This window comes from Propioniferax innocua, assembly GCF_006716235.1.
Taxonomy (GTDB): domain Bacteria; phylum Actinomycetota; class Actinomycetes; order Propionibacteriales; family Propionibacteriaceae; genus Propioniferax; species Propioniferax innocua.
In genome coordinates, this window is the sequence record NZ_VFOR01000001.1 from 1 (window position 1) to 56,951 (window position 56,951).

A 56,951-nucleotide genomic window follows, 5' to 3' on the forward strand; every position below is an offset into this window, starting at 1 on the left:
CCATCTGGGCGGGGACGTCAGCGAATTTGTTCCGCAGGTGGTCGTCGATCGGCTCCGAGGGCGTCAGAAGCGCTGAGCGGGCGTCATTTCAGTCGATACCCGACGCCGCGCACGGTCACGAAGCGATCGGATCCGAGCTTCCGCCGCAGGTAGCGCATGTAGACCTCGACCACGTTGGATCCGGCGTCGACATTGTGACCCCACACCGCTTCCAGCAGCTCGTCGCGGGACAGCACTCGGCCAGGATTCAGCAGGAACACCTCCACCAAGGAGTACTCACGGGCTGTGAGTTCGACGGTGGCCCCCTCGACTGTCGCCGTGCGATTGCGAACATCCAAGCGGAGGTCGCCATGGCTGAGGTCGCTCGTTGTGGTCGTGGTGTCCTTCTTCAGGCGCAGTTGGATGCGGGCCCGGAGCTCTTCGAAGCTGAACGGTTTGCTCATGTAATCGTCGGCGCCGCTCTGCAGGCCGCTGACGGTGTCATTCACCGAACTGCGCGCGGTGAGGATGATCACCGGGGTCTCCAAGCCTGCGCTCCTCATGTGCTGCAGCACCGTGAAGCCGTCGGTGTCGGGCAGGCCGATGTCCAAGATCACCAGATCTGGGTGTACCTGTTGCATGATCGCGAGCGCGGACGTGCCGGAATTCACCGCTGTGGTGGTGTATCCGTCGGCTGTCAGGCCCTTCGCGAGGAATGAGGCGATCTCCGCCTCATCCTCCACGATCAGGATATGACTCATGTGTGTCCTCCCGGGGGTATGGGAACCTCATCGTAACTGTGGTCCCGGCTCCCAAACGTGACGTCAGATGGAGTGTCCCGCTGTGGGCCTGTGTGATGGAATCCACGATGGCCAGGCCCAACCCCTGTCCTTCCGTGCGTGATGACTGGGCGCCGCGGACATGTCGCTTGGTCACATGAGGCAGGCGCTCCGGAGGGATGCCGATGCCTTCGTCGCGCACCCACAGCCGAACCTCGTCGGCGGTGACGTCTGATCCGAGCGCGATGACCTGACCGGGTTCGGTGAATTTGACCGCATTGCGGGACAGTTCCAGCAACGCCTGCTCGATGCGTCGGGGATCGAGCAGGATCTCGGCGTCGGCGATGTCGTCGAGCACCCAACGACGATCACCGAGGCTCTGTGCCTTCTCGAACGTCGTATCGGTGAGCTCGGCGACATCGGTGGGACGGCGGCGTGCGAAATCGGGCCGACGAGCCTTGGCCAGGGTCATCATGTCATCGACCAGCAGGTTCATGCGGTCAAGTTCGGAGATGGTTCGCTTTTTGGTTGCGGACGCATCTTCAGGGTCATCGGGGTCGAGGATCTCCAAGTGCCCCCGCACGATGGTCAGCGGAGTCCGGAGCTCATGGCTCACATCGTCATAAAATGCCTGCTGATCTTCGAAGGTCTTGGCGAGTCGGTCGAGCATCGCATTGATGTTCCGACCCAGATCGCTGAGGTCGTCGTCACCGCGCACGGGGATTCTGTGGGTCGGTTCGGTGTCGTTGACCCGTTGGACGACGCGCTGCATGACCTGGATGGGGGCGAGAAGGCGTCCGATGGCGAGCCATGCGATGAAGCCGAAAAGGATGATGGAGCCGATCGCGACCCCCACATACGTCCGGTACGAGTCATTGAGCCCCTTGTAGAGCGCTTGTCGATCCTGCGCGAACACCAGCCGTCCGCGTTCATGGCCGACCACCATGTCGGCGGTGACGACGTAGTAGGTGGTCACTTCGGTGGTGATGGTGTGGATGCGCGGGGAACGATCCGGAGCAAGTTCTGAGACCTGTTCGATGAGCGCGGTGTCGCGGCCCAGGTGAAAGCCGGGGGCATTGGTCGATTGGGCGACCACCTGCCCGTCATGCAGGGCCAGAGTTCCCTGGGACGCTGTGGAGATGGTTCCGGCGACGACCCCGTCGAGTGTTGCGTCGAGACTGTGGAACGGTGCCCCGGTGAGGGGATCCCTTCCACGATTGTTGAGCATCTGGGCTGTTTCGTACTGCGTGAACAGGTCCGCATGGGCGGTCTGCTCCAGCCGCTGATGTTCCAAGGAGTAGGCGATGACTCCGGCGAAAGTGACCGCCAGGGTGGCGATGATGATCGTGGTGGCCACGACGCGGGCACGTATCGACCGCCATGCGGCGTTGTGCCGCTTGGGCATGAGACGCCTCCTTGGATTTGGAACACATGCTCTGGTGTGATGGGCGATGCGCTCGCTTCAAGCTGGAGGAACGCTGGCATCTGAGCGGGGGAATTGCTTCCGGGTGTGCAGCGCGCCTATGATAGCGGGTCGGTTGTGGCGCACCCGGCCACTGTGGTGAAGGGACCGTGATGACAACCTCCGATCGTACGGATGCTACCTCCGAGCTCGTTGTGGACACACGCGATCTCGGGCGTCGCCCCGGGGCGATGCGTGAGGTCGTCGAGACCGTCTCGGCACCGGAGGGCTTGGGGAGCTCCATGATCGCAGTGGCACCCACGTCACCGATCCGGCTCGATCTTCGGATCGAGGCGGTGACCGAGGGCGTGCTGGTGTCCGGAGTCGTCCGAGCGACGCTGACCGGGGAGTGTTCCCGCTGCCTCACAGAAGTCTCCGAAGGCGTGGAGATCGATGTGCAGGAGCTGTACATGTACCCGGAGAAGGCCGATCCGGACGATGAGGACGCCAGTGTGATGGAGGGCGAGTGCATCGACCTCGAGCCCCTCGTGCGCGACGAGGTGCTGCTGGACCTGCCGTTCATGCCGTTGTGCCGGGCGGACTGTCTCGGGTTGTGCGCCGAATGCGGTGTCGATCTGAACGATGATCCGGAGCACGAGCATGCCGACCGCACCGACCCCCGGTGGGCCGCCCTGGCCGGGTGGCGTTCCGACGCCGCCGGTGAGGAAGGTCAACCACACGGCTGACAACAGCCGCACCAGGACTCCGGATCACCGATCCGGGCAACGAAGGAGAGAATCGTGGCCGTTCCCAAGCGGAAGATGTCGCGCAGCAACACCCGTCATCGTCGTAGCCAGTACAAGACGCAGGCGCCGACGCTCGTCGTGTGCAGCAACCCGACCTGCCGGGCGAAGATCCTGCCGCACACCGCCTGCACCGAGTGTGGGCAGTACAAGAAGCGCCCCGTCGCCTGATCCCACCTCACGGATCACCGGTGCCGGGATCGGAGCTGACCCACATCTGCAGTGACCTCGGGGTCGAGATCGCCCCCGAGCTCTTGGAGCTTGCCCTGACGCACCGATCGTGGGCCTACGAGAACGGTGGCGTCCCCACCAACGAACGTCTCGAGTTCTTGGGCGACGCGGTCCTGGGCGTGGTGATGACCGATCATCTGTATCGCTCCCACCCGGATGTGGACGAGGGGCATCTGGCCAAACTTCGTGCTGCTGTGGTGAATGCGCGGGCCCTGGCGGATGTGGCCAGAGGGCTCGGGGTCGGCCCCATGATCAAACTGGGGCGTGGTGAGAAATCCACCGGTGGTCATGACAAGGACTCCATCCTTGCAGACACGATGGAGGCCATCATCGGTGCTGTCTATCTTTCGCACGGGATCGAGGGCGCCGGGCTTTTCGTGCATCGTCTTTTCGATCCGGTGGCCGAGCGCGCCGCTGCGCTCGGTGCCGGACTCGATTGGAAGACGTCCCTGCAGGAGATCACGGCTGCTGCTGGACTCGGCGTCCCGCATTATTCGGTGACCGAATCCGGTCCGGACCACGACAAGCGCTTCGAGGCCTGGGCCGTGGTGGCCGATCATCGATGGGGGCCGGGCAAGGGACGTTCGAAGAAACAGGCCGAACAGGAGGCCGCGAGCAAGGGCTTCGAGGCCGTTCAGAAGATCGTGGCCGAACGGGGGCGGTCCGCCGCCGACGAGGCGTGACGTGCCCGAGCTGCCCGAGGTCGAGGTCGTACGTCGCGGCCTGGCGGCCCATCTCCGTGGTCGGTATCTGACCGGTGTCGAGGTTCTCCACCCGCGTGCGGTGCGGCGTCACTCGGCGGGTATCGACGATTTTCAGGCGACGCTCGAAGGGCGCACCTTCGCCGAACCGCGTCGTCGTGGCAAGTATCTGTGGTTGCCGTTCACCGATGGGGACGCCCTTGTCGTCCATCTCGGCATGAGTGGGCAGTTCCGCGTCGACGATGAACCCGCCGATGATCGTCACACGCGCGTGCGTTTCCACCTGGATGACGGGCGACAGGTGCGTTTCGTCGACCAACGAACCTTCGGTGGTGTCCATCTCAGCGTCGAGGGTGCCGAGCTGCCGACCGAGATCGCACACATCGGACGCGACCCCTTCGACCCGGAGTTCGACATCGAGGACGCCATCTCGCGATTCAGGCGGCGACGCAGCGGGGTCAAGCGGGCCCTGTTGGACCAGGCCATCGTGTCGGGCATCGGGAACATCTATGCCGACGAGACACTGTGGCGCTGCCGGATTCACCCCGAGCGAGCTTGTGAACGGCTTTCGCGGCACGCATGGCGGGAGATCATCGACGCCGCCACCGCCGTGATGAAAGAGGCCCTGGCCCAGGGCGGCACCTCGTTCGATGCGTTGTACGTGAACGTGAACGGGGAGTCGGGGTACTTCGAGCGTGGGCTTGCTGCCTATGGGCGCGAGGGTTCGCCATGCCAGCGCTGTGGTGCACTCATCGTCCGGGAGGCGTTCATGAACCGCAGCTCGTTTCGGTGTCCGAGGTGTCAGCGGACGCCACCGGGAACCGGCGCGTTGATTCGCCGACCCCACCAGACGGGGCCTAGGGTGGTGAAATCGTGAAACGCGTCGCTCACTATGTCTTCGTGCGCCAACGGCACAACTGGCTCCAGTTCCTGAAGTTCGGGATCGTGGGCGGCTCTGGCGTCCTTGTGAACCTGTTCGTCATCTTCCTGTGCAACAAGCTTGGGCCGGCCTACCACGGGCCGGCGATTCCCATTCCTGGCACCGATTTCAGTGTTCGCTGGTATCACATCTTCCAGATGCTGGCGTTTCTCGTGGCGAACACATGGAACTATCAGGTGAACCGATCCTGGACGTTTCGGTCGGCCCACCATCGCAGTTGGCTCCGCGAGTTCTTCCCCTTCCTCGCCACCGGGCTGGTGGCGCTGGTGGTGGGTCTCGGCGTGACCACGGCGCTGCTGTGGCACGGGTCCCCGATCTACCTGCGTCAGATCGAGTGGTTGGATGAGAGCACCGGCCTGCGGAACCCCTTGTATTGGGCGAACCTGATCCAGATCGTGGTCACGATGCCGATCAACTACGTGGTGAACAAGCTCTGGACCTTCCGGGCGGTGCGTGGGCTCAAACAGGACCCCGATCATGAGCTTCCGATGGTCGCCTCGGTCGTCGCTCCGGAGGCCGTGGACGAGAGCGGCGAGTTGATGACCACCCAGGAACTCGAGCGCTACATGGCCGAACGCGATGCCGAGGACGCCGAGCATCCCGATGGGCCTGAGCCGGCGGGTGGGGAGCACGAACCGGCCCGAGGGGGCTGAGCTCGATGTACCTCAAGTCGATGACCCTGCGCGGATTCAAGTCCTTTGCCTCGGCCACGACCCTCGAGTTCGAGCCGGGGATCACCTGTGTGGTGGGTCCCAACGGGTCGGGCAAGTCGAATGTGGTGGATGCCCTGGCCTGGGTGATGGGGCAGCAGGCGGCGAAGTCACTGCGTGGCGGCAAGATGGAGGATGTCATCTTCGCCGGAACCTCCGGGCGGGCTGCGTTGGGACGTGCCGAGGTCAGCCTCACGATCGACAACTCCGATGGGGCGCTCCCGATCGAGTACACCGAGGTGACGATCACCCGCACGATGTTCCGCGGTGGTGGTTCGGAGTACCGCATCAATGGCGACAGCGCCCGTCTGCTCGATGTGCAGGAACTGCTCTCGGATTCGGGTATCGGCCGCGAGATGCACGTCATCGTGCAGCAGGGACAGCTCGACGCCATCCTGCAGGCGACCCCCGAGGAGCGGCGGGGTTTCATCGAGGAAGCCGCTGGTGTGCTGAAGCACCGCAAGCGCAAGGAGCGCGCGCTCCGCAAACTCGAATCCACCGAGGGGAACCTCAACCGACTCACCGACCTCGTCGCCGAGATCCGCCGCCAGCTCAAGCCGCTGGGGCGTCAGGCCGAGGTGGCCCGCAAGGCGACGGTCATCCAGGCCGAGGTGCGTGACGCCAGTGCCCGCCTCCTCGCCGATGATCTGGTGCAGGCAAGGCTGGCGTTGGCGTCGGACACCGCCGATGAGGAATCGCTGCAGCAGCGCCGGGCCCAGGTCGAGAGCGATGTGGAGCATGCCCGGAGACTCGAGGCCGAGACCGAGCGGGAGCTCGAGGAAATCCGTCCGGGTCTGGATGCCGCCCATGAGCGTTGGTATGGGCTCCAGGCGCTGGGCGAACGGGTGCGGTCGACCGCTTCGATCGCGCAGGAGCGCGCCCGGACCGCCACCGAACGGAGCCAGGCCAAGCGCACCGGGCGTGACCCCAGACATCTGCGTGCCGAGGCCGATCAGGTGGCCGAGACCGAGGCGACGCTGCGTCAGCAGGTGGAGGCCAGGCAGGCGGAGTTGGATGCGGCGACCGAGCGTCGTGAATCGGCAGAAGAACTGCATCGGGTGGAGGAGCACCGCCTGGCGTCGGTACGCCAGGCGATCGCGGACCGGCGCGAAGGCCTGGCGCGACTGACCGGGCAGGTCAACGCTTTGAAGAGCCGCATCGAGGCCGTGGCGTCCGAGACCGAACGTCTCGAGGCAGCCCGGGACGCCGCACGCGACCGGGCCGAGCAGGCCAACAAGGAGTTCGCTGCGCTGGAGAGTCGCGTCGCCGGTATGGACGCCGGTGAGGTGGATCTGGACGCCGAGTATGAGCAGGCGGCAGCCGAGGCCGAGGCGCTGGAGGAGCGGCTGGCCGGGCTGCGTCGGGAGGATCAGCAGGCGCAGCAGAAGCGTGCGGCAGCGGCTGCGCGCGTCGAGGCTTTGAAACTCGGATTGGAACGCAAGGATGCCGCCGGTGAGCTACTGGCCGCGTCGGACCGGGTGGGCGGCCTGCTGGGGTCGGTGGCCGCGCTCGTGCAGGTGGAGGCGGGCTATGAGGCGGCAGTGGCCGCTGCATTCGGCACTGCGGCCGACGCGGTGGCGGCCGCAGATCTCGATGCGGCGATGGCCGCGGTGCAGATGGCCCGTGATGAGGACTGGGGCCGAGCCGGTTTGTTGCTCGGTGGCGGACCCGATGAGGATGTGGCCGAGTGGCCGAGGCTTCCCGAGCATGCCCGGTATCTGGCGGATGTGGTCTCGTGTGATGACCGGTTGCGTCCGGCGGTGACGCGGGTGCTGCGTCACGTGGTCGTGGTCGATGATCTCACCGATGCCCGTGGGCTGGTGCGGGATCTGCCCGAGGTGACCGCGGTGACCCGGGACGGTGACGTACTCACCACGTGGCTCATGATGGGTGGCTCCGGAGGTGGGCAGTCGCTGATCGAGGCCCAGGCCGCGCTGGAGAAGGCCGAGGGTGAGTTGGTGAACGCCGACCACGCGGTCGAGCGTGTGCGTTTCGCCATGGAGGAGGCCCGGCGGGAGCACGCCGCCGCCGAGGAGCGGGTCGAGGCGGCCGTGGCCCGGCTGCACGAGTCGGATGCACAGATGGCTGCTGTCGCCGAGGAACTCGGCAACCTGAACACGACGGCGCGACAGGCGTCGGCGGAGGCGGCGAAGGCTGAGCAGGACCTCGCAGCGGGTGCCGAGCGTCGTGAGCAGGACGCCCGACGTCTGGAGGAGCTCGAGGAGCGTCTGGCCCGTGCGGGTGAGGACGAGGTCGACGAGGACGACGACCCCGCCGAGCGCGACCGACTCTCCGACGTGGCGCGGCAGGCACGCAGCGAGGAGATGGACATCAGGCTGTCCCTGCGCACGACCGAGGAGCGTTTGCGGGCCGTCGAGGGGCGGGCGGAGTCGCTGCGTCGAGCCGCTGTGGCGGAGGAACAGGCACGAGAGCGTGCCGAGGAGGCCCGCAAGGCGGCGGCTCGGGAGGCGGAACGGGCCCGTGCGGTGGCCAAGGGTGCGGAGTGGTTGTCCACGGCTGTCGCGGCTGCGGCGGCCGACGCCGACGCCGAGCGCGCCGAACTCGAACAGTCGCGCAAGCAGGCCCAGGAGACGGTGAGTGAGGCACGTCGTCGGAGCCGTACCCTGGCCGAGGAACTCCAGCAGCTGGTGGATGCCGCCCATCGTGAGGAGATGGCTCGGGCCCAGCAACGGATGCGCGTGGAAGCGTTGAGCGAGAAGGCGATGGAGGAACTCGGCCTCGAGGCCGATGTGCTCTGTGATGAGTTCGGCCCCGAGGTGCCCGTTCCGGTGTTGACCCGACCTGATGGTTCGGCGTTGACCGAGGACGATGAACAGCCCGACCCGGTGCCGTACGTGCGGGCCGAGCAGGAGAAGCGTCTGCGGAAGGCGCGGAAGAATCTGCAGGTGCTCGGCAAGGTGAACCCGTTGGCGTTGGAGGAGTTCGACGCCATGACCGAGCGGCACGCGTTCCTGGCCGAGCAGCTCGACGATCTGCACCGCACCAGGGCCGATCTCGCCGAGATCATCAAGGAGGTCGACAAGCGGGTCGAGGAGGTCTTCGCCGAGGCCTACCGGGATGTGGAGACCGCGTTCGAGCAGGTGTTCGCGACGTTGTTCCCCGGCGGCGATGGGCGTCTGGTGCTCACCGAACCGGGGGAGTGGCTCACGACCGGCGTGGAGGTCGAGGCCCGCCCGGCGAGCAAGAAGGTCAAGCGGCTGTCGTTGCTGTCCGGCGGTGAACGGTCCCTGGTCGCGGTGGCGTTCCTGGTCTCGTTGTTCATCGCCAGGCCGAGCCCGTTCTACATCCTCGATGAGGTGGAGGCGGCGCTCGATGACACGAACCTGGGGCGTCTGCTGGACATCTACCAGCAGCTCCGTGCCAACTCGCAGTTGCTGGTGATCACGCATCAGAAGCGCACGATGGAGATCGCCGACGCGCTGTATGGCGTCACCATGCGCGGTGACGGGGTGTCGAAGGTGATCTCCCAGCGGCTGGACGGCGACCGCTGAATTTCTCCGAGTCGGCCCGAAATGTCGGTGCCGGACGCTAGCGTGCTTTCCGACGTACGAATCGGGGAAGGCAGGCACATGGTCATGGTCGGAAAACGCTTGACAGGTCTGGGCTCTGGCGCGGTTCGGAAGGCCGCGGTCGCGGGGGTGGTCGCCGCGTCGCTGGCGTTCACCGGGTGCAACCCGCTCGGCGGGGATGAGAAGCCCACCGAGCCTGTACCGCAGGAGTCATCGACGCCAGAACCCACGGTGGAGCCGACACGCGAGGAAGCGGTGGCCCTGGCCGAAGAATCCGGTATGGAATGCGAGGAGGTCGGAGACCCCGACTCGCTGTTGGACATGTGCACCGGCGAGAGTCTGGATTCCATGGGCGGGCCGGCGACATGGGCGGTGATCCATTCGGTCGATGAGGACGTTGATGCCTTCCATGTCCGGATGATCAACGCATTGGATCTTGCCGACCCGCGGGGAGCCGAGAAACTCGAGGCCACACATCAGGGGGCTCAGGATCTGGCGGAATCGCTGGGTGACCTCATCATCGATGCCGAAGCGGGGCCGGCGATGGGAGATCTCGAAGGGTGGGTCGACACCGAGTGGGGCCAATACGGCAACGATCTGGCGGACCCGTCGCATCTGACCGGGGCCGACATCGAAGGCGCCGGATGGACGCCCGACAGCCCGGGCGCCGATGATGCCTGGTTCGCGCGCCGCGCCGATCACACACCCACCACCACCGGTTCATTCGGTCGGTTGACCGAGGACGATCTCCAAACGGTGGCCGAAGCCATGGGCGGCAACACCAAGACGTGTGCCGAGGGAAGCGAATGCACGGTCTCGGAGGGGGAGCAGGCGCTCGCCCATCGCCCCCGGCGCAGTGATTACGACATGGGCGATGACGATCAGGAGTGGAGTGCCGCGCTCGACATGCGCTACTTCGGTGGAGCCTCGCAGGGCGCGGAATCCGGGCACAAGGAGGAGATGGACACCTTCGCGAAGGGCCTCTCGTCGTTGCTGCAGGACCCCGAGCAGAAAGAGCGAGTGGTCCAGGTCGCAGCGGAATTGCATGCGTCACGATTCAGCGATGACATGCGACCGGCGGCCGGCATGGTGCTGCAGGCCAGCCTCGGTGGCGTCACGGCCGTTCCTGCGGAGGCACTGTTCCATCCGCTGGCACGCCCGAGCGCCGAGACCTCCGAGGTGATGACGCCGCTGGCCGACGCCGCAGGGGACGATGAGGCATGGGCCGAAGCCTTGGCGGAACTGGACGCTCAGCCCAGCGGGGAGACGCCCGAGGAGTTCATCTTCCTGGGGTGGACGGATGTGAGTCCGCAGGTTCCCGATGACTTCGGATTTGCATGGTCGGACGGATCGACCCCTCACACCGGTCGATACAGCGGTGGGACGCTGCAGCTCGATCAGTGAAGGGGTCGTTCTGCCGGCCGGGGTGAGATGCCCCGGCCGGTGAGAGTGGTGATGTCGGTCAGTTGAACAGCTTGGCGATGCGAGCCGGCGGCTCGCCCTCGCCGTTGAGCACCTGGGCTGCGTCGGTGAACCAAGCGGCAGCACGGGGATGTTCCTCGTGGCCCATGCCGACCATGCCCATGATGACCACACCTGCGACGAGCGCGGATGCGGCGAGAGCGAGAAGAAGAACGAGAATTCCGATTCCGATACCCATGGGGAACCTCCGGTCGTGGGGAAGAAGGGGAAGGGCGCCGATGACCGGTCGACGCTGATTCCCATGTTAACCACATCGATGTGCTTAACCAACCATCGCATCGTGCAGATCGTGGCACGGGCATCTAGGATGCGGGCGTGGATCCCATCTGGTACATCGTCATCGCAGTCATCGTCGTCGCACTGGTGGGTGTGGGCGTTGGTGTCGGGCTGCGGCAGCGTGCCCTGGAGCAGAAGCGCCGCGCCGAGATCGAGGAACCGACCCCGGAACCGGGTGCGGAAGTCGAACCGGAACCGGGCGAAGAGCCGGCCGAGCCCGCCGAGCCGGTCGAACCGGGTCTCGATGAGCCCGAACCGCCGAAATCGCGTCTGCAACGCCTCCGCGCCCGACTCGCCGGGCAGAACAACGCGCTGTCCCGCGGACTCCTCTCGTTGCTCTCGGCCGACAAGCTCGATGAGGACACCTGGGATGACTTCGAGGCGACGCTCATCAGCTCCGACCTGGGCGTCGGGCCCACCACCGAACTTGTGGACACGCTGCGGACCCGCTTCAAGGTCGAGGGCGTCGATTCGCCGGAGAAGGCACGCGAGATCCTCCGAGAAGAGCTCCTGAAGCTCGTCGACCCGACGTTGGACCGTTCGCTGAACATCCGCTCCGAGGGCGATGACCCCGCCGTCTGCTTGGTGGTCGGCGTCAACGGCACCGGCAAGACCACCACGGTGGGCAAGTTGGCCCGTGTCCTCGTGGCCGAGGACGCCAAGGTCCTGTTGGGTGCGGCCGACACCTTCCGCGCCGCCGCCGCCGAACAGCTCCAGACCTGGGGCGAACGCGTCGGGGTCGACACGGTGCGCGGCGCCGAAGGGTCCGATCCGGCGTCGGTCGCATTCAACGCGGTGGATGCGGGCGTCGAACAGGGCGTCGATTGCGTCATCGTCGACACTGCAGGACGCCTCCACACCAAGACCGGTCTCATGGATGAACTCGGCAAGGTCAAGCGGGTCATCGAGAAGAAGGCCCCGGTCACCGAGGTGTTGCTCGTCATCGATGCCACCACCGGGCAGAACGGTCTGATCCAGGCGCGCATCTTCCGCGAGGTCGTCGATGTGACCGGCATCGTGCTCACCAAGCTCGACGGGTCGGCCAAGGGCGGCATCATCGTGCAGGTGCAGCGTGAACTCGGCGTCCCGGTGAAACTGGTGGGTCTGGGCGAGGGGGCCGATGACCTGGCACCCTTCGATGTCGAAGGATTCGTGGACGCTCTTCTGGAGGAGTGACGGCGTTTACGACCCGCTGTGGTGGGCCACCCGGTAGTATGGCCCGCCGACCGTCTACGTCCGGAGGACCGCTTTGTTCGACACACTGCAGGACCGGCTGGCCGCCACGTTCAAGAACCTGCGTGGCAAGGGCAAGCTGACCGAGGCCGATATCGACGCGACCGCGCGTGAGATCCGCATCGCACTGCTCGAGGCCGACGTCAACCTCGGCGTGGTCAAGGAGTTCATCAAGAACATCAAGGAGCGCTGCCTCGGTGCTGAGGTCTCCGAAGCGCTCAATCCGAGCCAGCAGATCATCAAGATCGTCAACGAGGAACTCGTCGACATCCTCGGTGGTGACACCCGGACGATCCGTTTCGCCAAGAAACCGCCGACGGTCATCATGCTCGCCGGTCTGCAGGGTGCGGGTAAGACGACGCTCGCAGGCAAGCTCGCCCACTGGCTGAAGTCGGAGGGCCACTCGCCGCTGTTGGTCGCGGCTGACCTCCAGCGCCCCAACGCTGTCAACCAGCTCCAGGTGGTCGCTGGGCGCGCCGGCGTCCACTGCTTCGCCCCCGAGCCCGGCAATGGCGTCGGCGATCCGGTGCAGGTGGCGCGTGCATCCATCGACGAGGCCGACCGACGCCTCTACGACGTGGTGATCGTCGACACCGCGGGACGCTTGGGCGTCGATGAAGTGCTGATGCAGCAGGCCGCCGACATCAAGGCCGCGGTCACGCCCGATGAGGTGCTGTTCGTCGTCGACGCCATGATCGGTCAGGACGCGGTCAACACCGCACAGGCCTTCGCCGACGGCGTCGGGTACGACGGTGTGGTCCTCACCAAGCTCGATGGTGACGCCCGCGGTGGTGCGGCGTTGTCGATCGCGCGGGTCATCGGCAAGCCGATCATGTTCGCCTCTTCCGGCGAGGGGATGAAGGACTTCGACGTCTTCCACCCCGAGCGCATGGCCAGCCGCATCCTCGGCATGGGCGACATGCTGACGCTCATCGAGCAGGCCGAGAAGACCTTCGACGAGGAGAAGTCCCGCAAGGCTCACGAGAAGATCGTCACCAAGGGTGGTTCGGGCTTCGGGCTGGGCGACTTCCTCGAGCAGATGAAGATGATCCGCAAGATGGGCCCGCTGTCCAAGCTCTTCGGCATGCTGCCGGGGATGGACGGGGCGATGAAGGATCAGCTCAACAACATCGACGAGAAGGAAGTCGACCGCATCGAGGCGATCATCCTGTCGATGACTCCCGCTGAGCGTGACGATCCGAAGATCCTCAACGGCTCACGGCGCGCACGTATCGCCAAGGGCTCGGGAACCGAGGTGTCGGAGGTCAACAACCTCGTCAACCGTTTCTTCGAGGCGCGCAAGGTCATGTCGTCGTTCGCGAATGGACAGATGCCCGCCGGTATGCCGGGGATGCCCGGTATGCCGCAGGGTGCGTTGCCCGGTGGCGGCGGTGGCGGCTCGAAGAAGCAGCAGCAGAAGAAGCGGAAGAAGAACGCCAAGGGAGTCTCCGGTAACCCGGCCAAGCGCAGGGCTCAGGAGGCCCGCAAGAACCAGCCTGCGGCGAAGGAGCCTGCTTCTGATCCCGCAGCGGCGTTCGGCCACGGTTTCGACCCCAAGCAGTTCGGTGGTGGTTTCGGCGGCCAGAAGCCCGGCGACTTCGACATCCCGCCCGAGCTGGAGAAGATGTTCAAACAGGGCAAGTGACCCCTGGCTCTTGTCGCCGGCGAGGTGACGCAGTGACATCGAGGGTGAGCCGGGGCAGACTGGCACCATGACAGTTGCAACGGAGCCCCTGCACGTGTCCGGCGTCCTGCTTCCCGAGGAGGAATCCCGGGACCTGTGGATCGTCGATGGTCGACTTTCGTTCACCCCGGTGCCGGACGCCCGGACGGTGGCCGAGAACGTGTGGATCATGCCGGGGCTGGCCGATGCCCACTGCCACATCGGGCTGGATATGAACGGTGCCACGCCGATCGACGTCGCCGAGCAGCAGGCGATCGACGAACGCGAGGTCGGCATACTGTTGATCCGCGACGCCGGGTCGCCCAGTGACACGCGATGGGTCGACGACCGGGCCGATCTTCCCCGTATCATCCGCGCCGGACGCCACATCGCCAGGCCCAAGCGGTACATCCGCAATTTCGCGTCCGAGATCGAACCGGAAGACCTCGTCGCGGAGATCGAGACGCAGATCGCTGCGGGTGATGGCTGGATCAAGCTCGTCGGCGACTGGATCGACCGTGAGGTCGGCGACCTCAAGCCCCTGTGGCCCGCCGACGTGCTCAAGGCCGCCGTGGCGCGGACCCACGAGCTCGGGGGCCGCATCACGGTGCACCACTTCGGTGAGGAGGGCGTCGACGAACTCCTCGATGCCGGCGTGGACGGGATCGAACATGGCACGGGGCTGACACCGGACACCATCGCCAGGGCTGTGGAACAACAGGTCGCACTCGTTCCCACGATGATCAACATCGACAACTTCCCGAGCATCGCGGCGAGCGGCGAGGAGAAATATCCCACGTGGGGCAAGCATCTGCGGGCACTGTATGCCAAGAGCGCCGACACGTTCCGGGCCTGTGCCGAGGCGGGAATGACGATGTACGCAGGTACCGATGCCGGTGGCATGGTCCCGCACGGGCTCATCAGCGATGAGATCGCCAAGATGGCCGAGATCGGGGGAGCGGAGTTCGCACTCGGTGCCGCGTCATGGCGTTCCCGTGAATGGTTGGGCGTCGACGGGCTCACCGAGGGGGCCTCTGCCGATCTGGTCTGTTACGACTCCGACCCACGTGAGGACGCGCGCATCATCAAATCCCCGGCCCGCGTGGTGCTGCGGGGTGCTGTGATTCGTTGACGAGGGACTGCTGGGAATTGCTGCGGGTGATGGTTTGATGCTCGTGGGAGATCGCATCGGCGATCACAACCGGTTCGTGGTGTTCCCAGAAACGAAGAACGCCCCACCCCTCCTGCCGAAGGTGGTGCGAGACTTCCAGATCCCTGCGGATGTTCGAGGCGTTCTTCTCTGACCAGAACCCTGCGTTGGCTTTGGGCTTTGCGTAGTGATCCGGACACCCGTGCCAGAAGCATCCATCTATGAAAACTGCCAACCTCTGACGTGGAAATGCGATGTCGATGGTCCGTCGTGGCATTCCGGGGACTTTGAAATGCACACGGTAGCGAAAGCCACGTGCATGGAGAATCCTGCGCACTGCAAGTTCCGGGCGGGTGTCCTTGCCCCGATTGGCCCGCATCGTCTTTCGACTGTTGTCCGAGCTGGCCCATGACATTGCCATGCATGGCAGCATACGGACATGGGAAACCTCGGATCGCAGGAGACGTTGACGGACGTCTACTCGGCGGCAGCAGTGAAGATTGCTCGGAAGGTGGATGTCGTCAGCCCCGCATCGAATCAGCATGAGCTCAATGGCGTCTCGCGGTTCTCGCCGGTCCTGGGTGAGCCGGACATGGGAAGACAGCCCGCGCGATTTGTCTGGCTCGATGATGACGAAGACGAAACGATCGAAGAGGGGACGGTGAACTTCTACGACGCACGTCGTGGCACGAGTCGGACCGAGTACCGCCTCTACTACCCGTCGAGTGTTCGCTTGGTCCGAAAGATGGTGGAGGGGGACGTCATTGTCCTGCTGAAACCTGTCGAGGGTCCGGTCACGTTTGCCGTGGCGCCTCAGGGGTCGTCCACTTTGCTCCAGCTTCTACGGTTGCTCGGTCTGACGACGGAGGATGTGAACCGACTTGACACCGGTCGTGGTTCCTTGGTCTTGGAGAACCTCGATACCGCTCCACCACTCGACCAGGCTTCACGCTCACTGCTGGAACGCTTGGGGCAGCGGGTGGCTGATGAAGAAGACGGGCTGGCCAGCCAACTGTGTGAGCAATTTGGCTTGCGTTTTCCGCCCATGGCCGAATTCAGCGCATATGCGCGAAAGTTCTGCGAGATCGACCCGCGTGATGACTGTGACACCGCGCTCGTGGAGTGGGTGGAGACCGAGGAGCATCTGTTCAAAACACATGAACGATCGATAGTCGAGCTACAGCTGATGCGCCTGTACGAAGGTGAGGTGGACGTCGACGCATTCGTGTCGCTGTCGCTGTCGGTCCAGAACCGGCGCAAGGCCCGAGCAGGAGCCAGTCTGGAGAACCACATGGAGGCGATTCTTGAAGCGCACGACGTGTCGGCGGTCAACAACGGGGTCACGGAGAATCGGTCCCGCCCTGATTTTCTGTTCCCCGATGTGGCCTGCTACGCCGATACTGGTTACCCGAGCGAACTGCTGACAATTCTTGGCGCCAAAACCACATGCAAGGACCGGTGGCGTCAGGTGCTGTCGGAGGCTGCACGCGTCCCGGAGAAACACCTGCTCACCTTGGAAAGCCCCATCTCCGTGCACCAAACAGACGAGATGAAGGCCCACGGGCTGCAGCTTGTCGTCCCTCAGCCTCTCCAACGTTCCTACACGCCCACGCAGCAGACTTGGCTGTGGACGTTGAACGACTTCGTCGCCGAAGTCAAGAAGCGTCAGGAAGCCGCGGTTGCGCGGGGCCTGCTGAACCGGCTGCTCTGATGTGCGGTGCCATGGCCAACGCCACGGCCTCCATGACAGGAACCACCACAGAGTTACCGAACTGCTTGTACGCCTGGGTGTCAGAGACGGGGATGACGAAATTGTCCTTGAACCCCATGAGACGTGCGCACTCACGTGGCGTGAGGCGGCGAGGCGTGCCTGTTCCCTGAGGGATGAGGATTTCGGATCCGTCCTTGTAGTAGCGCGCTGACAAGGTCCTTGTGACAGAACCGTTGTGGGCCAAGCCGAAGCCGAAGCCATTGCCTGCTGCTCGATGCTTTGCGGCGTAGGCCTGCAGGTACTCCCACAGGCGTGGTGTGAGTGTGTACTTCTCGTGGACCCGGTTGGATTCATGGTTGAAGAACCGGCCCTGATCGTGTTCGAGAACCGGTTCCGTGCCGTCTGTGCGATGCAGGATCGATTCGATCGTGGGCCCTTTGGCGGGAAGGTGCACGTCGTTCCACGTGAAGTCACTCCCGTCGCGGAATCCGACGATGAGGATGCGCTCCCGGTGTTGGGGGACGAAGTGCGCTCCATCGATGACCTTGGTGTGCACCTCGTAGCCCAGTTCTTCGCGAAGGGTGTGCTCGATAACGGCGAAGGTCCGGCCACCGTCATGAGATTTCAGATTCTTGACATTCTCCAACAAGAACGCCTTGGGGCGCTTGGCGTCGATGATTCTTGCCACATCGAAGAACAGTGTGCCTTGGGTCGCGTCCTCGAAGCCATGGGCCCGCCCCAAGGACCTCTTCTTGCTCACGCCAGCGATGGAGAACGGCTGGCATGGAAAGCCTGCGAGCAGGACATCATGGTCGGGGACGTCGTCGGCATTCACGGCGGTGATGTCCCCTCGAAACTCGTGACCTTCAAGCAGATCATCGGGGTAGTTGGTGAGGTATGTTTTCTTGGCGAAGTCGTTCCACTCCGAGGAGAAGATGCACTCGCCACCAGCATCCATGAAGCCTTGGCGAATGCCGCCGATCCCGGCGAAGAGGTCGATGAAAGTGAAGTGTGCACCGGGGCGTCCGTTGTCGATGGCGGGGTCGGTCAGGAGATCCCGCAGAGCGGAAGACGCCAGAGCCGGGATCGACAACGGGTCAGCCTTCCAGCGCTTCACCGTTCTGGGACTGCGGCCAAGGGCCTGCGCCACCTCGGGGACTGAGTAACGCGAGAGTGCGGCCTCGAGGTAGAGGGCAGCTGAGCCATCGTCTTTTGCGGGAACCATGGTGGACATTGTGGCACCTTTCTGTCCCCTTCTCGGTGGGGAGCGCCGTTATGCTTCCATGTGGGTCCGACAGATTTCTCGGGGCAGTGGAGTGTTGCGTGTGGAGACCTCGCGTGCTGTGTGACTTGGTCCGGAAAGCCGCCATGTGGCACACTGATCGCTGCGCGTCTGCGTCCCGTGGTGCCCTCTCATCGCCGCGAGGGGCGGACCTCACCGAGCCCCGATGCGGTACCCCACACCGGTTCGCGGTTCACCCAATACTTTCCAACAGGAGAACTCCTCAGTGGCAGTCAAGATTCGTCTGAAGCGTCTCGGTTCCATCCGTAACCCGCACTACCGCATCGTCGTCATGGACTCGCGTCAGAAGCGCGATGGCAAGGCGATCGAAGAGGTCGGCAAGTACCACCCCAAGAACGATCCGTCGTTCATCGAGGTCCAGTCCGAGCGGGTGCAGCACTGGCTGAAGGTCGGCGCGCAGCCGACCGAGGCCGTGGTCGCGATCCTGAAGCGCTCCGGTGACTGGCAGAAGTTCACCGGCGACAAGACGCCCTCGGGTATCGACGAGCAGCCCAGCAAGGCCGATAAGACCGAGCTGTTCAACAAGGCTCTCGCCGACACCGCTGGCGCTCCCACCGTCGAAGCCTTCACCAAGAAGAAGGCCGCTGACGCCGAGAAGGCGGAGAAGGCCGAGGAGGCACCGGCTGAGGACGCTGCGGCCGAGAACGCCGAAGAGTCCGCCGACGCCGAGAACACCGAGGCCTGAGCATGCTGGCCGATGCACTCGAACACCTCGTCCGCGGCATCGTCACCAATCCTGACGATGTGCGGGTGAAGGACAAGGACCTGCGCCGTGGCCGGATGCTCGAGGTGCGTGTGCACCCGTCGGATGTCGGCAAGGTCATCGGCCGTCAGGGACGCACGGCTGCCTCGCTGCGCACCGTTGTGGGCGCTTTGGCCGGCAATGAGCAGGTGCGCGTCGACTTCGTTGATGTGGACCGCCGCCGTCCGCGTGGGCGTCGCTGACGCCTCCTGGCTGACAGAGATCCTGGCCGACAGAGCACGACAACCTGGACGCCCCGGGCCCCTCACGGGCTCGGGGCGTTCGTCCGTGGAGGAGTATGTGATGGGGTCCATTCGAATCGTCGTCGGACGGATCGGGCGTCCGCATGGGGTCCGTGGCGAACTGACCGTGGAACCACGAACCGACGAACCCGAAGTGCGGTTCGCGCAGGGCGCCGAGCTCCACGCAGACCGTCCCGATGGGGACGGCGGTGAGGAACGTGCATGGCGTGTGGCCGGTTCCCGGTGGCACTCCGGTCGGCTGCTCATCCGGTTGGAGGGCGTCGATGATCGCAATGCTGCCGAGGCACTGCGCGGCACGGTGGTCGCCGCAGAGGTGGATGCCGACGCCGAACCCGCCGCGGAGGACGAGTTCTATGACCGGCACCTGATCGGGCTGGAAGTCCGCGTCGATGGGAAAGTGCTCGGCAAAGTCGTCAGCGTCGTGCACGGAGCGCAGGACCTGTTGGAGGTGCGCACCGAATCCGGCCGTCGCCTGGTGCCCTTCGTGGAGGCGCTGGTCCCGGTCGTCGATGTGGCTGCGGGCTACTGCGAGGTCGTGGATCTTCCCGGGCTGCTGCGAGGTGAGCCCGATGAGTGATGCGCAGAAGCGGGAACTGAACATCGACGTGGTGTCGATCTTCCCCGACTACATGGCGCCACTGACGTTGTCGCTCGTGGGCAAGGCCATCGAGTCGGGCATCATCGGCGTCGGGGTGCACGATCTGCGTGACTGGACCCATGACCGGCACCGCACCGTGGACGACACCCCGTACGGCGGTGGTGCAGGCATGGTGATGAAGCCCGAGCCCTGGGGTGAGGCGCTCGATGAGATCGCGTCCGCCCGGACGACGCTGGTGATCCCCACACCGTCCGGGATTCCCTTCACCCAGTCCATCGCACACGAACTCGGGTCGGCAGAACATCTGGTGTTCGCCTGCGGACGCTACGAAGGCATCGACGCCCGTGTTGCAGCCGAAGCGTCGACACGCATGACGGTGCGTGAACTGAGCATCGGCGATTTCGTCCTCAACGGTGGCGAGGTGGCGGCCCTGGTGATGATCGAAGCGATCGTGCGACTGCTCCCGGGCGTCATCGGCAATCCGGAGTCACTCGAGGAGGAGTCCTACGCGGCCGGTACCGATGGACTCCTGGAGTATCCCGTGTACACCAAGCCGCCGAGCTGGCGTGGGCACGAGGTGCCCGAGGTCCTGTTCTCCGGACACCACGCGAAGATCGCGCAGTGGCGTCGCGAACGGTCCCTCGAGGTGACGCGCGAAAGGCGTCCCGACCTGCTGAAGTGACGCCTCATCCGGCTGACTGGACCAGGCGCCGGAACGAGCGATCAGGCCGAAAAGGCATGAAAGTCGACTTCCGCCGGAAGAACTCGAGCAAGACTTGGGAATGACTCGTGGGCCACCTAGTGTGGCCCCCGTGATTCGGAATGACGGGGGAAACGTGGGGGTCAAGTACGTCAAACGATTCATGGCTGCTGCAGCGGCTGTTGCCATGGTGGGGGTGTCGGCGTGTGGCGCGCCACCGACGAGCCAGTCCGACGAGCAGAAGAACACCGCCCCCAGCTCCCCGCCGCCCCCGCCGCCGGTGGAGATCGCGTCCGTGGACCACGGCAATGTGGAGGGGCTGACCGAGGCCAGTTTCGATGCTCACGGTGTCACCACCACCATTCCCGTGACCGCTTCGTCTCGGCTTCTCACCGCCGCCACGATGGTGGTCAAGGACAAGATGCTGCGAAACGCCGCTCATGTGGGCGCCGAATCAGATGATGTGAGCTGGCAGCTCGTCGCATCCTCTCCCGAGGTGGTCGGCGTGATGCTGACGCAGGAGCAGCAGGGCGGCGAGGCGGCCGGAACCTCCGCCGGTGCGGTGTGGCTCGATGCCGTGAACAACGAAGTGGTCGGTTCGGCCGCCTTGATCGACGAGACCCAGTGGAGTGCCTTCCTCGATCTTGTGCGGGAGGTTGCCGTGACCGAACAGGCCGACGCCGAGGCCATCATCCAGGCTCTTTCCACGCCTGCAGCGCCCTATGGGGACGGCCCTGCGATGGCGTTCGAATCCAGCGGCAACCTGGTGCTGCGGGTGGCCGGTGAGGAATTGGTCGATCTGCGTATCGAGGCCGAATCGGTCGATCCGATGCTCTCCGAGTTCGGACGCCGTGCTCAGCAGGCCGCCACTTCCCCCCAGGCTTTCACCGGTGCGCCCCCCGCGGCAGCAGGTGATGGTGCCGAGACGCCCACGCCGGCTCCCGATGAGACTCCCGAGGAGACCCCCGATGAGACTCCCGTGGCTCAGCGTCCATCGGTGCGGATCGGGCCCGACTGTGAGAACAAGTCATGTGTCGCGTTGACCTATGACGATGGACCCGGTCCACGGACGCCCGAGATCCTCGAGCAGATCGCACAGCATGGGGGAGCGGCCACGTTCTTCCAGCTCGGGCAGGTGCTCGAACAGAACACCGACGTCGGGCAGCAGATCGTGGCCCAGGGGCAGGAGGTCGGTGGGCACTCGTGGTCGCACCCCGACCTCAGGGGACTGTCAGCCGAGGGAGTCACCGAGGAGATTCGGCGCACCAACGACCTGATGACCCAGACCTATGGGCAGGAACCACTGATCATGCGTCCTCCCTATGGGGCCCACAATCAATCGGTTGACGAGATTGCGAACCAGCATGGGCTCGCCCTGATCCAGTGGAATGTCGACAGTCAGGATTGGCAGACCCACAGTGCTGCTTCCACCACGGCTGCGGCGGTGGGGGCTGCGGAGAAGACCAGCGCCATCGTGCTGATGCACGACATCCACGATGCGACCATCGAGGCGTCGGCCGAGATCTACCGGCAGCTCGCGGAGAATCCTGAAGTCGAGATGGTGACGGTCTCGGAGTTGGGGTTGGGGGCAGCCCCCATCCAGCAGGGTCACGCCTATTGCAGCTCTCCGGCCGAGCCCCAAGAAGGATTCGACTGCGCCGGGTGACGGGTTCGGGGCGGCAACTTCTCGAACCAGTGTCGAGCTGGTCTGTGAGATCGGTCACGTATGGCGTGGCTAAGGAGAGGCTGTGCTGCAGGCGACGGAGGCTGGTCGTAGAATCCCCCTTGTGGCTACGACTACTCAACCTTCAACGCTGACAGCGCGGCAGAAGGCCCTGAAATCCACGGTGATCGCGAAGTTCGTGATGGCCGGTTCCGGGATTCTCATGGCGCTCTTCCTGCTCGTGCACATGTACGGAAACCTCAAGGTGTTCGCCGGGAAGACTGCTGATGGCCAGTGGGCCTTCGACGTCTACGCGCACCATCTGCGTGTCATGGGCGAACCGATCCTCCCGCCGGAGGGCTTGCTGTGGATCACTCGTGTGGTGCTGCTGGTCGCTGTGATCGCGCACTTCGCCTCCGCCTTCAAGCTCTGGGCCCGCGCCAAGAAGGCCGTGGGCGGTAAGCGATACGCCTCCGGTGGTCGCGTCCAGCGCTCCTATGCCTCTTACACGATGCGTTGGGGCGGTGTGGTGATCCTGCTGTTCATCATCGCGCACATCCTGCAGTTCACCACCCACACCATCGACACGTGGGGCGGAGACGCCGCGGCATCGACGCCGTTCGAGCGCTTGGTCCTCAGCTTCCAGAACCCGCTGGTGCTCATCGCCTACGTGATCGCGATCATCGCGGTGGGACTCCATCTCACGCACGGCCTGTGGAGCGCGTTCGCCACGCTCGGTGCCAACACCGGGGCCAAGGCCCGCGCGAACCTCAACAAGCTGGCTGTCCTCATCGCCCTCGTCATCGTCGTCGGCTTCCTCGCCGGCCCGTTCGCCATCTTCTTCGGAGGGATCACGCTGTGAGCCAGACCTTCTCGCTCGACGCCGACTCGCTGTACACCGAGGGTGAGCCCATCAAGGACACCAAGGCTCCTGAGGGCCCCATCGCTGACCGCTGGGACAAGCGTCGCTTCAACGCCAAGCTCGTCAACCCCGCCAATCGCCGCAAGATCTCGGTGATCGTCGTCGGCACCGGCCTGGCCGGTGGTGCGGCCGCTGCGACTCTCGGCGAAGCCGGTTACCAGGTCTCGGCGTTCTGCTACCAGGACAGCCCGCGTCGTGCCCACTCGATCGCTGCGCAGGGTGGCATCAACGCTGCCAAGAACTACCGCAACGACGGCGACTCGATCTATCGCCTTTTCTACGACACCGTGAAGGGCGGCGACTACCGTTCGCGCGAATCGAACGTGTACCGCCTCGCGCAGGTGTCGGCGAACATCATCGACCAGTGCGTCGCGCAGGGCGTCCCCTTCGCCCGTGAGTACGGCGGTCTGCTCGACAACCGTTCGTTCGGTGGCGTGCAGGTGTCGCGTACGTTCTACGCCCGCGGCCAGACCGGGCAGCAGCTGCTGATCGGTGCCTACCAGGCACTCGAGCGTCAGATCGCGGCCAAGACGGTCACCATGCACACGCGTCACGAGATGCTCGAACTGATCGTCGAGGGTGGCCGCGCTCGCGGCATCGTCACCCGTGACATGGTCTCCGGCAAGATCGAAGCGCACACCGCCGATGCCGTGGTGCTCGCCACCGGTGGTTACGGCAACGTGTTCTTCCTCTCGACCAACGCCATGGGATGCAACGTGACCGCGGCGTGGCGTGCTCACCGCAAGGGTGCGCTGTTCGCGAACCCCTGCTACACGCAGATCCACCCCACGTGCATTCCGCAGTCGGGCGATACGCAGTCGAAGCTGACCCTCATGTCGGAGTCGCTGCGTAACGATGGCCGCATCTGGGTGCCCAAGAAGGGCGAGGACTGTGAAAAGGACCCTCGTGACATTCCTGAGGAGGAGCGCGACTACTACCTGGAGCGCATCTACCCGGCGTTCGGCAACCTCGTGCCGCGTGACATCGCCTCGCGTCAGGCGAAGAACATGTGTGACGAGGGCCGCGGCGTCGGCCCGGAGGTTCCGGGGCAGGGGCGCCGAGGCGTCTACCTCGACTTCGCCGACGCCATCAAGCGCCTCGGACGCGATGCTGTCGAGGCCAAGTACGGCAACCTGTTCGACATGTACCAGCAGATCACCGGTGACAACCCGTACGAGGTGCCGATGCGCATCTACCCGGCGGTGCACTACACCATGGGTGGTCTGTGGGTGGATTACGACCTGCAGTCGACCATCCCCGGGCTGTTCGTGACCGGCGAGGCGAACTTCTCCGATCACGGCGCGAACCGGCTGGGCGCTTCGGCGCTCATGCAGGGCCTGGCCGATGGCTACTTCGTGCTGCCGAACACGATCAATGACTACCTGGCCGACGCCACCGCGCATGGCCGGATCGATCTGGATCACCCGGCGGTCACCGAGGCGGTCGACGCGGTGCGTACCCGCACAGAGAAGCTCCTGTCCGTCCAGGGCGACCGCAGTGTCGACAGCTACCACAAGGAGCTCGGCGGCATCATGTGGGAGTACTGCGGCATGGAGCGCACCGAGGAGGGCCTGCGCAAGGCCATCGGTATGATCCGTGAACTGCGTGAGGAGTTCTGGAAGAACGTTCGCGTCACCGGTGAGGCCGAGGAGCTCAACCAGGAGCTCGAGAAGGCCGGTCGTGTGGCCGACTTCTTCGAGCTCGGTGAGCTCATGTGCATCGACGCCCTGGTGCGTCGCGAATCCTGTGGCGGTCACTTCCGCGCGGAATCCCAGACCGAGGAGGGCGAGGCGCTGCGTCACGACGACGAATTCGCCTTCGTCTCGGCATGGGAGTTCACCGGCGTCGGTGAGGCCCCGGTTCTGCACAAGGAACCCTTGGAGTACGAATTCGTCGAGATGAAGCAGAGGTCCTACAAGTGAAGCTCAAGCTCAGGGTTTGGCGTCAGAAGAACAGCGACGCCACAGGCCGTTTCGAGGAGTACCCTCTCTCGGACGTCGACGAGCACATGTCGTTCCTCGAAATGCTCGACATGCTCAACGAACAGCTCATCAACGAGGGCAAGGAGCCGGTGGCGTTCGACTCCGACTGCCGCGAGGGCATCTGCGGTATGTGTGGGTTGGTCATCAACAGCGTCCCCCATGGGCGTGGCGAGACCACGTACCAGACCACCACATGCCAGCTGCACATGCGTGAGTTCCACGATGGCGACACCATCACCATCGAACCGTGGAAGGCCGAGCCCTTCCCGGTGCTGAAGGACCTCGTGGTGGACCGCACCGCGTTCGACCGGATCATCCAGGCCGGTGGCTTCATCTCGGCCCCGACCGGTACGGCCCCGGACGCCCACGCGGCCCCGATCGACAAGAACAACGCCGACCACGCGTTCGACAACGCCACCTGCATCGGCTGCGGTGCCTGTGTGGCCGCCTGCCCGAACGGCTCGGCGATGTTGTTCACCGCGGCCAAGGTGTCTCACTTGGGCATGCTGCCGCAGGGTCAGCCCGAGCGCTGGACCCGCGTGATCGGCATGGTCGGGCAGCATGATGAAGAGGGCTTCGGCAACTGCACGAACCTCGGTGAGTGCACCGCCGTGTGCCCCAAGGGCATCCCGCTGGAGAGCATCAGCCGTTTGAACCGCGACCTGTTCAGCGCGCTGGGCAAGGTCAAGTGATCGACGCCGTTCGGCGCTGAACGAATCACGTACCGAGCGAGGCCACGGGGATCTTCCCCGTGGCCTCGTTCGTTTCTGCGCACCCGTACATGGACGGGGCAGTGGTGGTTTCAGGAGGTCAACGCTTCGGTCACCTGGGGGATCAGAGCCAGCGCGGGGTGTGCATCCTCGGCGCCGGGCTCTGTCGACCATGTCTCCGGGGCGCTGTCGATCATGACCAGAGCCATACGGTCTTCTTGGAGGACGATGAGCTGGGATTCCGCATGAGGCCCGGCCTCGGCGGTCCAGTTCCACTGATCGAGGGTGTTCTGCCCGTTCTCGCCCGGGATCTCGTGGTCGGTGACGGCATGCTCCACTGGCGGTTGGGCGCCATTGTTGGTGAGGATCTCCTCGCAGGTGTCCAGCCAGCGTCGGACTTCGGTGCGCGCACCCTCGGCGGTCTTGGCATCGGGGAAGCTCATCACCACGACGTGGGCACTGGGATCGCCCTCGGGGTCGCCATAGGCCTTCGCGTGGGTCGCATCGGGTCCGAGCGACGCGAGTGTGAACTGTTGGCAGTCGGAGAACTGCTCATCTGTGGGGAGGGTCTCGGCGGCCGGTTCCAGAGGGGTTCCCGCCCAGTCGAGTGCCTCGTTCGGGAGATTGGCTTCGGTGACCGAACCCTGTGGGGCCGGCGTGGAGGGATCTGGTTCCGGACGTCCGGACTGTGGCGTCAGATCTTCGGGTGCGGCTGGGGACTGCGCCGGATCGGAATCTTCTGGCGCAGGTGTTGACGAACAACCCGATGCGAAGGTCAGCACCGCGCAGACCGCAGCGGCCCAGGCCAAGGGGCGTCGGGACATCGATGGCATCAGCTCTCCTTGATTCGCTGTGGCGGGGATTTCCATCCCGCGGTGTTGTTATGGCATGATAGTGCGCTGTTGTGAACGCCGGCTCCTGCCATGGGGGGATCGTCCGGTGAGCAACTCATCCAGACCTGACGAGCGGGTGACCTGTGGCACCGGCAAGGAAACACCATGAGCATCATCGATAGCATCGACAAGGCCTCCCTGCGAGACGACATCCCCGATTTCCGCCCCGGAGACACGGTGAAGGTTCACGTCCGCGTGGTCGAGGGCAGCCGTTCTCGTGTCCAGGTGTTCTCCGGCGTGGTTCTGGCCCGCAGCGGCGAGGGCATCCGTGAAAGCTTCCTCGTGCGCAAGGTCAGCTTCGGCGTCGGCGTCGAGCGTACCTTCCCCGTGCACAGCCCGATCATCGACAAGATCGAGGTCGATCGTCGTGGCGACGTGCGTCGCGCGAAGCTCTACTACCTCCGTGGCCTGCACGGCAAGGCGGCCAAGATCAAGGAGAAGCGCGAGAACTGATCGCGTCTTCTGATGCAGCGCCCCGGAGCACCCATTACGGTGGTCCGGGGCGTTTGTGCTGTCAGGAGATGATGGCCGTTGTGAGACATGATCGGCAGGGGAGGAGACGCACATGCGGCGTGCGCGTTTCAGGTCTCCCGACGTGACTCAACCTCGGCAGGCGGAGAAGCCTGCTCGTCAGATGGAATGGCCGGTGGAGTCGGGACCGGATGACACCCAGCCACGCCGTTCGCCGGTACAGCAGCGTGACGACGACAGGGATCTGACGGCTGTTCGCGCTGACATCGGCGTCTATGATCCGACGATCCCGCGGGCCATGGCGAACCCCGACAGCACCGATGACACCGTGGCTGCCCCGCTGCCCGGGGCGATGCAGGAGCCGGGCATCACCGAGGAGAAGCCGGTTCAGCAACATGTGTCGGAGCTTCCGGACTCCATGGAAGCCGCATCGAGTGCTCCCACTTGGTTCGTTCCCGAAGACGATGCGTTACGCGGCGAGTCACGCCCGGTGGTCTCTCGACACCCGGCCTCCCGACCCCCGGTTGCGGCCCCGGTCGAGGAGGAACCTCTTCCGGAGCCCAGACGACGTTCGCGTCGACGCCGTGGCCCTTCGCGGAAACGTCGCTCCGCGAGATCCCCTGCCGCGAGATCCCTGACCGATCTGACCACCGGGCGTCACGATCTCACCGCTTCTCTGGATGCAACGACGACGCGGAACCGCTCCACGTGGTTGCGTGACATCGCCGTCGTGGTGGTCGGGGCGATGTTCCTGACCACCCTTGTGCGGAGTTTCCTGCTGCAACCCTTCGCGGTGCCGTCCCCGTCGATGCAGGACACCTTGCAGATCTCGGACAAGATCGTGGTCTCCAAGGCGATGGGATACACACGTGGAGACGTCGTCGTGTTCCGCGACGAGCTGGGATGGCTCCCCGGTGAGGGTGAGAAACCCGGCCCGGTGATGGCGGTGCTGGAAGGAATCGGGGTCGTGCCGAACTCGGGTGAGCAACATCTGGTGAAACGGGTGATCGGTCTGCCCGGCGATGTCGTCTCGTGCTGTGCACCAGGTGGGCATCTCTCGATCAACGGGGCTCCGGTTGACGAGCGGGGGATCATCCATGACCCGGCCCCCGGGCGTCCTCCACGCGCCGCCTATGTGCCGTTCCGGGTGACCGTGCCCGAAGGGAAGGTCTTCGTCCTCGGCGACAACCGGGACGATTCGGCCGATTCCCGGTGCCACCTGTCGCCCAACCCCGATGCGGGATTCATCGACGAGGACGCCGTCCTCGGTCCGGTGAACATGATCGTCGCGCCGGTGAACCGCTGGGAGTATCTCAGCGCTCCCGACGTCTATGGCGCCGTGCCTGATGCGCCCGGCCCGGCACCGGCTCAGCCTCGCGTCGAGACCGAGGGCGGCTGTTGACCATCCGGGTGCGACGGGATTCGGGGCTCTACGGCTGGGAACGGGCGTTGGGGCGTGCCGGACTGGCTCCGGTGGCGGGAGCGGATGAGGCCGGGCGGGGAGCCTGTGCCGGGCCCTTGGTGGCAGCGGCATGCATCCTCGGTGAGGGCCGCACGATCGAGGGCCTGCGGGATTCCAAACTGATGACGGCCAGAGCCAGGGACGCGTGTTATGACGCGATCATCGCATCGGCCAAGGCATATGCGGTCGTGGTGGTTCCCGCCGATGAGGTGGATGCCCAGGGCGTCCACCGCGCAAATCTGGCGGCTCTGCGACGTGCGGTGCTGCGTCTGGCGGTCACGCCACGCTACGTGCTGACCGATGGCTTCCAGGTCGATGGAATGGGCGCCCCTTCGCTGGCGATCTGGAAGGGAGACCGTGTTGCTGGCTGTGTCGCCGCGGCTTCGGTGCTGGCGAAAGTGACCAGGGACCGAATGATGATCGAGGCGGACGCACATTTTCCCGGGTACGGTTTCGCCGTGCACAAGGGTTACACGACGCGCGTCCATCAGGAGGCGCTGGAGCGGCTGGGACCGAGCCCGATCCACCGGATGAGCTACCGCAACGTCCGTGAGGCGGCCGATCTGGCACATGGAGCGGAGCGAAGGGCTAGAGTGATCGACGATGAGTGAAGAGGACCTGGAGCAGTTCGAGTCCGAGCTCGAGCTCGCGCTGTACAAGGAGTACCGAGCGGTCGTCGGCATCTTCAACTACGCGGTCGAGACCGAACGACGCTTCTACCTGTGCAATGCGGTCGACCTCAAGGTGCGCACCGAGGGCGGTGACGTGTACTACGAGGTCTCGATGGGTGACGCCTGGGTGTGGGACATGTACCGGGCCGAGCGCTTCATCAAGAGCGCCAAGGTGCTCACGTTCCGGGACGTGTCGATCGAGGAGATCGAGCAGAAGGATCTGAAGGTTCCCACCGCGGAGTGAGGCGTGGTGGCTCCATGAGGGAGTTGTCCACAGCTTTTGGCGTCTGAAGCTTCATCCACAGGCGCCCGTCCGAGCGGTTCGATTCGCTCGTGCCCCTTCCATGATGCGGGGCATGAGCAGCAACCGCATGAAGTTGGGCGCCGTCGGTGAGGACATCGCGGCGGCGGAACTCGAAGCCGCCGGGATGGAGATCCTCGACCGGAACTGGCGCTGTTGTGAGGGTGAGATCGACATCGTGGCGCGCGATGGCGATGTCGTCGTCATCTGTGAGGTCAAGACCCGGCGTGGACTCGGATTCGGAGCACCTCTGGAGTCGATCACTCACGAGAAGCTTGCGCGACTGCGACGGCTTGCGGTCATGTGGGCGCAGGAGCACCACTGCCGGTTGCCCCTGCGGATCGATGCGATCGGGATCCTCCTGCCCGGCCCGGTCATCACGCACGAGCGCGGAGTGGAACTGTGAGCACGGCTCGGACGCGGTGTGTGGCGCTCATGGGATTGGAGGGGAGGCTCATCGAGGTGGAGGCTTCGGTGGCCGGTGGGCTCCCTCGCACGGTCCTGGTCGGACTGCCCGACGCGTCGCTGTACGAGGCCCGCGACCGGTGCAGGGCCGCGGCCTCGAGTCAGGAACTGGCGTGGCCACAGGGTCTGGTGACGATCAACCTGAGCCCTGCGTCCCTGCCCAAGGCGGGAAGCCATTACGACGCCGCCATCATGGCGGCGGTGCTCGCAGCGGCCGGGGTGGTGCCGGAACAGGCACTGGAACGCGTCGTGCTGTTGGGGGAGTTGAGCCTTGATGGGCGGCTCCGCGCCGTGCGGGGGCTGCTGCCGGCCGTGCTGGGCGCGGTGCAGGCCGGTTACCGGCGGGTGGTGGTCCCGCGCGATCAGGTGCGGGAAGCCCGTCTGGCGCCCGGCGCCGACGTGACCGGGGTGGGCTGTCTGCGGGAGATGGTGGCGTTCCTCCGAGGACAGGAGGTGCCGCAGGGCGGGCTGGAGATCGTTTCCGAAGCACCGGAGCCGATGGTCGGGGCGCCGGATCTGGCCGATGTGATCGGTCAGAGCGAGGCATGTTGGGCGGCTGAGGTGGCCGCTGCGGGAGGGCATCACCTGTTCCTCGGTGGTCCGCCAGGTGTCGGCAAATCGATGCTCGCGAGCCGGATCCCGACGATCCTGCCGGAACTGTCGGTCGATGAGGCTTTGGAGGTGGCTGCGGTGCGGTCCCTGGCCGGTGTCGGGGACGGCGAGTGGTCGGTGCGTCCTCCGTGGTCGAACCCGCATCACTCGGCGTCGATGGCGAGCCTTCTGGGCGGTGGTTCGAGAGTTCCCCGTCCCGGAGCGATCAGTCTCGCCCATCGGGGTGTCCTGTTTTTGGATGAAGCCAGTGAATTCCAGCAGAAGGTGCTCGATTCATTGCGCGAACCCCTGGAGACCGGGGAGATATTCCTGACCCGGTCGGTGCATCAGGCCACCTACCCGGCACGTTTCCAGCTTGTTCTCGCGTCGAACCCGTGCCCCTGTGGGTATCACGGGGTGGCCGGGGGCAGGTGCGCCTGTCCACCGCAGAAGGTGCGGCGGTATCAGGATCGCCTGTCGGGTCCGATCATGGACCGCATCGACATCCAGCAGCAGATGCTTCCGGTGGGCCGGGCCCTGATCAATCCGGCTCATGCCGGTGGTGGCCGGGAGCGTTCGGCCGATGTCGCGCAACGAGTGTGTGCGGCACGGGAGCGACAGCTTCGTCGGCTTGCGGGGACGGGGTGGCGCACCAATGGTGAGGTGCCCGGGGCGTTCCTGCGCACCGAGTGGCCGACCCCTGGTGGGATGGGACTGCTGGATGGCCCTCTGCGGCGGGGAACGTTGAGTGCGCGCGGTGTCGACAAGACGGTGCGGGTCGCGTGGACGGTCGCGGATCTCTCGGGGCATGACAAGCCGACCGAACAGGACATGTGGGTGGCGCTCGGGCTGCGTCAGGGCCTGCCACAACGGGAGGCGGTGTGATGGACGAGCGAAGCCTGCGCATGGCACTGATGTGCGTCAGTGAACCGGGCGATCCGGCCATGGCGCGGTTGGTGTGTGAGAACGGTGTCGAGAAGGTGTGGGAGCAGCTTCAGCGGGACGGGACGTCCATGTGGGGACGCCGCGCCAGGGATCTCGACGTCGCCGAAGTTCAGCGGAACACCCGGCGGCATGGGATGGGTTTTCTCATTCCCGGTGACCCGGAGTGGCCGATGCAGGTGGACGCCCTTGGCATGTGCGGGGAGGTCTCCGGTTTCGGCGGGCCGCCATTGGGATTGTGGGTCCGTGGCGAGCAGCGTGATCTGAGCGCGTTCGATGGTCGGGCGGTGGCGGTCGTGGGGTCGCGGGCCGCGTCGGCCTATGGGCAGCATGTGGCGGGGGAGATAGGAGCCGACGTGGCCGAGCGGGGCTGGACGGTCGTCTCCGGCGGAGCCTTCGGGATCGACGCCGCCGCCCATCGCGGTGCGTTGGCGACGGGCGGGAACACCGTGTGTGTGCTGGCGTGCGGGCTCAACCTCGACTATCCACGGGCACACCATGATCTGCTGGCCAAGATCGCGGCGCGCGGGGCACTGGTGGGAGAACTCGCCCCGGACGCCTACCCGACCCGCTCACGTTTTCTGGGGCGGAACCGTTTGATCGCCGCCCTGAGTACGGGGACGGTGATCGTGGAGGCGGCTCTGCGTTCGGGGGCGAAGAACACGGTGAACTGGGCCGAGACGATCGGGCGACCGGTGATGGCGGTGCCCGGTCCTGCGACCTCGGCAACATCGGCCACGCCGCACGAGTTGATCCGGAGCAGGTCCGCCGAGTTGGTCACATCGGGCCTGGACGTGTTGGAGCTGCTCGCGCCGGTGGGGCAGGAGTTGCTGCCGTTGCCGGAGGTGGAGGAGCGTCCGATCGATGGCCTGTCCCGGCGTCAGCGGGGGATCTTCGAGCACGTTCCCGGGGGTGGTGACGGCGCCACCACGGCGGAGATCACCGCCGCGTCGGGCTTCCCGCGTGGGTTGGTGGCCGCCACCTTGGATGAGCTCGTGCGGGCCGGTTTCGTCCTGGGTGAGGGTGGACGCTGGCGTCTGCGGCCGGGCTCGGTGGGGTGATGCGGGTCAGTCGGCGTCCGGCTCGTCCGGTGGCGTCGGGCGGGGGCGCAGGATGAGGTAGGCGATGACACCGGCCAGCAGGCCCCAGAATGCCGAGACGATGCCGAAGGGCTGGATTCCCGAGACGGTGATGGCGAGGGTGAACATCGCCGCGTGCGTGACCGAGATGTGGTGTGGGCCCTCGTCCATGGTGTCGTGCAGGGAGGCCTGGAGTGGGGCGAGGAGGGCGACGCCGGCGAGAGCGGTGATCATGCCCGGTGGAATGGCGCTGAACAGCGAGACGATGAAGGTGGCCGCGAATCCGCCGAGGATGTAGAAGAGTCCGCACGACATGCCGGCGATGTAGCGGCGGCGCGGATCGGCATGAGCGTCTTCATTGGTGGCGATGGCGGAGGTGACCGCAGCCAGATTCAGCGCGTGGCTGCCGAACGGTGCCACCACCATCGACGCGATGCCGGAGACCCCGAGGAGTACACGGTCATCGCAGTCGTAACCGGAGTTGTGCATGACGATGAGCCCGGGGGCGTTCTGTCCGACAGCGGTGATGATCATCAATGGCAGGCCGATGCCCAGGATCGCGTCCCAGGCGAACGTCGGCATCACGAACTCAGGGGTTGTAATCGCGAACTGTGCCTGGAGCGGATGGGCCGCGCCGGTGGCGAGGGCAAGAACGCCACCGACGGCCATGGCGACGAACACCGCGTACCGGGGGGTGAAGCGACGCCCCACGAGATAGCCCAGCACCAGGCCTCCGGCCACGATGGGCTGATCGACGATGGCCTGGGCCACATTGAGCGCGAAAGGGAACAGCACACCGGCCAGGACGCCCGCAGTGATCGGTTTGGGAGTGATCTTGAGCAGCCTGCCGAACAAGCCGGTGATACCGAGAACGGTGGAGAGCACCGCGCAGGCGATGTAGGCGCCGATGACATCACCAAGACGCCCCTCGGAGACATACTGCGGGAGCACGGGGATCAGCAGCGCTGCACCCGGGATGGACCACGCCACCATCACCGGTTGGCGGGTGACCCACGACAAGACCAGACACACCGTCCCCGAACCCACCGAGATGGCCCACACCCATGAGGCGGTGAGGGAGGAGGAGAGCCCGGCTGCTCGCGCGGCCTCGAGCACCACCAGCAGTGGGCCCGCGTAGGAGACCGCCACCGCGATCATGCCTGCGATCAGGGCGGAGACGCTGACATCGCGCGCCAATGATGGTCGCGGGGGTGAAATCGTCGCTGACACCGGACGGACTCTAGTCACCTCATGCCGATGACGCACCGGTCTGGGGCTGGAACTGGGACAATTGCCGGGTCACCGACCGACCCGGGAGAATTCCCCCATGGCTCTCTACGCACGCCCCTCGTGGCAACTCGGACGCCAGATCACCTTCGATGTGTTCGTGCTCGCTTGGACGATCGGGTGGGCCGTCGTGGGCCGTGCCGTCACACGCATGATCGACGCGGTGGCGGACCCCGCCCGTGGCATCGTCGACACGCTCGGCGGCCTCGAGACGAATATGGAGGACGCCGCCACCGGCGTCGAGAAGGTGCCGCTGGTGGGCGGTGGGCTGCGTTCACCCTTCGATGGTGCCGCCACCCAGCTCGGGGACCTGGGCGCGGCGACGGTCCAACAGATCGAGTTGATCGAACGGGTCGCCGCGATCAGTGGATGGTGCGTCTTCCTCATCCCGGTGCTGGGCATCATCGCGTTCTGGCTGCCATATCGGGTGTCTTTCCACCGGCGTTCCTCCTCAGCACAACGGTTCATCGATTCGGGGGCCGATCTCGATCTGTTCGCCCTCCGGGCCATGGCCAACCAGCCCATGCACGTGCTTGCACAGATCAGCCCGGACCCCGTGCGGGACTGGCGTGAGGGGGATCGGCGCGTCATCGGGGAGTTGGCGGATGTTGAGTTGCGTCGCAGTGGTCTGCGCTTGTCGGAGCGTCGCAGTGGTCTGCGCTTGTCGGAGCGTCGCAGTGGTCTGCGCTTGTCGGAAGGTCGCAGAGAGTGAGGGCACTTTCCGAGGGGATCGTCACCTAGAATTGCTCGGTGGACCTGAGGAGGAGACGTTGAGCTCAGAACGCGCGTCCGCGCCACAGCCGAGCCGGGGCGCGTTGATGCCGGTGCTGGTGGCCGGGGTGCTCGCCATCGGAGTTGTCGTGGCCGGGATGACTGCCTACGCGGGCGTTCCCAAGTTGCCGGGGCTGGAGGGTTTCCATCTCGGCACGTCCGTGGTCGCCGGTGTGATCCATGCGGTGGGGTGGCTGGCCGCCTTGACGCTTCTGGGTCTGCTGTGTGCCGTCCTGCTCCTGAAACCGCACGCACCCGAGGGGGCTCGTGAGCTCTCCTCGGCACCGCATCCGCTGGGCAGTCACGTCGAGGGCTGGCTCGGGTGGGCGCGTGTCGCGTCGTATGTGTGGCTGGGGTCCTCGATCGTCGGTATGCCACTGGTCTCCGCCGCTGCGCTTGGCGTGCCGTTCACCTACGCGGTGTTCGGTTTCGACACCTTCCTCTCCTCATCTCAGACCGCTCAGATGTGGTTGGTGCAGACGTTGGTCGCCGCCGTCGTGGCGGCTCTGGTGACGTTCGGGCGAACCATCGGCGGATTGACCGTGGCCGGTTACCTCGTCGTTCTCGGCCTGCTTCCCTCCGTGGTGGTGGGAACGGTGTCGGTGGGGCGTGACCATGACTTCGCCACCGACGCCGCCCTGGTGGCCTCGCTCGGGCTGAGCGCGTGGGCTGCGATGGCTCTTGGCGTCCTGCTCGCCGGTTCGGGCAGTGAGACCGACACAGATATGGTCACCGCGACGCAGCGCCACCAGTGGGTGAGTCTGCCTGCACTGCTCGTGGTCGTGGCCGGCGGTCTGGTGGTGTCGTGGCAGGGGCTCGCAGGGGAGTCTCCGACCGGGAACATCTTCGGCGTCCTGCACCTGACGGCCGCCGCCGCGCTGGTTCTCGCCATCGTGAACTGGTTCGTGCGGTTGGGCCTGGCCCCGACCGCACGGTTGCGTTCGATCGGCATCGACGTGGTGTTGCTGGGCATCGCCATCGGCGCCGATGTCGCCGCGAATCTGGTGGCGCCGCCGCGCTATGCGGTTCCGCAGAGTATCCAGGAGAACTACCTCGGCTACACCGTGGATCATGCTCCGACGCTGGCCACCCTGCTGGGACCGGGACGTCCCAACGTGTTCTTCGTGACCGTGACGGTGCTGGCATTGGGCCTGTACTGGTTCGGCTATCTGCGTCTGCGTCGCCGCGGCATCGACTGGCCGGTGTCGCGTCTGGCGCTGTGGACGCTTGGGTGGGCGGTCATGTTCGCGGTGAGCGCGACCGGCCTGTGGAAGTTCTCCGGCGCGATGTTCAGCGTGCACATGGGGGTGCACATGTCGGTGAACATGGTCGCGCCGGTCCTGATCGTGATGGGCGCCCCCATCACCCTGGCGCTGCGCGTCCTACCCTCCCACCGGGGCAGCGCGACGCCCGGCCCACGCGAGGTGCTCGCAGCGCTGCTGGCGTGGCGTCCACTCAACTACCTGATGCACCCGCTGGCGGTGTGGCTGTATTTCGTCACCGCGTTCTACGGGCTGTACTTCTCCTCACTGTTCGACTGGGCGATGCGTTACCACTGGGCCCACCAGTTCATGAACGTGCACTTCATGTTCACCGGCCTGCTCTTCTACGGGCTCGTGATCGGTGCCGACAAGCCCCCGCGGCCGTTGCCGTACGTCGGCAAGATCGGTTTCCTGTTCTCGGCCATGCCGTTCCATGCCTTCTTCGCCGTGGGCATCCTGTCCAGCCCGGCCCTGCTCGCTCCGACGTTCTATCCGTCACTGGATATCGCATGGATGGGAGACCTGCTCGCCGACCAGAACCTCGGCGGCCAGATCACGTGGGCCACCGGCGAGATCCCGATGCTCATGGTGATCATCGCCCTGGTCTTCCAGTGGGTGAAGGAGGACACCCGCGACGCCAAACGCAAGGACCGCGCCATGGACTCCGGGCTCGACGACTCCTTCGAGGCCTACAACGCCATGCTGCAGCAGCTCAGTGAGCAGCACGGTGGCGCCCGACGCGGACCCCAGGACGAGAGCGACCGATGAGCGAACACACACCGACGATCGAATTGGACGTGGGCGGCATGACATGTGCTGCGTGCGCGTCTCGTGTCGAGAAGAAACTGAACAAGCTCGAGGGCGTCACCGCGACGGTGAACTATGCCACCGAGCGGGCCGTCGTCAGCGGCAGCGACGACGTGGCCAGCCTCGTGGCCACCGTCGAGAAGGCCGGCTACACCGCAGCCGAGGCCACCGAGGACTCCGACTTCCATGAGACCGCCAGCGCCGACCGTGTGGCGAGCCTGCGTCGACGCCTCGCGTTGGCGGCGGTGATCACCCTGCCGTTGGGCAACCTCACCATCGTGCTGGCCCTGGTCGAGAGCCTCCGGTTCCCGATGTGGCAGTGGCTGTGTGTGGCGCTCGCGATTCCGGTCGTGTTCTGGTGCGCGCTCCCGTTCCACAAGGCCACGTGGCGGAACCTCCGGCACGGATCGTTCTCGATGGACACGCTCGTGTCGTTGGGGGTCCTCTCGGCCTTCACCTGGTCGGTGGTCACGATCATCTGGAGCGCGGAGGACACCGAGGGGTACTGGCTCGGTTATGGCATCACCCCTGGTGGTGCGGACGCGATCTATCTGGAGGTCGCCGCAGCCGTCACCACGTTCCTGCTGTCGGGGCGCTATTTCGAGGCGCGGGCACGACGCTCGGCCCGCGACGTCCTTGGTGCGTTGAATGCGTTGACGCCCGACACGGTACGGATCCTGGAGGACGGTGAGGACGGGCCGACGGAACGCATCGTGCCCATCGGACGCCTGCGCGCCGGTGATCGCTTCGTGGTGCGCCCCGGGGAACGCATCGCCACCGACGGCACGGTGGTGGAGGGCACCACGGCGATCGACACCTCGATGATGACCGGTGAGCCGGTCCCGGCGGAGATCATCGATGGTGGCACGGTCCTGGGCGGCACGATCAATCTGACCGGACGCATCGTGGTGCGGGCTGATCGCGTCGGTGCCCACACCCAGGTGGCACAGATGGCCGTGTTGGCCGAGCAGGCCCAGGCCCGCAAGGCGAAGATGCAGACGCTCGTGGACAAGGTCGTGAGCGTCTTCGTGCCCGTGGTCATCGCTTTGGCACTGTTGACATTGCTGGGTTGGTTTGCCGCCGGGGCGGGGCCGCGTCATGCGTTCTCGGCCGCCATGTCGGTGCTCATCATCGCCTGCCCGTGTGCGTTGGGGTTGGCGACGCCGACCGCGCTCATGGTCGGTGTTGGCCGTGGCGGGCAGTTGGGCATCCTCATCAAGGGGCAGGACGCACTGGAGGCCAGCGGCGCCATCGACACCGTGGTCCTCGACAAGACCGGAACCCTCACCACCGGAACCATGGCGTGCCTGGAGGTGGCGGCGACCGGTGGGTGGTCCGAGGACGATCTGCTGATGCTCGCTGCGGCCGTCGAGGAGCATTCGGAACATCCGGTGGCGCGTGCGGTGTGCCGACGGGCCGAGGAACAGGGCGTCTCCGACGCCGCCCTCACGCAGAAGGTGACCGGTTTCGAAGCACATCCGGGGCGGGGTGTCAGCGCCGGACTCCCATGGAACGGGGCCGAGGTGAATGTGCGCATCGGCAATCAGGCCTTTGCCGGCGTCGATCCCGCTCCGGTGCAGGAAACGCTCGACGCAGCCGCCGCGGCGGGCCGCACCGCGATGCTCGTGGTGGTCGATGACGCCCTGGTGGGCTGCCTCGTGGTGGCCGATGAGATCAAGCCCTCGGCTCCAGGTGCGGTGGCGGCGCTGAAGTCGATGGGGTTGCGCACGGTCCTGCTCACCGGTGACACCGAGGCGGCTGCGCGGCACGTCGCCGACCGGATCGGTATCGATGATGTGGTGGCCGGAGTGCTGCCCACCGAGAAGGCGTCGACGATCGAGCGTCTGCAGGGGGAGGGGACGGAACGTCACCGCGTGGCGATGGTCGGCGATGGCATCAACGATGCCGCAGCTCTCGCCAGCGCCGACCTCGGGCTGGCCGTGGTGTCGGGCACCGAGATCGCCATGAAGTCGGCCGACATCATCCTGGTGCGGCAGCACCTCGGCGTCGTACCCGATGCGATCGGGCTCGCGCGGCGGACCCTGCGCACCATCCGCGGCAACCTGGTGTGGGCCTTCGCCTACAACGTGGCGGCCATCCCGCTGGCTGCGGCAGGCCTGCTCAACCCGCTCATCGCCGGGCTCGCGATGAGCCTGTCGTCGGTGTTCGTGGTGAGCAACAGCCTGCGGCTGCGTGGCTTCAACTCCAGCAGTTGAGATCGGAGTCCTGAAATTTGTGGAGAACCACGAAGCCCTAGGTGTACTGACCGGGGACGTTGGTCAATCGTGAGATGGGCGGCTGGTAGTCGCAGGCCGTGTGCGGCCGGTGGTGGTTGTACTGGTGGAGCCAGTCAGTGAGTGCGTCGCGACGCTCCTGCTCACTGATGTAGCAGCGAGCGTAAGCCCATCCGTCGGCCATTGTGCGATGGAAGCGTTCGACCTTGCCGTTGGTTTGCGGCCAGTAGGGGCGGGTCCACTTCGGGGTGATGGACAGCGCCTCGCAGGTGTCGCGCCACAGGTGCGAGCGGTAGGCACCGCCATCGGCGGATGTTCCCGAACTTCTTCACGTCTACATGGACGAGGGAGCCAGGGTAGCGGTGTTCGTACCGGCGAACTAGCTCGCCAGTGGCGCGGTCGAGGTAAGCAAGTCGGTTCAATCGAGCCGAGCGCAGGATGCGGTGCACGGTCGATGGAGCGACACCGACGCGCACGGCGAGCTGAACCGGTCCTTCTCGCAGCCTCATTCGCAGGCTGATACAGCGCTTCGTGACCGCGAGCGATGTCTTGGTCGGTGAGTTCTTCGGGCGCGAGGACCTGTCCTGCATGGACTCGCCGGACACATAGCGGTCGACCCAACGCTTCACGGTGGGCCACGACACCTGGAACCGGGCTGCGATCTCGCTGATCGGCCATCCTTCGTCGACGACGAGGCGGGCGACCTTGAGTCGGTGGCGAGGTGTGAGAGCGGCGTTCGCGTGCGTCGTCATCGGACCGGATCCCACTGGAAGCGCCACCGGCCGACGAGAGCAGCGACAGCGAGTACAACGCACAGAAGAAACACCGGCATGATCATGGCGGCTAGTGGGTCGCCGTCCCACGCGTGTTGAGCGGCTTCGACGAACCAACGGACGGGTGAGTACTGAACGATCTGCTGAATCGCCGACGGCATCGCCGTCAATGGGGTAAAGGCTCCGGATGTGAGCATGAGCAGGATCATGAGCACGTTCCCTATGCCCGTAGCGGCTGTGGCGGAGGGATAGAGCGCCGCAAGCGCGCAACCCACTGCGAGGAAGGTGCTGAGCCCGATGAGGCACACGGTCAGGACACCTGGGACGTGGCTAGGCATGGGCACCCCGAAAACCCCGATCCCAATCGCCAAAGCGGTGAGCATGCCCGCAATACCTACGACGAAGTGCACGGTGAGGCTCGCTGCGATGAAGGTGGAACGACGCAGCGGCGTAAGACTCAGGCGTCGGAGTGCGCCCGTGTCACGAAGGGTCAGCATCGCCACGGGCACTTGGAGGACCCCGGTCATGGCGAGAACAAGAGAGGCGAAGGCGGGCAGGGTCGCATCGAGGAAGCCCTGTCCACCGAACTCCGGTCGCGGATCGTTGCCGAAGATCGCACCCAAGGCCAGCACCAAAACCGGCGCGAAGGCGAAAGAGAAGAACAGACCTACAGGGTCGCGGCGCTGGGAGCGCCATAGGGCTTTGAGAAGGGCTCGATATGCGTTCATGCCGCCTGCTCCTCGGTGGTGATGGTTCGACCGGTGAGGGCCAGAAAGACGTCTTCAAGGCCGGGAGTCGTCGTGCTCATGCTCGTTACGGTGATGCGGTGTGCCGCCAGTGCAGCAAGGACGTCCTGCAGCCCGTCCGCAGCGCCGCGGATGGTCAGTTCCCGTCCCTCTGTTCGAGCGCTGGTCACGCCAGGAACTCCGGTGAGGTCGAACTCTGCGCTAGGCGACGCCGACAGGATGAGCTTCGCCGTGGTGTCACCGGCATGTTGCTGGATGAGGGAAGTCACTGTGTCCAAAGCAATCAACCGGCCGTGGTCGATGATTGCTACGCGGTCGCATAGCCGTTCGGCCTCCTCCATGTAGTGGGTTGTGAGAACGACCGTTGCACCGCCATCGCGGACGTGCTCGACGGTGTCCCACATGTTTCGACGTGACTGAGGGTCGAGAGCGGTGGTGAGCTCGTCCAAGAAAGCGAGCCGGGGGCGGTTGATCAACGCGAGGGCGACGAACACTCGTTGGCGCTCCCCACCCGAGAGCCTGTCAACGCGGGTGTTGGCCTTGTCCTTGATCCCCAGATCCGTCAACAGTTCGCGCCAAGGCCGCGGGCGCTCGTAGAAGGCGGAATAGAGCTCGAGGGCGTCCTGCACAGTGAGGCGAGGTGGCAGGGCCGCGCTTTGCAGCTGGACCCCAATTTGCTGAGCCAACGAGTGCTGGTCCCGCACGGGGTCGAAGCCGAGCACCTCGACGCGCCCAGACGAAGGGCGGTCCAGTCCTTCCATGCAGTTCAACAGGGTCGTCTTACCAGCACCATTCGGGCCCACCACCCCGAAGACCTCTCCTTCACGGACCTCGAAGGAGACGTCTTCGAGGGCAGTGAAGCTGCCGAAGTTGCGGCTGACAGCCGCACAGCTCACGACGTTCTTCATCCCTCATCACCCTCTGAGTCCACGGGGGTCTGATGGCCAGGCATCGCCTGCATGACGATCTGATCGAGCGTCTCCTGGCGCATCAAAGCGATCCCTTGGTTCGCGTCAGCGAGGAGGAGCAGGGTGTCGCCCGGGTGGATGTCGAAGAGCTCCCGCGCGCCCTTGGGGATGACGATCTGTCCCTTGGGGCCGACCTTGACTGTCGCGGCGTACTTGCCCGGTGGGGGCGTTTGATCCATGTCCATGCTGACCTCCTAGTCGGTGCCACAAGTATAACAAGTGGCACTAACCAGGAGGTGACCTCACGGCATGTAGTCAATCAACGTGTCCGGTCAGTACACCTAGGTGGACACTGGGCATCTTGCTGGGGCTGCGGTGCTGGTTGAGCGTTTAAGTTCGTCGCTCGACCGACGAGGCCAATGGGGACCTCGCCCGACGAAAGTGATCAACGATGACCACCTCCGCATCAGCCCGTTCAGGGGCCGTGGCTGCACCACCTGGATCCAGCGCAGCACGCACACCACAGCAGCTGCGTGCCGTGTACGCCATCCTTGCCATCGCCTGCGCCGCCCTCATCTTCGACGGCTACGACATCGTCGTGTACGGAACGATCGTCTCAGGGTGGCTCGAGAACCCTTCCCTGATCGGTGAGACCACCATCACCGCCGCCCAGGCCGGCACCGTCGGTTCCTATGCACTCATCGGCGTCATGATCGGTGCGCTCGCTGCCGGCGCCATCGGGGATCACATCGGACGCCGCCGCATGGTGTTGGCCAGCATCGCTTGGTTCTCCATCGGCATGGCCCTGACCGCGACCTCTCCCAACCTTGCCTTCTTCTCGGTGATGCGACTGCTCACCGGTCTTGGGCTGGGCTCGCTCCTGGCCGTGCTCGGTGCTCTGGTCGCCGAGTTCGCTCCCACAGACCGGAAGAACCAGTTCAATGCCATCGTCTATTCCGGCATCCCCGCCGGTGGCGTCGTGGCGTCGCTGGTCGCCCTGGTGGTGCTGGCGCCGTTCGGTTGGCGCACGCTGTTCATGATCGGTGCCCTTCCCCTGGTGACGCTGCTGCCGCTGGCGTTCTACTTCATCCCCGAATCGCCCAAATGGCTCGAGACGCGTGGACGTCGGGACGAGGCCGAGAAGATCGCCGCGCTCACCGGTGTGGCACTAGAGCCCATGGGCACACCCGCGCCGGAGGTCGGAGCCGTTCCCGAGAAAGTGGGGTTCGCCGGTCTGTTCGGCTCACGCCTGGCGATTCCGACGCTGCTGCTCGGCATGATGTCGTTCTCCGGCCTGCTGTTGACCTATGGGCTGAACACGTGGCTGCCGAAGATCATGCAGGGCTATGACAAGGGTGAGCAATACTCGCTGTTCTTCCTGCTGCTGCTCAACGCCGGTGCCGTGATCGGCGGGCTGGCGGCGGCCTGGGCTGCCGACCGTTTCTTCGGCCCGCAGAAGACGATCGTGTTCACGTTCTTCCTCGCCGCGCTCACGCTGTTCGGCATGACCTTCCGGTTCCCGGATCTGATCCTGTTCGCGTTCATCTTCATCGCCGGTACCGGAACATTGGGAACGCAGGTTCTGATCTACGGCAAAGTCTCCAACTTCTACGCCACGAAGGTCCGTGCCGCAGGCGTCGCATGGTGTGCCGGCTTCGGACGTCTCGGCGGCATCTTCGGCCCCGTGATCGGTGGGGCAATCGTCGGCGCCTTCGTCTCCCAGGCCGATCCCACCGCTGCCGGCCGGATCGCCTTCTGGGTGTTCGCCGGTGTGGCCATGTTGGGCGCGGTGCTCTGCGCGTTGGTCCCGCAGAAGCACTCCGAGGCCGAGCGTGAGGTCGCCGTGGCCCGGCAGGCACTCGCCGCCGATCAGCCTGTCGGCAGCGAGGCTTGAGACGTCAGTGGTCCGCAGCGGCCCGTGTGTTCGAGGTCGCAACGGGTTCGGCCGTGGCCGTGGACTCCAGATCGATCGGTTCTGGATGATCCGCGGCCATGGCCGTCGTCATGTCGGCGGGGTGGTCGGCGGGGTGGGTTGCGGACCAGCGCGGCGGCACGTAGGCGCAGGTGGGATCGGACGCGAGCAGGTCCCCGGTCACGGCGTAGGCGTGTGAACGTGAGCCGCCGCAGATCTGATTGAAATCACAGACGCCACACTTGCCGTGGAACTCGTCGGGACGCCGCAGCGAGAGCATCACCGGTGAGGTGCGGTAGATGCTCCGGAACGATTGTTCCTTGACGTTTCCGCAGTGGTGCGGGAGGAACCCCGAGGGATACACATCGCCCACATGGTCGACGAACACGAAGCCGCGGCCCGAGTTTGTGGCCAGTGGTGGGCGGGGACGCCGGTTCTCGAGCTCATCGGCGGAGACCAGCTCGAGGGTCCGGGCCATGAGCTGGTCGTAGAGCGGCCCGTGGGCCGGCTCCTGACCCGTGGCACGCTGCATCGCCACGCGTCGGAACGCCTGGGCCTCGGTGGTCTTGATGGCGATGTAACCCGAGACATCGTGGGCCCACTGCAGGACGTCCTCGTTCTCCTCCGGGCCGAGAGCTTGGAGGGCCTGTCCGCGTCCGGTCGGAACGAGGAAGAACAGGGACCACAGATGTGCGCCCATGTCTTTGACGCGCACCATGAGTTCGGGCAGTTCGGTGACGGTGCGACGGGTGACCGTGGAGTTGATCTGCAGCCGGAATCCTGCGTCGGTGGCGATACGTGCCGCGTCGAGGGTGGCGTCGAACGTGCCGGAGAAACCACGGAAGGCATCGTGGATCTCGGCGTGGGCGGCGTCCAGTGACAGGGAGAGGGCCTTGCCACCGGCGGCGCGCAGCGACGCGATGCGTTCGGGGGTGAAGTTGGCCGTCACCGAGGGGGAGAGCGCCATCGCCAGCCCGAGTTCGCTGCCATGGGTGACGAGGCGTTCGAGGTCGGCGCGTTCGAAGGGGTCGCCGCCGGTCAGGATGACGATCGGGGTCGGCCTGCCGAACTCGGCGATGTCCTCCAGCAACGCGGCTCCCTGTTCGAAGGTGAGCTGATCGGGGTGGAACCGCTTCTGCGCATCGGCACGGCAGTGTTTGCACGCGAGCTGGCAGGCGCGTGTCACCTCCCAGATGACGATGAAGGGACGATCGTCGGGATCGTGCCGGAGCTCACGGACGGCGCGGGACGCCTCCGGTCCGGGAGCCGACGGGTTCGAAGCGATGCGTGGTGGATGGCTCATCGGTGCTCCAGATCAATGGTGTGTGACCGGTCTCAGGCGTTGCGCTGTGCTTCCAGCTCGAGCACACGCGGGAACAGGATGTTGTTCTCCTTGTGGATGTGGACGTGGAGGTCGTTCTCCATCTCCTGCAGTCCATTCAGCATGGCCCGGTAGGAGCCGCAGGTGCCTTCGGGCGGTGTGTAGTCGTCGGTGAGGGTCCGGATCTCCTTGAACAGATCACCGACCAGATCGTGCTCGGCGAGCATGGCCTTGATGGGGTTTGCGAGCCTGCCGAAGGAGAAGGTGACCGGTCCGTCGGTCTTCTCCAGCTTGCTGATGGCCGGGAACAGCACACGTTCCTCCTTGGTGAGGTGGGGCTCCAGGTCGGCCACGGCCTCATGGAAGGCCTCGCGGACGCGCGTCAGCTCGGCGTGCTTGTCACCGTGGACGCGATGGACCTTGTCCACCAGCTCCCCGAGACGGGGCATCTCCTCCCACAGGTAGGCGTGGTGGGTGTCGACGATGTCGTGGGCCAGTGCGGAGTTCTCGCGGGGGTGGGTGGGTGTTGCTGCCGGGGCGTCGGGCAGGTCCAGCTCGGCTGCGATCTGTTCGGCGTCGAGACCGGCGTCGGCCGCCGCGCTGGCGAGACTGCGCTGACCGTTGCAGCAGTAATCCAGTGCGTGACGTTCGAGGATGCGTGCGCGACGGGCGTCCTGGGTGACCAGATCGGCGAGAGTGGCGGAGGTGCTGACGGTCATGGGGTCTCCTGATCGGTTCGGGGTTCTGTGTTCGGCGGGGGCACCGCGGGGGTCGCGGCGAGGGAGGTGACGAGTGCATCGCGCGCCTGGGCCCAGGCGTCATGGAGGGCGCAGGTCGTTCCCGCACCACACGGGCGGTCGTGCGCGACGCAGCGACCGTCGGCGGTGGGGCCGTCGATGGTCTCGATGATGTCGAGGACGCTGGCGGAATGAGCGGCGGGAGTGAGGCCGTAACCGCCGGTGGGGCCGGGGATCGACTGCACCCAGCCGGCCTTGACCAGTGGTCCCAGCACTTGCGGAGCGAAACCCTTGGTCGTGCCGAGCTCCTCCGCCAACGCGCTCGTCTTCAGCAGGGCTTCCTGAGCACCGAGCAGCGTCATGGCCTGGACTGCCAGTTCTGCCCGACGCGTGACTTCAAGTCTCATAGTGGATGACTATACAACCTGGGTGTGATGGTGTCTGGGTGAGGGGTTCATGGCCACGCTCTGAGCGTCGGACCTGAGGGTTTGTGGCCGACAACGGGCACAAACCCTCAGGTCTATTCGCCGGAGCTCTGTTTTTTGGGGCAGCTTCGACGGCAGATGGTGAAACGACGAAGGCCCGGGACATCGTTCGAACGATGTCCCGGGCCTTCACAAAGTGTCCGAGAGAGGACTTGAACCTCCATGCCCCTAACGGGGCACTAGCACCTCAAGCTAGCGCGTCTACCAATTCCGCCACCCGGACGTGTGCTGCCTTTGACAACCACGGAATCATAGCAGCACTGATGCGGAATGATGCAAATCGTGCGTCCCGGCTGTGTAGACGGGCGTTGATGAGGCGCTGGGTCGCTGGGGTGGCGGTGGTCAGCTGGACGGGGTCCAGGGGCGGACGTACTTGTTGCCGGGGCGTCCTTCGATGGCGAAGCGCAGCGACATTGCGTCGGCGCCGTCGATCTGTTCGCGGATGATGTCGGCGTGGCCGGCATGACGCGCGAACTCGTCGATGTGGTGGGCGAGCAGCATCCGGGTCGTGGCCTGTTCGGGCTCGAGTTGGTCCTCCCACGGCTTGGGGTCGACGGTCATCTCGGCTCCGGGGTCCAGCTCGCTGATCGCCTGCAGATACCGGTGGCGCGTCGCGTCGAAGGATTCCAGAAGATCGGTCAGTGACTCGGAATCCTGTGGGATGAAACTGCCCATGAACGCGGCGGCGCCATCGGCGCTTCCGGGTTCGGTGGTGCGGGGGACGATCTGGGCGTGCATCACCCACGTGCAGTGCTTGAGGATGCCGGCCAGGCTCAGGGCCGATCGGCATGGGCGTGATCGAGCCTGTTCATCGGTGAGGCCGTGGACGCTCGCGCGGATGGCGTCCAGCATCTCGGCGATGTAGCCGGTGAGGGTCGCCGATTCGGTGAGAAGCGCGGGATACATGGTGTCTCCTGGGTGAGTCGATCAACAACGGGTGTGGGCGTCCCGGTCGGGACGAGATCAGCATGACCTCGAAATAGGACTGATCCTGTCCGCTGGGGATGGGAGAGTGTGACCATGACCGATACGACGGGACGGGTGCTCGCTCTGCTGAGCCTTCTGGAATCCCGCCCCACCTGGAGCGGGACCGAGCTCGCCGAGCAGTTGGGCGTCACGACGCGGACCATCCGTCGTGATGTCGAACGGCTGCGCGACCTCGGTTATCCGGTTCGGGGAGAGCAGGGCGTCGATGGTGGGTATCGCCTGGGCCGCGGCATGCGTCTGCCGCCGCTCGTGCTGGGTGACGACGAGGCGGTCGCGGTGGCCCTGTGTCTGCGTATCGCGGCGACGAACGCACCCGGGCTCATGGCGGAACAGGCCCTGCGTGCACTCGCCAAACTGGATCAGGTGTTGCCGGCCAGACTCAGCGCTCGCGTCCACGCGATCGCAGAGGAGACCGAGAATCTGCCGGGGCTGCACACGCCCGTGGTCGAGGTCGAAGTGCTCACGAGTCTGGTGGCGGCCGCCCATGAACGCGTGCGCGTGCGTTTCGACTACACCGCCCGGGACGGCGCGACGACCCAACGGCACGTGCACCCGTACCGCCTAGTGACGACCGGACGGATCTGGTACCTGTTCTGCTTCGACGTCGACCGCGACGACTGGCGCACCTTCCGACTGGATCGCATGCGGTCCCTGCACGTCACGACCTTCCGGTTCGAGCCCCGTGACGGCCCCGATCCCCGCGAATACGTGCAGCAGGCGTGGGCGCGGACGCCATGGCGTCACACCGCAACGGTGACCTTCAACGCTCCCGTGACAGTGGTGCGGGGCCGCATCCCCGAACAGTACGGACGCTGTGAGGAGCTGGACTCCGGAAGGACCCAGGTGGTGGCCGGGGCGGACGACCTCGCCGATCTCGCCCACCATCTCGCGTGGGCCGCCTTGGATCTCAGAACCTCGCTCGAGGTGGTGGAACCCGCAGAACTGAATGAGGAACTGCGCCAGCTGGGGGAGCAGATCGCGTCTTTCGCCCGATGAGCCGAAGACGCACCGAGATGGCCTCCGGTCGGAGACGATGGGGAGAACCGGGCCGAATGGACATGCGACGAGAGGACCCATCATGACCAACCCCGACCTCACCCACATCGAATTCCTGCTCGGTCGCTCCGGGTCGATGCGGTCCATCGCCGACGATGTCCGCGGTGGTTTCGACACCTTCATGGAGAAGCAGCGTGCCGAGGCGGGACCACGCCTCGTTCAGCGAGGAAGAACGGGAAGCCGCCGGCGGTGACAGCGCCGACTCCTGATCTGAGGCTTCAGACGGATGATCGTCCCGCCACGTGTGGTCAGTCCGCCCCGTGCCGTGCCGGCATCGGTCCACCCGAGATGTCGTCGAGGGCCTCGGCGATCTGGTGGGGAAGCGTCAGCTCCTCCACAGTGAGGCATTCGGCGAGCTGACGCGTCGTGCGTGCCCCGAGCAGGGGAGCGGTGACGCCAGGGACGTCCCGCACCCACGCGAGCGCCACCTGCAGCGGCGTCCACCCCAGACCGTCGGCGGCCTTCGCGACGGCGTCCACCACGGTGCGGGAACGGGCCTCGAGGTACTCCTCGACGAACCAGGAAAACCGCCCGGCGCCACGGGAATCCCGAGGCACCCCGCCGCGGTACTTGCCGGTGAGCACGCCGCGTCCGAGCGGAGACCACGGGAAGAACCCGAGCTCATTGGCGCGCACGGCGGGGAGGATCTCCACCTCGGCACGTCGGGCGAGCAGGGAATACTCCACCTGGGCCGAGGAGAGCGGGACGCGCGTCTGATCGGCCCGCTGCCAGGTCGCGGCCTGGGCGGTCTGCCAGCCCACGAAGTTCGACACACCGACGTAGCGGGCCTTGCCCGATTCCACCGCGTGATCGAGCGTCGCGAGCGTCTCCTCGAGCGGCGTCTCACCCCACGCATGGATCTGCCACAGATCCACGTGATCGGTCCTGAGTCGGCGCAGCGATGCCTCCAGGTCGCTCATGAGGGTGCGGCGGGAGTTGTCGATGACACGCTCGCCGTTGCGCTGCACGAACCCGGCCTTGGTGGCGATGACCAGGTCGTCACGCACGAAGTCACGGGCGATGAGTTCTCCGATGGTCGCCTCGGCGGCACCGTTGCCATAGGCGGCGGCGGTGTCGATCAGATTTCCACCGGCCTCGACGTAGGTGTGCATGAGATCGCGCACCTCCGCAGGTGAGGTGTCACCGCCCCATGTCATCGTGCCCAACCCCAACCGGGAGACCTCAAGGCCCGATCGGCCCACTCGTCGCGTCTTCATCACCGGTGACCATACTTCACTCGTGCGCGGCCTTCAGCGTCGCGAGAGAATGTGCTTGTCGAGCGCGGCCTGCACAGCTGCGGTGCGGTTCTCGACCCCGAGTTTGTCGAAGATGTGCACCAGATGGGTCTTCACCGTCGCCTGGGAGATGAACAGTTCCTTGGCGATCTGGGCATTCGACGCCCCCGTTGCGATGTGTTCGAGTATCTCGATCTCACGTGTGGTCAGGGCGAAGGAAGGAGAGGTGGCACGGGCGTCGAGTCGACGTTGGACCGCAGGGGCGAAGGCCTGCTTGCCGCGTGAAGCTGCAAGGGCGGCCTGCAGGATGTCGGCGGCCGGTGCGTCCTTCAGCACATAGCCTGAAGCTCCTGCCTCCACTGCCGCCAGGATGTCGGCATCGGAGTCATAGGTGGTGACCACCAGGACCGCAGGGGCGTCGGCACGTGAGGTGATGTGCGAGGTGGCGGTGACGCCATCCATCCCGGCCATCTGCAGATCCATCAGTACGACATCGACCTCGTGACGCCCGACCTGCTCCACAGCACTCGCACCATCGGAGGCTTCGGCCACCACCTGCACGGCCTCGACACCCTCACTACGCAGGCTCGCCACCGCATCGGGTTCGGTGCAGGCGACGCGCAGGCCGGAGCGCACCACCGGATGATCATCCACCAGCAGCAGACGCAGGGTACTCATGGGGTCTCCTCGACAACGTGTGCGACAGGGATATCCGCGACAGGGACGGGGCAACGCAGGCCGATGACGGTGCCATCGCCCGGCGACGACTCCACGACGCAGACGCCGCCGACAGCCTCGGCGCGTTCGGTGATCCCGCGGATTCCGAAGCTGTCCGGGCCAGGGGCATCATCCGGGTCGAATCCGACACCGTCGTCGGCGATGTCGAGGGTGACCTCGGCGTCGGAGAACGCCACCGAGACCACCACACGGGAGGCATCGGCGTGCTGGAGCACATTCTCGGTACTCGCCTGTGCGGCGCGCAGCAGCGTCACCTCCACCTCGGTGGGAAGGGCGCGCGGAGTCCCGTCGATCCGCAGCTCCCAGCGAATCTGGGGAGTGCGCTCGCGACGCTCGATGATGAGCCGCTCCAGGGCGTCCACCAGCGATGCCGACGCCAATGCCCGGGGCGTCAGACCGCGGACGAAACGGCGCGCTTCGGCGAGATTCTCCGACGCGGTGTGCTCGGCCTGGAGCAGAAGTGCACAAGCGGTCTCCACATCGTCGGTGGGGGAGACCCGGTCCAGACAGGCACGGGCGTTCCGGGTGGTGAGCACCAGTGAGGACAGGCCCTGGGCGAGGGTGTCGTGGATCTCTCGGGCGAGCCGGGAGCGTTCGGCCAACTGCCCGGCCTCACGGTGGCTCGCGGCGAGTTCATCGCGGGTCTCCCGCAGGGCGTCCAGGGCGCGTTGTCTGCTTTCGGATTCGTCCACCAGCGCCCGATGTCCCCACGACACGAGCACGGCGACCACCGCGCCCAGCGTCGGGCCGAGGGCCACCCCGGCCGAAAGTCCACGGTCATGGCCCAATACCGCGATGGACACCAGCAGCATGCACATGATCGCCACCAGCGCGTGACGGATCCGCAGCAGCGACATGTGGCTGAAGAACAACGGAAACGACACCCACGTGAACTCCGGATTCAGCAGGAGCAACAGCGTCCACAGTGAGGTGAGAGTGGCAAGCCACCAACGGTTCGCGCGCGACTCGGGACGTTCCTCGCTGCGACGTACGCCACTGAGATAGATGAGGACGAACGCCAAGGACAGCGCCAGGCCCGTCGAGAACCGCCAACTCACCTGGTCGGGCACCAGCACCAGCCGCACGATCCCGACACCGAGCAGGCCGAGCATCGCGACCCGCATGCTCCACCGCATGACAAGGAGCACATCGGAACCCGAGACGGGGTCGGATCGCGTCACCGATGCTCCTGCAGGAACCGGGTCAACACCGCCTGGAACACCTCCGGCTGTTCGGAATGCACCCAGTGGCCGGCGTTCTTGATCGTGACGCTGCGCGTCGAAGGGAAGAGTTGCTCCATCGGAGCACGGTAGGCGTCGGTGATGTAGTCGGAATCCTGACCGCCCACCCACAGGACCGGTCCTTCATAGCGGCCCTGCTGGCCGGGCCAGGCGCCCAACCGCTCGAGTTGTTCATCCAGCAGATCCAGGTTCATCTGCCAGCGCCACGGCCGATCACCATTGCCGGTGCGGCGGAGGTTCTGGAGCAGGAAGGAACGGATCACTTCGCCGGGCACCGCCACCTGGAGGTTTGCATCGGCTTCTGAGCGCCCCGACAGTTCGTCGAGATCGATGGAAGCCATGGCTTTGACGTAGGTGCGGAAATGACGCGCCAGCTCGTAGTTCACCGGAGACATGTCGACCACGACCAGTGACTTCACGAGCTCGGGGTGTCGCAGTGCGATGAGCATGGCGATCTTGCCGCCCAGGGAGTGCCCCACCAGATGCGTTGCCTCGGCCGTATCCAAGTGCAGACGCAGAGTCTTCGCCACTTCATCGGCCCAGTCGAGCAGATCGACGCTGCTCGACCAGTCCGAGCGTCCATGGTTGGGCATGTCGATCAACAGTGACCGGAACGGCGGGTCGGTTTGTTCCAACCCGCGGGCCGAGGTGGTCCAGTTCTTGCCCTGACCGAACAGCCCGTGGCAGAACGCCACCAAGGGTGCGGGCTTCTCGCCGTGCGAGATCGTGTGCAAGAACATGGGGCTCCCTCTCCTTTGAATCCTCTCCACCCAGACGTGCTGAACAGGCAGGTCAGCGTCCCCAACAGTGGGTGTGCCAGTGGCGACGTTCATCGATCGCAGCGGCCGACCCGAGGGACGCCTCCTGTGGCCACACCACGACGTGCGCGATGCCTGGGGAGATGTCGTGATCGCACCCCGGGCACACGTACCTCTTCTCCGACCGCCCCGCAGGAATCGCGCGCACGAACCACTCACCGGACGCCCGGGTCACCGCCTGGGGGTGGTGGCTCCCGAGCGGCCGGTGAGGGCGTGCGTGCTTGCTGCGGCGACGGCGGTTGGGCATGTCAGCGTGCGCGGAGCTCCGTCAGGGCCGCCTGTGGGTCATCGGCCTGGGCAAGCTGCTCAAGGAGCAACACCGGACGGTGAGCCGGCTGCGCGGTCTCGGCGTACAGCTTCTCCTGCCGTCGCAGCACCTCGACCGGACCGATCTCGGCCAGCAGGTCGAACGGTTTGGGCATGCGGCAGCCGAGCGACATGCCGGTGTCGATGTCATCCGGGCGTGCGTAATTGGTTTGCACCATGCGCAGTACCTCGTTGAGGTACTCGGCAGTCAGCCGACCAGCCAGTTCATCGTGTCGGGTGACCGGGGGCTCGGCGATGAGTGGCCCGTGATCGGCGCCCTCGACGTAGTCGTAGAAACCACGCCCGGACTTGCGTCCCATCAAGCCAGCGGCACACATCTGACGCAGTAGCGGCGCTGGGGCGTGCAGCGGGTTCTTGGTCTCGTCGTACATGTATTCGCACACCGCGAGGATGACGTCATTACCGATGAGGTCCGAGAGGGTCAACGGACCCATGGGATTACCGACTTCGACCATGGCCTCATCGAGCTGTTCGCGGGTGGCGAACCCCTCGTCGTAGTGGCGGATGGCTGACGCGAGATATGGGATCAGCAACGCGTTCACCACGAAACCGGCACGGTCACCGCAGACGATCGGCGTCTTGCCGCATGAGGCCAGCAGATGTGCCACCGCCTCGGTCCTGCTGGCGTCGGTGTGCACGGTCCGGATAATCTCCACGAGTTTCTGCACCGGCGCGGGGTTGAAGAAATGGAGACCGATGACGCGCTCGGGGTTCTGCGTCGCCGCGGCGATCTGCGTGACCGAGAGCGATGATGTGTTGGTCGCGAGAATGGCGTGCTCGGACGTCATGGCGTCGATATCGCGGAAGATCTCGCGTTTGAGATCCAGATTCTCGTTCACGGCCTCGACCACGAGATCGGCCCCCGAGACGTCGGAGCGGTCGGTGGACCAAGTGATGTGACCAAGCAGTGCGTCACGCTCGGCTTCGGTGATCTTGTTCTTGGCGAGTGCCCGGTCGGTGGACTTGGTGATGATGCCGCGGCCACGCTCCAGCGCCTGGTCGTTGTATTCGATGCCGATCACGTCGAGTCCTGCGCGGGCGAAGACCTCGACGATGCCTGCGCCCATGGTGCCCAGTCCGATCACGGCGACATTGCTGATGTTCTGGTGGGTTTTCTGTGTAGCTGTCACGGCGCCGAGTGTACGGGGGAGCAGCACGTCGTGCAGAGTGCCCACGATGAGGCTTGGTGGTGGTGCGGATGCGTGCCTAAACTCGCGGGGTGCGCCTAGTGATTGCCCGCTGTCAGGTCGACTACGCCGGACGTCTGACCGCTCATCTGCCCCCGGCCCGCCGTCTCATCCTGGTCAAGGCCGACGGCTCGGTCTCGGTCCATGCCGATGACCGAGCGTACAAGCCGCTGAACTGGATGAGCCCACCATGCAGCCTCACCGAACGTGAGCCCGTTGCCGAGGACGCGCTGGATCAGGATTGGGAAAGCGTGTGGGAGGTCACCGGCAAGGACGGCGACAGCCTGCGGATCTGCCTGTCGGATGTGGAGCTGGATTCCGAACACGAACTGGGCGTCGATCCCGGCCTGGTCAAGGACGGCGTTGAGGCACACCTACAGGAGTTGCTCGCCGAACACCCCGAGACGTTCGGTGAGGGGTGGACGCTCGTTCGTCGCGAGTACCCGACGGCGATTGGTCCGGTTGATCTGATGTGCCGCACCCCCGACGGAGCCCATGTGGCGATCGAGGTGAAACGCCGTGGTGAGATCGACGGCGTCGAACAGTTGACGCGTTATCTCGAGCTGCTGAACCGTGACCCTCTGCTGGGTGAGGTACGTGGCATCTTCGCCGCACAGTTGATAAAACCGCAGGCGCGGGTGCTCGCCGGCGACCGCGGCATCGACTGCCGACTCGTCGATTACGACGAGTTGCGCGGCATGGATGATTCCGAGGATCGGCTGTTCTGATCAGCGGCCGCGGGGTCAGCGGCGGCCTCGGGATCATCGTGCTCGAGTGCGTCGAGATCGATATCGGGGAAATCGGTTGCGGTCTGCGTCGCCATGCTCGAAAGGCTGCGCAGCTGGGCCATGATGGCCTTCTTGCGCTGCAGCAGTAGTTCGTTCTCGCGACGCAGTGCCTCGGTCTTGACCGCAGCCCGGTTCTCGGCCGAGTGGAGCATCTCACTGGCGCGCTTCTGGGCCGCGGTCATGGCGAGTTCGGCCTCGCGGGCTGCGTGCAGTTTGACCTGCTCGGCGGTGGCCAGGGCATCATTGCGGATCTTCTGGGCCTGTTCGAGGCTTTCGGTGACCTGCGCACGCGCCTGTTCCTGATTGGCGCTGGCTTCGCCCAGAACACGACGGGCATGTTCGTCGGCCTCGGACTGCTCGCTGCGCAGCCGTGCGAGCAGTTGGTCCCGTTCGGTCGCGGAGGTTGCGCGCAGATCGGCGGCGTCCTTCTCGGCGGACTGTCGTATCGAGGCGGCCTCCAACCGGGCGGCCTCGAGCATGCCCGACGCCTTGCGTTCGGCCTCGGCGTTGATCGCGGCGGCACTTTGATGCGCGGTGGTGATGAGCTGTTCGGCCTCGGATCGGGAAGCATCGAGAACCTGCTGGGCCTGCTGCTCGATCGTGGCGCGCTGTTCACGCAGACCACTGGCGGCGGCGATCTTGATGTCTTCGGCCTCGCGCTCGGCCAGGTCCAGGGACTTGCGGGCCATGCGGTTGCCCTCGGCCTTGATGCGCTCGGCCTCGGCCGCGGCACGGTCGGTGATCTCCTTGGCCTGGGCCTGTGCGATGCGAAGGATCTCGGTGGTGTGCCCGCCGAGGTCGGCGAAATCGACGTCCTTGGGTGCGGCGGCCTCGGTTCGCGCGTTCTCCACTTCACGACGCAGGGCATTTCCCTGTTCACGAAGACGGGCGTTGTCACGCTCGAGGCCCAGAACGTATTCATCCACGGCCTCGCGGTCGTAGCCCCTGCGGGTCACGGGGAAACTGCCGGCCGCGCTGGCCGTCTGATCGAACAGATTGAGCCCGGACCTATCGCTCACTAGCCCTCCACAATGATCGAAACCATGGCTGATCGCCTCGGATCAGCGGTGCTCCTCACCATACTCGTCGCGTCGAGCCATCGACGGTGGAGTGCCCCCGGAGGGATCTTGGAAGATGGCCCGGCGCGACGTGCGGCGTTGGTTTCAGGCGGCGGGCTCGACGAGCTCCAGCAGGACGCCCCGGGCATCCTTGGGATGGACGAAATTGATGCGCGAACCGCCGGTGCCGATCTTGGCCTCGGGGTACAGCAGGCGCAGGCCGTGGCCGCGCAGGACCTCGCTCACATGGTCGAGATCCTTCACGCGGTATGCGAGCTGCTGCATGCCCTGACCGTTGCGGGCCAGGAACTTGCCGATGGCGGAGTCCTCCTTCAACGGAGCGAGCAGCTGGATCTGGGCGTTTTGCTCGAGCTGTTCGCCGGTGCCGATCATGGCCTCCTCGACGCCCTGCTCCTCGTTGGTTTCACGGTGCAGCAGACGCCATCCCATCACTTTCGTGTGGAATTCGATGGCCTCGTCGAGATCGGGAACGGCGAGTCCCACATGGTCGATGCAGACGAAGAGATCGGGGTTGTCGGAGACGATGTCGCTGATGTCACTCATGAGCCCATGATCCCACCAGATACCAGTGGAACAGGTGGTGGGGCTCCCATCGAAGCCGCCAGTCCCGTATGCTGACCGAGAAAGTTAGCGGTCGATAACTCGAAGGTGAGGAAACCATGAACTCAGGTTCTGTGATCGTCGGAGGCGCACGCACTCCGATCGGACGCATGCTCGGATCATTGTCCACGGTCAAGGCGACCGACTTGGGCGCCACCGCGATCTCCGGTGCGCTGGAGCGTGCCGGTATCACCGGCGGCGATGTGGATCGGGTGATCATGGGCCAAGTGCTTCCCGCCGGTTGCGGTCAGGGTCCGGCACGTCAGGCCGCCGCGGCAGCGGGCATCCCCATGGAGATCCAGGCCATCACGATCAACAAACTCTGCCTCTCGGGCATCCAGTCGATCATCATGGCCGATCAACTGATTCGCCTCGGCGAGGCCGATGTCGTGGTGGCCGGTGGTATGGAGAGCATGAGCCGGGCCCCGCACCTGCTGACCAATGGACGCACCGGTCACAAGTACGGCTCGTTCACCACGCTCGACCACATGGAGACCGACGGCCTGTGGGACGCCTTCATCGATGCGCCCATGGGCCTGCTGACCGAGCAGCGCAACTCCGGTGACCTCGAGGTGTCCCGTGCAGATCAGGACGCCATGGCCGTGCGCTCGCACCAGAAGGCAGCCGCAGGCGCGGAGCGTCTCGCCGAGGAGATCGTCGAGGTCCGCGTGCCGGGGCGTCGCGGTCAGGAGACCGTCGTCACCACCGATGAGGGTGTGCGCGCTGACACCACTGCCGAATCGCTGGGCAAACTGCGTCCCGCGTTCAGCAAGGAGGGCACCATCACCGCCGGCTCGGCGTCGCAGATCTCCGATGGCGCCGCTGCGGTCGTTGTCATGAGCCGTGAGGCCGCCGAGCGGCTTGGCTGCACCGTGATGGCCGAGATCGTCGCCGACGGTCAGGTGGCCGGACCGGATTCGTCGCTGCAGCTGCAGCCCGCCAACGCCATCCGGAAAGCCTTGGAGCGCGCCGAGATGGGTCTCGACCAGATGGACCTCATCGAGATCAATGAGGCCTTCGCCGCCGTCGGCCTGTCCAGTGCCCGAGATCTTGGACTCGATGAAGATGCCATCGAGGCGAAGTTGAACGTCAACGGTGGAGCCATCGCGCTGGGTCACCCGATCGGCGCTTCGGGAACCCGCGTGGTGCTGACGCTGATGCACGAGCTTGGACGCCGCGGTGGTGGCGCCGGCGTCGCTGCCCTGTGTGGTGGCGGTGGTCAGGGAGATGCCCTGATCGTCCGCGTTCCCTGAATGGTGGGTTCAGGTCTGTTCGAGCAGACACCCCGATGCCCGGCGAGTTGA

55 protein-coding genes, 1 tRNA gene and 1 pseudogene are annotated in these 56,951 nt (G+C 65.5%); 34 read left to right on the top strand and 23 right to left on the bottom strand.

Translation table 11 applies throughout. The features are described from left to right. Window positions 1–83: 83 nt before the first annotated feature. Together FB460_RS00005 and FB460_RS00010 are read right to left on the bottom strand one after the other, a co-directional pair. Window positions 84–740 (bottom strand): response regulator transcription factor, encoded by a 657-nt coding sequence (locus tag FB460_RS00005; protein WP_142092114.1) that lies wholly within the window; start codon window positions 738–740, stop codon window positions 84–86. After that, entirely contained in the window at window positions 712–2,163 is a 1,452-nt protein-coding gene (locus FB460_RS00010; protein ID WP_142092115.1) for a sensor histidine kinase, read from the bottom strand. Before FB460_RS00010 ends, FB460_RS00005 begins: the two co-directional genes overlap by 29 nt. A gap of 170 nt (window positions 2,164–2,333) precedes the next feature. On the opposite strand from FB460_RS00010, the gene FB460_RS00015 reads away from it, so the two are divergent. The 7 genes from FB460_RS00015 to FB460_RS00045 all read left to right on the top strand — a co-directional run bounded on the left by FB460_RS00015 (window position 2,334) and on the right by FB460_RS00045 (window position 10,479). After that, on the top strand, window positions 2,334–2,906 hold the full coding sequence (locus tag FB460_RS00015; protein WP_142092116.1) for a YceD family protein: 573 nt from the start codon (window positions 2,334–2,336) through the stop codon (window positions 2,904–2,906). A 54-nt stretch (window positions 2,907–2,960) separates the two neighbouring features. Then, window positions 2,961–3,134 carry a 50S ribosomal protein L32 gene (gene rpmF, locus FB460_RS00020; protein WP_142092117.1) on the top strand — a complete coding sequence of 58 codons (174 nt, stop codon included), beginning with the start codon at window positions 2,961–2,963 and terminating at the stop codon, window positions 3,132–3,134. A gap of 20 nt (window positions 3,135–3,154) precedes the next feature. Next, the gene (gene rnc, locus FB460_RS00025) at window positions 3,155–3,877 is read left to right on the top strand and encodes a ribonuclease III (protein ID WP_142092118.1); all 723 of its coding nucleotides are present in this window, start codon (window positions 3,155–3,157) and stop codon (window positions 3,875–3,877) included. 1 nt (window position 3,878) lies between these two features. Further along, the gene (gene mutM, locus FB460_RS00030) at window positions 3,879–4,772 is read left to right on the top strand and encodes a bifunctional DNA-formamidopyrimidine glycosylase/DNA-(apurinic or apyrimidinic site) lyase (protein ID WP_142092119.1); all 894 of its coding nucleotides are present in this window, start codon (window positions 3,879–3,881) and stop codon (window positions 4,770–4,772) included. Further along, entirely contained in the window at window positions 4,769–5,488 is a 720-nt protein-coding gene (locus FB460_RS00035) for a GtrA family protein (RefSeq protein WP_142092120.1), read from the top strand. The genes mutM and FB460_RS00035 overlap by 4 nt, the downstream gene beginning before the upstream one ends. A gap of 5 nt (window positions 5,489–5,493) precedes the next feature. After that, on the top strand, window positions 5,494–9,057 hold the full coding sequence (gene smc, locus FB460_RS00040) for a chromosome segregation protein SMC (protein WP_142092121.1): 3,564 nt from the start codon (window positions 5,494–5,496) through the stop codon (window positions 9,055–9,057). 78 nt (window positions 9,058–9,135) lie between these two features. Beyond that, window positions 9,136–10,479: a hypothetical protein gene (locus FB460_RS00045; RefSeq protein WP_142092122.1), complete on the top strand. Its 1,344-nt coding sequence runs from the start codon at window positions 9,136–9,138 to the stop codon at window positions 10,477–10,479. Window positions 10,480–10,537: 58 nt separating this feature from the next. Here FB460_RS00045 and FB460_RS00050 read toward each other — a convergent pair whose 3' ends face one another. Next, on the bottom strand, window positions 10,538–10,735 hold the full coding sequence (locus FB460_RS00050; protein ID WP_142092123.1) for a hypothetical protein: 198 nt from the start codon (window positions 10,733–10,735) through the stop codon (window positions 10,538–10,540). Between the two features lie 137 nt (window positions 10,736–10,872). Here FB460_RS00050 and ftsY point away from each other — a divergent pair, with 137 nt between their 5' ends. The 3 genes from ftsY (at window position 10,873) to FB460_RS00065 (ending at window position 14,861) form a co-directional block, all read left to right on the top strand. Further along, window positions 10,873–12,009 carry a signal recognition particle-docking protein FtsY gene (ftsY, locus tag FB460_RS00055; protein ID WP_142092124.1) on the top strand — a complete coding sequence of 379 codons (1,137 nt, stop codon included), beginning with the start codon at window positions 10,873–10,875 and terminating at the stop codon, window positions 12,007–12,009. A 73-nt stretch (window positions 12,010–12,082) separates the two neighbouring features. Beyond that, entirely contained in the window at window positions 12,083–13,711 is a 1,629-nt protein-coding gene (ffh, locus tag FB460_RS00060) for a signal recognition particle protein (RefSeq protein ID WP_142092125.1), read from the top strand. A gap of 67 nt (window positions 13,712–13,778) precedes the next feature. Next, complete coding sequence (locus tag FB460_RS00065; RefSeq protein WP_142092126.1) at window positions 13,779–14,861, top strand: amidohydrolase family protein; 1,083 nt, start codon at window positions 13,779–13,781, stop codon at window positions 14,859–14,861. On the opposite strand, the gene FB460_RS00070 is transcribed toward FB460_RS00065, so the two are convergent. Then, the gene (locus FB460_RS00070; protein ID WP_342775187.1) at window positions 14,815–15,423 is read right to left on the bottom strand and encodes a very short patch repair endonuclease; all 609 of its coding nucleotides are present in this window, start codon (window positions 15,421–15,423) and stop codon (window positions 14,815–14,817) included. The genes FB460_RS00065 and FB460_RS00070 overlap by 47 nt on opposite strands. Between FB460_RS00070 and FB460_RS00075 the strand changes: the two genes are divergently transcribed. After that, a complete protein-coding gene (locus tag FB460_RS00075) occupies window positions 15,319–16,590 on the top strand; it encodes a type II restriction endonuclease (RefSeq protein WP_142092127.1) in 1,272 nt (423 codons plus the stop codon). The two genes, FB460_RS00070 and FB460_RS00075, sit on opposite strands and share 105 nt — an antisense overlap. Here the strand turns inward: FB460_RS00075 and dcm are convergent. Then, window positions 16,535–17,824: a DNA (cytosine-5-)-methyltransferase gene (gene dcm, locus FB460_RS00080; protein ID WP_170209874.1), complete on the bottom strand. Its 1,290-nt coding sequence runs from the start codon at window positions 17,822–17,824 to the stop codon at window positions 16,535–16,537. The two genes, FB460_RS00075 and dcm, sit on opposite strands and share 56 nt — an antisense overlap. Window positions 17,825–18,098: 274 nt before the next feature. On the opposite strand from dcm, the gene rpsP reads away from it, so the two are divergent. The 8 genes from rpsP to FB460_RS00120 all read left to right on the top strand — a co-directional run bounded on the left by rpsP (window position 18,099) and on the right by FB460_RS00120 (window position 25,455). Then, window positions 18,099–18,578 (top strand): 30S ribosomal protein S16, encoded by a 480-nt coding sequence (gene rpsP, locus FB460_RS00085; RefSeq protein ID WP_142092128.1) that lies wholly within the window; start codon window positions 18,099–18,101, stop codon window positions 18,576–18,578. A 2-nt stretch (window positions 18,579–18,580) separates the two neighbouring features. Then, window positions 18,581–18,838 (top strand): RNA-binding protein, encoded by a 258-nt coding sequence (locus FB460_RS00090; RefSeq protein ID WP_142092129.1) that lies wholly within the window; start codon window positions 18,581–18,583, stop codon window positions 18,836–18,838. A gap of 100 nt (window positions 18,839–18,938) precedes the next feature. Beyond that, window positions 18,939–19,475 (top strand): ribosome maturation factor RimM, encoded by a 537-nt coding sequence (rimM, locus tag FB460_RS00095; RefSeq protein ID WP_142092130.1) that lies wholly within the window; start codon window positions 18,939–18,941, stop codon window positions 19,473–19,475. Next, window positions 19,468–20,178 (top strand): tRNA (guanosine(37)-N1)-methyltransferase TrmD, encoded by a 711-nt coding sequence (gene trmD / locus FB460_RS00100; protein WP_246044180.1) that lies wholly within the window; start codon window positions 19,468–19,470, stop codon window positions 20,176–20,178. Before rimM ends, trmD begins: the two co-directional genes overlap by 8 nt. Before the next feature lie 130 nt (window positions 20,179–20,308). Then, the gene (locus FB460_RS00105) at window positions 20,309–21,862 is read left to right on the top strand and encodes a polysaccharide deacetylase family protein (protein WP_170209875.1); all 1,554 of its coding nucleotides are present in this window, start codon (window positions 20,309–20,311) and stop codon (window positions 21,860–21,862) included. 121 nt (window positions 21,863–21,983) lie between these two features. After that, complete coding sequence (locus FB460_RS00110) at window positions 21,984–22,721, top strand: succinate dehydrogenase cytochrome b subunit (RefSeq protein WP_142092132.1); 738 nt, start codon at window positions 21,984–21,986, stop codon at window positions 22,719–22,721. Next, a complete protein-coding gene (locus tag FB460_RS00115) occupies window positions 22,718–24,703 on the top strand; it encodes a fumarate reductase/succinate dehydrogenase flavoprotein subunit (protein WP_142092133.1) in 1,986 nt (661 codons plus the stop codon). Before FB460_RS00110 ends, FB460_RS00115 begins: the two co-directional genes overlap by 4 nt. Beyond that, entirely contained in the window at window positions 24,700–25,455 is a 756-nt protein-coding gene (locus FB460_RS00120; RefSeq protein ID WP_142092134.1) for a succinate dehydrogenase/fumarate reductase iron-sulfur subunit, read from the top strand. The genes FB460_RS00115 and FB460_RS00120 overlap by 4 nt, the downstream gene beginning before the upstream one ends. 110 nt (window positions 25,456–25,565) lie before the next feature. On the opposite strand, the gene FB460_RS00125 is transcribed toward FB460_RS00120, so the two are convergent. Further along, complete coding sequence (locus FB460_RS00125) at window positions 25,566–26,306, bottom strand: hypothetical protein (RefSeq protein ID WP_142092135.1); 741 nt, start codon at window positions 26,304–26,306, stop codon at window positions 25,566–25,568. 165 nt (window positions 26,307–26,471) lie between these two features. On the opposite strand from FB460_RS00125, the gene rplS reads away from it, so the two are divergent. From rplS to dprA, 7 genes are all read left to right on the top strand, one after another. After that, window positions 26,472–26,819 (top strand): 50S ribosomal protein L19, encoded by a 348-nt coding sequence (gene rplS / locus FB460_RS00130; protein ID WP_142092136.1) that lies wholly within the window; start codon window positions 26,472–26,474, stop codon window positions 26,817–26,819. 112 nt (window positions 26,820–26,931) lie between these two features. After that, window positions 26,932–28,239 carry a signal peptidase I gene (gene lepB / locus FB460_RS00135; protein WP_142092137.1) on the top strand — a complete coding sequence of 436 codons (1,308 nt, stop codon included), beginning with the start codon at window positions 26,932–26,934 and terminating at the stop codon, window positions 28,237–28,239. Then, window positions 28,236–28,910: a ribonuclease HII gene (locus FB460_RS00140; protein WP_425466941.1), complete on the top strand. Its 675-nt coding sequence runs from the start codon at window positions 28,236–28,238 to the stop codon at window positions 28,908–28,910. Before lepB ends, FB460_RS00140 begins: the two co-directional genes overlap by 4 nt. Then, window positions 28,903–29,214: a DUF2469 domain-containing protein gene (locus FB460_RS00145; RefSeq protein WP_142092138.1), complete on the top strand. Its 312-nt coding sequence runs from the start codon at window positions 28,903–28,905 to the stop codon at window positions 29,212–29,214. Before FB460_RS00140 ends, FB460_RS00145 begins: the two co-directional genes overlap by 8 nt. A gap of 112 nt (window positions 29,215–29,326) precedes the next feature. Next, on the top strand, window positions 29,327–29,677 hold the full coding sequence (locus FB460_RS00150; protein ID WP_142092139.1) for a YraN family protein: 351 nt from the start codon (window positions 29,327–29,329) through the stop codon (window positions 29,675–29,677). Window positions 29,678–29,706: 29 nt separating this feature from the next. After that, window positions 29,707–31,212 (top strand): YifB family Mg chelatase-like AAA ATPase, encoded by a 1,506-nt coding sequence (locus FB460_RS00155; protein ID WP_142093256.1) that lies wholly within the window; start codon window positions 29,707–29,709, stop codon window positions 31,210–31,212. Then, on the top strand, window positions 31,212–32,330 hold the full coding sequence (gene dprA, locus FB460_RS00160) for a DNA-processing protein DprA (RefSeq protein WP_142092140.1): 1,119 nt from the start codon (window positions 31,212–31,214) through the stop codon (window positions 32,328–32,330). Before FB460_RS00155 ends, dprA begins: the two co-directional genes overlap by 1 nt. A 6-nt stretch (window positions 32,331–32,336) precedes the next feature. On the opposite strand, the gene FB460_RS00165 is transcribed toward dprA, so the two are convergent. Then, window positions 32,337–33,578 (bottom strand): benzoate/H(+) symporter BenE family transporter, encoded by a 1,242-nt coding sequence (locus FB460_RS00165; RefSeq protein ID WP_211345764.1) that lies wholly within the window; start codon window positions 33,576–33,578, stop codon window positions 32,337–32,339. 97 nt (window positions 33,579–33,675) lie between these two features. On the opposite strand from FB460_RS00165, the gene FB460_RS00170 reads away from it, so the two are divergent. From FB460_RS00170 to FB460_RS00180, 3 genes are read left to right on the top strand one after another with little or no spacing between them, the layout of a single operon-like run. Further along, window positions 33,676–34,347 carry a hypothetical protein gene (locus FB460_RS00170; RefSeq protein WP_142092141.1) on the top strand — a complete coding sequence of 224 codons (672 nt, stop codon included), beginning with the start codon at window positions 33,676–33,678 and terminating at the stop codon, window positions 34,345–34,347. Window positions 34,348–34,405: 58 nt separating this feature from the next. Then, entirely contained in the window at window positions 34,406–36,436 is a 2,031-nt protein-coding gene (locus FB460_RS00175; RefSeq protein WP_170209877.1) for a cytochrome c oxidase assembly protein, read from the top strand. After that, window positions 36,433–38,691: a heavy metal translocating P-type ATPase gene (locus FB460_RS00180; RefSeq protein WP_142092143.1), complete on the top strand. Its 2,259-nt coding sequence runs from the start codon at window positions 36,433–36,435 to the stop codon at window positions 38,689–38,691. The genes FB460_RS00175 and FB460_RS00180 overlap by 4 nt, the downstream gene beginning before the upstream one ends. Window positions 38,692–38,728: 37 nt before the next feature. Here FB460_RS00180 and FB460_RS00185 read toward each other — a convergent pair. The 4 genes and pseudogenes from FB460_RS00185 to FB460_RS00200 form a co-directional block, all read right to left on the bottom strand. After that, a pseudogene (locus FB460_RS00185) lies at window positions 38,729–39,461 on the bottom strand (integrase core domain-containing protein). Continuing rightward, window positions 39,458–40,210, bottom strand: coding sequence for an ABC transporter permease (locus FB460_RS00190; RefSeq protein ID WP_142092144.1), 753 nt, complete (start codon window positions 40,208–40,210; stop codon window positions 39,458–39,460). The pseudogene FB460_RS00185 and the gene FB460_RS00190 overlap by 4 nt, the downstream one beginning before the upstream one ends. Continuing rightward, window positions 40,207–41,136 (bottom strand): ABC transporter ATP-binding protein, encoded by a 930-nt coding sequence (locus tag FB460_RS00195; RefSeq protein WP_142092145.1) that lies wholly within the window; start codon window positions 41,134–41,136, stop codon window positions 40,207–40,209. The genes FB460_RS00190 and FB460_RS00195 overlap by 4 nt, the downstream gene beginning before the upstream one ends. Then, window positions 41,133–41,381, bottom strand: coding sequence for an AbrB/MazE/SpoVT family DNA-binding domain-containing protein (locus tag FB460_RS00200; protein ID WP_094451986.1), 249 nt, complete (start codon window positions 41,379–41,381; stop codon window positions 41,133–41,135). Before FB460_RS00200 ends, FB460_RS00195 begins: the two co-directional genes overlap by 4 nt. Before the next feature lie 206 nt (window positions 41,382–41,587). Between FB460_RS00200 and FB460_RS00205 the strand changes: the two genes are divergently transcribed. Further along, window positions 41,588–43,030 (top strand): MFS transporter, encoded by a 1,443-nt coding sequence (locus FB460_RS00205; protein WP_142092146.1) that lies wholly within the window; start codon window positions 41,588–41,590, stop codon window positions 43,028–43,030. Window positions 43,031–43,034: 4 nt separating this feature from the next. On the opposite strand, the gene FB460_RS00210 is transcribed toward FB460_RS00205, so the two are convergent. The 5 genes from FB460_RS00210 to FB460_RS00230 form a co-directional block, all read right to left on the bottom strand. After that, window positions 43,035–44,351, bottom strand: a complete 1,317-nt coding sequence (locus FB460_RS00210) for a TIGR04053 family radical SAM/SPASM domain-containing protein (protein ID WP_142092147.1) — start codon at window positions 44,349–44,351, stop codon at window positions 43,035–43,037. A gap of 32 nt (window positions 44,352–44,383) precedes the next feature. Further along, entirely contained in the window at window positions 44,384–45,088 is a 705-nt protein-coding gene (ric, locus tag FB460_RS00215; protein ID WP_142092148.1) for an iron-sulfur cluster repair di-iron protein, read from the bottom strand. Continuing rightward, window positions 45,085–45,513, bottom strand: coding sequence for an RrF2 family transcriptional regulator (locus FB460_RS00220; RefSeq protein WP_142092149.1), 429 nt, complete (start codon window positions 45,511–45,513; stop codon window positions 45,085–45,087). Before FB460_RS00220 ends, ric begins: the two co-directional genes overlap by 4 nt. 215 nt (window positions 45,514–45,728) lie before the next feature. Then, a tRNA-Leu gene (locus FB460_RS00225) sits at window positions 45,729–45,814 on the bottom strand. Window positions 45,815–45,933: 119 nt separating this feature from the next. Next, window positions 45,934–46,497 carry a DinB family protein gene (locus FB460_RS00230; protein WP_142092150.1) on the bottom strand — a complete coding sequence of 188 codons (564 nt, stop codon included), beginning with the start codon at window positions 46,495–46,497 and terminating at the stop codon, window positions 45,934–45,936. Between the two features lie 114 nt (window positions 46,498–46,611). On the opposite strand from FB460_RS00230, the gene FB460_RS00235 reads away from it, so the two are divergent. Both FB460_RS00235 and FB460_RS12965 read left to right on the top strand, forming a co-directional pair. Then, entirely contained in the window at window positions 46,612–47,574 is a 963-nt protein-coding gene (locus FB460_RS00235; RefSeq protein ID WP_142092151.1) for a helix-turn-helix transcriptional regulator, read from the top strand. An 82-nt stretch (window positions 47,575–47,656) separates the two neighbouring features. After that, window positions 47,657–47,827, top strand: a complete 171-nt coding sequence (locus FB460_RS12965; RefSeq protein ID WP_170209878.1) for a hypothetical protein — start codon at window positions 47,657–47,659, stop codon at window positions 47,825–47,827. 55 nt (window positions 47,828–47,882) lie between these two features. Here the strand turns inward: FB460_RS12965 and FB460_RS00240 are convergent, their stop codons facing one another. From FB460_RS00240 to FB460_RS00265, 5 genes are all read right to left on the bottom strand, one after another. After that, a complete protein-coding gene (locus FB460_RS00240; protein ID WP_142092152.1) occupies window positions 47,883–48,851 on the bottom strand; it encodes an aldo/keto reductase in 969 nt (322 codons plus the stop codon). Between the two features lie 33 nt (window positions 48,852–48,884). Further along, window positions 48,885–49,547: a response regulator gene (locus FB460_RS00245; RefSeq protein ID WP_142092153.1), complete on the bottom strand. Its 663-nt coding sequence runs from the start codon at window positions 49,545–49,547 to the stop codon at window positions 48,885–48,887. Then, window positions 49,544–50,788 carry a sensor histidine kinase gene (locus FB460_RS00250; RefSeq protein ID WP_142092154.1) on the bottom strand — a complete coding sequence of 415 codons (1,245 nt, stop codon included), beginning with the start codon at window positions 50,786–50,788 and terminating at the stop codon, window positions 49,544–49,546. Before FB460_RS00250 ends, FB460_RS00245 begins: the two co-directional genes overlap by 4 nt. After that, on the bottom strand, window positions 50,785–51,588 hold the full coding sequence (locus FB460_RS00255; protein WP_142092155.1) for an alpha/beta fold hydrolase: 804 nt from the start codon (window positions 51,586–51,588) through the stop codon (window positions 50,785–50,787). The genes FB460_RS00250 and FB460_RS00255 overlap by 4 nt, the downstream gene beginning before the upstream one ends. Before the next feature lie 326 nt (window positions 51,589–51,914). Continuing rightward, a complete protein-coding gene (locus FB460_RS00265) occupies window positions 51,915–53,123 on the bottom strand; it encodes a 3-hydroxyacyl-CoA dehydrogenase (RefSeq protein WP_142092157.1) in 1,209 nt (402 codons plus the stop codon). Window positions 53,124–53,212: 89 nt separating this feature from the next. On the opposite strand from FB460_RS00265, the gene nucS reads away from it, so the two are divergent. Next, window positions 53,213–53,908, top strand: a complete 696-nt coding sequence (nucS, locus tag FB460_RS00270; RefSeq protein ID WP_142092158.1) for an endonuclease NucS — start codon at window positions 53,213–53,215, stop codon at window positions 53,906–53,908. Here nucS and FB460_RS00275 read toward each other — a convergent pair. Then, window positions 53,860–54,987 (bottom strand): DivIVA domain-containing protein, encoded by a 1,128-nt coding sequence (locus tag FB460_RS00275; protein ID WP_142092159.1) that lies wholly within the window; start codon window positions 54,985–54,987, stop codon window positions 53,860–53,862. The two genes, nucS and FB460_RS00275, sit on opposite strands and share 49 nt — an antisense overlap. Window positions 54,988–55,131: 144 nt before the next feature. After that, a complete protein-coding gene (gene mce, locus FB460_RS00280; protein ID WP_142092160.1) occupies window positions 55,132–55,590 on the bottom strand; it encodes a methylmalonyl-CoA epimerase in 459 nt (152 codons plus the stop codon). Window positions 55,591–55,706: 116 nt separating this feature from the next. Here mce and FB460_RS00285 point away from each other — a divergent pair, with 116 nt between their 5' ends. Beyond that, window positions 55,707–56,900, top strand: coding sequence for an acetyl-CoA C-acetyltransferase (locus tag FB460_RS00285; RefSeq protein ID WP_142092161.1), 1,194 nt, complete (start codon window positions 55,707–55,709; stop codon window positions 56,898–56,900). Window positions 56,901–56,951: the final 51 nt, after the last annotated feature.

Bases quoted from the DNA above. Each gene is read 5' to 3' on its own strand.
- FB460_RS00005 (WP_142092114.1), bottom strand. From the start codon at position 740: ATGAGTCATATCCTGATCGTGGAGGATGAGGCGGAGATCGCCTCATTC.
- FB460_RS00010 (WP_142092115.1), bottom strand. From the start codon at position 2,163: ATGCCCAAGCGGCACAACGCCGCATGGCGGTCGATACGTGCCCGCGTC.
- FB460_RS00015 (WP_142092116.1), top strand. From the start codon at position 2,334: ATGACAACCTCCGATCGTACGGATGCTACCTCCGAGCTCGTTGTGGAC.
- smc (WP_142092121.1), top strand. From the start codon at position 5,494: ATGTACCTCAAGTCGATGACCCTGCGCGGATTCAAGTCCTTTGCCTCG.
- FB460_RS00045 (WP_142092122.1), top strand. From the start codon at position 9,136: ATGGTCATGGTCGGAAAACGCTTGACAGGTCTGGGCTCTGGCGCGGTT.
- FB460_RS00050 (WP_142092123.1), bottom strand. From the start codon at position 10,735: ATGGGTATCGGAATCGGAATTCTCGTTCTTCTTCTCGCTCTCGCCGCA.
- FB460_RS00065 (WP_142092126.1), top strand. From the start codon at position 13,779: ATGACAGTTGCAACGGAGCCCCTGCACGTGTCCGGCGTCCTGCTTCCC.
- FB460_RS00075 (WP_142092127.1), top strand. From the start codon at position 15,319: ATGGGAAACCTCGGATCGCAGGAGACGTTGACGGACGTCTACTCGGCG.
- FB460_RS00070 (WP_342775187.1), bottom strand. From the start codon at position 15,423: ATGCTGATTCGATGCGGGGCTGACGACATCCACCTTCCGAGCAATCTT.
- dcm (WP_170209874.1), bottom strand. From the start codon at position 17,824: ATGTCCACCATGGTTCCCGCAAAAGACGATGGCTCAGCTGCCCTCTAC.
- FB460_RS00090 (WP_142092129.1), top strand. From the start codon at position 18,581: ATGCTGGCCGATGCACTCGAACACCTCGTCCGCGGCATCGTCACCAAT.
- rimM (WP_142092130.1), top strand. From the start codon at position 18,939: ATGGGGTCCATTCGAATCGTCGTCGGACGGATCGGGCGTCCGCATGGG.
- trmD (WP_246044180.1), top strand. From the start codon at position 19,468: ATGAGTGATGCGCAGAAGCGGGAACTGAACATCGACGTGGTGTCGATC.
- FB460_RS00125 (WP_142092135.1), bottom strand. From the start codon at position 26,306: ATGCCATCGATGTCCCGACGCCCCTTGGCCTGGGCCGCTGCGGTCTGC.
- rplS (WP_142092136.1), top strand. From the start codon at position 26,472: ATGAGCATCATCGATAGCATCGACAAGGCCTCCCTGCGAGACGACATC.
- lepB (WP_142092137.1), top strand. From the start codon at position 26,932: ATGCGGCGTGCGCGTTTCAGGTCTCCCGACGTGACTCAACCTCGGCAG.
- FB460_RS00145 (WP_142092138.1), top strand. From the start codon at position 28,903: ATGAGTGAAGAGGACCTGGAGCAGTTCGAGTCCGAGCTCGAGCTCGCG.
- FB460_RS00150 (WP_142092139.1), top strand. From the start codon at position 29,327: ATGAGCAGCAACCGCATGAAGTTGGGCGCCGTCGGTGAGGACATCGCG.
- FB460_RS00155 (WP_142093256.1), top strand. From the start codon at position 29,707: ATGGGATTGGAGGGGAGGCTCATCGAGGTGGAGGCTTCGGTGGCCGGT.
- dprA (WP_142092140.1), top strand. From the start codon at position 31,212: ATGGACGAGCGAAGCCTGCGCATGGCACTGATGTGCGTCAGTGAACCG.
- FB460_RS00170 (WP_142092141.1), top strand. From the start codon at position 33,676: ATGGCTCTCTACGCACGCCCCTCGTGGCAACTCGGACGCCAGATCACC.
- FB460_RS00180 (WP_142092143.1), top strand. From the start codon at position 36,433: ATGAGCGAACACACACCGACGATCGAATTGGACGTGGGCGGCATGACA.
- FB460_RS00190 (WP_142092144.1), bottom strand. From the start codon at position 40,210: ATGAACGCATATCGAGCCCTTCTCAAAGCCCTATGGCGCTCCCAGCGC.
- FB460_RS00195 (WP_142092145.1), bottom strand. From the start codon at position 41,136: ATGAAGAACGTCGTGAGCTGTGCGGCTGTCAGCCGCAACTTCGGCAGC.
- FB460_RS00200 (WP_094451986.1), bottom strand. From the start codon at position 41,381: ATGGACATGGATCAAACGCCCCCACCGGGCAAGTACGCCGCGACAGTC.
- FB460_RS00205 (WP_142092146.1), top strand. From the start codon at position 41,588: ATGACCACCTCCGCATCAGCCCGTTCAGGGGCCGTGGCTGCACCACCT.
- FB460_RS00210 (WP_142092147.1), bottom strand. From the start codon at position 44,351: ATGAGCCATCCACCACGCATCGCTTCGAACCCGTCGGCTCCCGGACCG.
- ric (WP_142092148.1), bottom strand. From the start codon at position 45,088: ATGACCGTCAGCACCTCCGCCACTCTCGCCGATCTGGTCACCCAGGAC.
- FB460_RS00220 (WP_142092149.1), bottom strand. From the start codon at position 45,513: ATGAGACTTGAAGTCACGCGTCGGGCAGAACTGGCAGTCCAGGCCATG.
- FB460_RS00230 (WP_142092150.1), bottom strand. From the start codon at position 46,497: ATGTATCCCGCGCTTCTCACCGAATCGGCGACCCTCACCGGCTACATC.
- FB460_RS00235 (WP_142092151.1), top strand. From the start codon at position 46,612: ATGACCGATACGACGGGACGGGTGCTCGCTCTGCTGAGCCTTCTGGAA.
- FB460_RS12965 (WP_170209878.1), top strand. From the start codon at position 47,657: ATGACCAACCCCGACCTCACCCACATCGAATTCCTGCTCGGTCGCTCC.
- FB460_RS00240 (WP_142092152.1), bottom strand. From the start codon at position 48,851: ATGAAGACGCGACGAGTGGGCCGATCGGGCCTTGAGGTCTCCCGGTTG.
- FB460_RS00245 (WP_142092153.1), bottom strand. From the start codon at position 49,547: ATGAGTACCCTGCGTCTGCTGCTGGTGGATGATCATCCGGTGGTGCGC.
- FB460_RS00255 (WP_142092155.1), bottom strand. From the start codon at position 51,588: ATGTTCTTGCACACGATCTCGCACGGCGAGAAGCCCGCACCCTTGGTG.
- mce (WP_142092160.1), bottom strand. From the start codon at position 55,590: ATGAGTGACATCAGCGACATCGTCTCCGACAACCCCGATCTCTTCGTC.
- FB460_RS00285 (WP_142092161.1), top strand. From the start codon at position 55,707: ATGAACTCAGGTTCTGTGATCGTCGGAGGCGCACGCACTCCGATCGGA.